Annotated in this window: 50 protein-coding genes (1 of these 50 running past the window's edge); 20 read left to right on the top strand and 30 right to left on the bottom strand. The window is 68.0% G+C overall.

The features are described 5' to 3' along the window. The 5 genes from HFL01S_RS21130 to mltG all read right to left on the bottom strand — a co-directional run. Window positions 1-416 carry the 5' portion of a TatD family hydrolase gene (locus HFL01S_RS21130; RefSeq protein WP_066262388.1) on the bottom strand. 385 nt of this gene lie to the left of the window's left edge, so the window shows 416 of its 801 coding nt (coding positions 1-416); it begins with the start codon at window positions 414-416; the stop codon falls past the left edge of the window. 69 nt (window positions 417-485) lie between these two features. After that, complete coding sequence (locus HFL01S_RS21125; protein ID WP_066160247.1) at window positions 486-854, bottom strand: PilZ domain-containing protein; 369 nt, start codon at window positions 852-854, stop codon at window positions 486-488. Between the two features lie 43 nt (window positions 855-897). Continuing rightward, entirely contained in the window at window positions 898-1929 is a 1032-nt protein-coding gene (locus tag HFL01S_RS21120) for a DNA polymerase III delta subunit-related protein (protein ID WP_066262374.1), read from the bottom strand. Then, window positions 1926-2615, bottom strand: coding sequence for a dTMP kinase (gene tmk / locus HFL01S_RS21115; protein WP_066262369.1), 690 nt, complete (start codon window positions 2613-2615; stop codon window positions 1926-1928). The genes HFL01S_RS21120 and tmk overlap by 4 nt, the downstream gene beginning before the upstream one ends. Before the next feature lie 6 nt (window positions 2616-2621). Beyond that, entirely contained in the window at window positions 2622-3629 is a 1008-nt protein-coding gene (gene mltG, locus HFL01S_RS21110) for an endolytic transglycosylase MltG (protein WP_169802363.1), read from the bottom strand. A gap of 72 nt (window positions 3630-3701) precedes the next feature. Between mltG and ygfZ the strand changes: the two genes are divergently transcribed. Together ygfZ and HFL01S_RS21100 are read left to right on the top strand one after the other, a co-directional pair. Beyond that, on the top strand, window positions 3702-4637 hold the full coding sequence (gene ygfZ, locus HFL01S_RS21105; RefSeq protein ID WP_066262363.1) for a CAF17-like 4Fe-4S cluster assembly/insertion protein YgfZ: 936 nt from the start codon (window positions 3702-3704) through the stop codon (window positions 4635-4637). A gap of 113 nt (window positions 4638-4750) precedes the next feature. Then, entirely contained in the window at window positions 4751-5578 is an 828-nt protein-coding gene (locus HFL01S_RS21100; RefSeq protein WP_066262360.1) for an NRDE family protein, read from the top strand. Between the two features lie 13 nt (window positions 5579-5591). On the opposite strand, the gene HFL01S_RS21095 is transcribed toward HFL01S_RS21100, so the two are convergent. After that, window positions 5592-6461, bottom strand: a complete 870-nt coding sequence (locus HFL01S_RS21095; RefSeq protein ID WP_066262358.1) for a YbgC/FadM family acyl-CoA thioesterase — start codon at window positions 6459-6461, stop codon at window positions 5592-5594. A 1-nt stretch (window position 6462) separates the two neighbouring features. Next, entirely contained in the window at window positions 6463-7449 is a 987-nt protein-coding gene (locus HFL01S_RS21090) for an alpha/beta hydrolase (protein ID WP_066262356.1), read from the bottom strand. 114 nt (window positions 7450-7563) lie between these two features. Between HFL01S_RS21090 and gbd the strand changes: the two genes are divergently transcribed. Beyond that, window positions 7564-8721 (top strand): 4-hydroxybutyrate dehydrogenase, encoded by a 1158-nt coding sequence (gene gbd / locus HFL01S_RS21085; protein ID WP_066262351.1) that lies wholly within the window; start codon window positions 7564-7566, stop codon window positions 8719-8721. A 15-nt stretch (window positions 8722-8736) separates the two neighbouring features. Here gbd and HFL01S_RS21080 read toward each other — a convergent pair whose 3' ends face one another. From HFL01S_RS21080 to HFL01S_RS21060, 5 genes are all read right to left on the bottom strand, one after another. Then, window positions 8737-9246, bottom strand: a complete 510-nt coding sequence (locus tag HFL01S_RS21080) for a hypothetical protein (protein ID WP_066262349.1) — start codon at window positions 9244-9246, stop codon at window positions 8737-8739. An 83-nt stretch (window positions 9247-9329) separates the two neighbouring features. Continuing rightward, a complete protein-coding gene (locus HFL01S_RS21075; RefSeq protein WP_066262348.1) occupies window positions 9330-9908 on the bottom strand; it encodes a DedA family protein in 579 nt (192 codons plus the stop codon). After that, window positions 9905-10285, bottom strand: coding sequence for a hypothetical protein (locus HFL01S_RS21070; protein ID WP_066262347.1), 381 nt, complete (start codon window positions 10283-10285; stop codon window positions 9905-9907). The genes HFL01S_RS21075 and HFL01S_RS21070 overlap by 4 nt, the downstream gene beginning before the upstream one ends. After that, window positions 10272-11249, bottom strand: coding sequence for a YcjF family protein (locus HFL01S_RS21065; RefSeq protein WP_066262341.1), 978 nt, complete (start codon window positions 11247-11249; stop codon window positions 10272-10274). The genes HFL01S_RS21070 and HFL01S_RS21065 overlap by 14 nt, the downstream gene beginning before the upstream one ends. A 77-nt stretch (window positions 11250-11326) precedes the next feature. Next, window positions 11327-11782: a hypothetical protein gene (locus HFL01S_RS21060; protein ID WP_066262339.1), complete on the bottom strand. Its 456-nt coding sequence runs from the start codon at window positions 11780-11782 to the stop codon at window positions 11327-11329. Window positions 11783-11936: 154 nt separating this feature from the next. Here HFL01S_RS21060 and HFL01S_RS21055 point away from each other — a divergent pair, with 154 nt between their 5' ends. From HFL01S_RS21055 to HFL01S_RS21030, 6 genes are all read left to right on the top strand, one after another. Beyond that, window positions 11937-12485 (top strand): septation protein A, encoded by a 549-nt coding sequence (locus HFL01S_RS21055; protein ID WP_066262337.1) that lies wholly within the window; start codon window positions 11937-11939, stop codon window positions 12483-12485. Further along, window positions 12482-12763: a BolA family protein gene (locus HFL01S_RS21050; RefSeq protein WP_066262335.1), complete on the top strand. Its 282-nt coding sequence runs from the start codon at window positions 12482-12484 to the stop codon at window positions 12761-12763. The genes HFL01S_RS21055 and HFL01S_RS21050 overlap by 4 nt, the downstream gene beginning before the upstream one ends. A gap of 8 nt (window positions 12764-12771) precedes the next feature. Beyond that, window positions 12772-13551 (top strand): foldase protein PrsA, encoded by a 780-nt coding sequence (locus HFL01S_RS21045; RefSeq protein WP_066262332.1) that lies wholly within the window; start codon window positions 12772-12774, stop codon window positions 13549-13551. Window positions 13552-13707: 156 nt separating this feature from the next. Further along, complete coding sequence (locus HFL01S_RS21040; RefSeq protein ID WP_066262330.1) at window positions 13708-15054, top strand: glutamine synthetase family protein; 1347 nt, start codon at window positions 13708-13710, stop codon at window positions 15052-15054. A gap of 12 nt (window positions 15055-15066) precedes the next feature. Beyond that, window positions 15067-16449 carry an aspartate aminotransferase family protein gene (locus HFL01S_RS21035; RefSeq protein WP_066262328.1) on the top strand — a complete coding sequence of 461 codons (1383 nt, stop codon included), beginning with the start codon at window positions 15067-15069 and terminating at the stop codon, window positions 16447-16449. Then, entirely contained in the window at window positions 16446-17090 is a 645-nt protein-coding gene (locus HFL01S_RS21030) for a GntR family transcriptional regulator (protein WP_066262325.1), read from the top strand. The genes HFL01S_RS21035 and HFL01S_RS21030 overlap by 4 nt, the downstream gene beginning before the upstream one ends. A 6-nt stretch (window positions 17091-17096) precedes the next feature. Here HFL01S_RS21030 and HFL01S_RS21025 read toward each other — a convergent pair whose 3' ends face one another. Together HFL01S_RS21025 and HFL01S_RS25225 are read right to left on the bottom strand one after the other, a co-directional pair. Next, window positions 17097-17795 (bottom strand): heparan-alpha-glucosaminide N-acetyltransferase, encoded by a 699-nt coding sequence (locus HFL01S_RS21025; protein WP_157538998.1) that lies wholly within the window; start codon window positions 17793-17795, stop codon window positions 17097-17099. 47 nt (window positions 17796-17842) lie between these two features. Then, window positions 17843-18598: an alpha/beta fold hydrolase gene (locus HFL01S_RS25225; RefSeq protein WP_066262322.1), complete on the bottom strand. Its 756-nt coding sequence runs from the start codon at window positions 18596-18598 to the stop codon at window positions 17843-17845. Between the two features lie 88 nt (window positions 18599-18686). Between HFL01S_RS25225 and HFL01S_RS21015 the strand changes: the two genes are divergently transcribed. Beyond that, window positions 18687-20678, top strand: a complete 1992-nt coding sequence (locus HFL01S_RS21015; protein ID WP_066262318.1) for a peptidase U32 family protein — start codon at window positions 18687-18689, stop codon at window positions 20676-20678. On the opposite strand, the gene HFL01S_RS21010 is transcribed toward HFL01S_RS21015, so the two are convergent. The 7 genes from HFL01S_RS21010 to HFL01S_RS20980 all read right to left on the bottom strand — a co-directional run bounded on the left by HFL01S_RS21010 (window position 20648) and on the right by HFL01S_RS20980 (window position 28830). After that, a complete protein-coding gene (locus HFL01S_RS21010) occupies window positions 20648-21121 on the bottom strand; it encodes a GNAT family N-acetyltransferase (RefSeq protein ID WP_066262315.1) in 474 nt (157 codons plus the stop codon). The genes HFL01S_RS21015 and HFL01S_RS21010 overlap by 31 nt on opposite strands. Before the next feature lie 32 nt (window positions 21122-21153). Then, window positions 21154-21525: a hypothetical protein gene (locus tag HFL01S_RS21005; RefSeq protein WP_066262314.1), complete on the bottom strand. Its 372-nt coding sequence runs from the start codon at window positions 21523-21525 to the stop codon at window positions 21154-21156. A 91-nt stretch (window positions 21526-21616) separates the two neighbouring features. Continuing rightward, a complete protein-coding gene (locus HFL01S_RS21000; protein WP_066262313.1) occupies window positions 21617-22150 on the bottom strand; it encodes a hemerythrin domain-containing protein in 534 nt (177 codons plus the stop codon). A gap of 123 nt (window positions 22151-22273) precedes the next feature. Beyond that, on the bottom strand, window positions 22274-23239 hold the full coding sequence (locus HFL01S_RS20995; RefSeq protein ID WP_066262310.1) for a DUF808 domain-containing protein: 966 nt from the start codon (window positions 23237-23239) through the stop codon (window positions 22274-22276). A 19-nt stretch (window positions 23240-23258) separates the two neighbouring features. Continuing rightward, window positions 23259-24071: a phytanoyl-CoA dioxygenase family protein gene (locus tag HFL01S_RS20990; RefSeq protein ID WP_066262308.1), complete on the bottom strand. Its 813-nt coding sequence runs from the start codon at window positions 24069-24071 to the stop codon at window positions 23259-23261. 7 nt (window positions 24072-24078) lie between these two features. Then, the gene (gene purL, locus HFL01S_RS20985; protein WP_066262306.1) at window positions 24079-28086 is read right to left on the bottom strand and encodes a phosphoribosylformylglycinamidine synthase; all 4008 of its coding nucleotides are present in this window, start codon (window positions 28084-28086) and stop codon (window positions 24079-24081) included. Window positions 28087-28179: 93 nt separating this feature from the next. Further along, window positions 28180-28830 carry a hypothetical protein gene (locus HFL01S_RS20980; RefSeq protein WP_157538994.1) on the bottom strand — a complete coding sequence of 217 codons (651 nt, stop codon included), beginning with the start codon at window positions 28828-28830 and terminating at the stop codon, window positions 28180-28182. A gap of 122 nt (window positions 28831-28952) precedes the next feature. Here HFL01S_RS20980 and map point away from each other — a divergent pair, with 122 nt between their 5' ends. Both map and HFL01S_RS20970 read left to right on the top strand, forming a co-directional pair. Further along, window positions 28953-29774, top strand: a complete 822-nt coding sequence (gene map, locus HFL01S_RS20975) for a type I methionyl aminopeptidase (protein WP_066262302.1) — start codon at window positions 28953-28955, stop codon at window positions 29772-29774. Window positions 29775-29789: 15 nt separating this feature from the next. Continuing rightward, window positions 29790-32492, top strand: a complete 2703-nt coding sequence (locus HFL01S_RS20970; protein ID WP_066262300.1) for a [protein-PII] uridylyltransferase — start codon at window positions 29790-29792, stop codon at window positions 32490-32492. A gap of 16 nt (window positions 32493-32508) precedes the next feature. Here the strand turns inward: HFL01S_RS20970 and HFL01S_RS20965 are convergent, their stop codons facing one another. The 4 genes from HFL01S_RS20965 to def all read right to left on the bottom strand — a co-directional run bounded on the left by HFL01S_RS20965 (window position 32509) and on the right by def (window position 38894). Next, entirely contained in the window at window positions 32509-35682 is a 3174-nt protein-coding gene (locus tag HFL01S_RS20965) for an efflux RND transporter permease subunit (RefSeq protein ID WP_066262297.1), read from the bottom strand. Between the two features lie 10 nt (window positions 35683-35692). Beyond that, the gene (locus tag HFL01S_RS20960) at window positions 35693-36829 is read right to left on the bottom strand and encodes an efflux RND transporter periplasmic adaptor subunit (protein WP_066262387.1); all 1137 of its coding nucleotides are present in this window, start codon (window positions 36827-36829) and stop codon (window positions 35693-35695) included. 8 nt (window positions 36830-36837) lie between these two features. After that, complete coding sequence (locus tag HFL01S_RS20955) at window positions 36838-38268, bottom strand: efflux transporter outer membrane subunit (protein ID WP_169802362.1); 1431 nt, start codon at window positions 38266-38268, stop codon at window positions 36838-36840. An 86-nt stretch (window positions 38269-38354) separates the two neighbouring features. Then, complete coding sequence (def, locus tag HFL01S_RS20950; protein ID WP_066262293.1) at window positions 38355-38894, bottom strand: peptide deformylase; 540 nt, start codon at window positions 38892-38894, stop codon at window positions 38355-38357. Between the two features lie 113 nt (window positions 38895-39007). Here def and HFL01S_RS20945 point away from each other — a divergent pair, with 113 nt between their 5' ends. Continuing rightward, window positions 39008-39331, top strand: coding sequence for a hypothetical protein (locus tag HFL01S_RS20945; RefSeq protein WP_066262291.1), 324 nt, complete (start codon window positions 39008-39010; stop codon window positions 39329-39331). Here HFL01S_RS20945 and HFL01S_RS20940 read toward each other — a convergent pair. The 5 genes from HFL01S_RS20940 to HFL01S_RS20920 form a co-directional block, all read right to left on the bottom strand. Beyond that, window positions 39324-40472, bottom strand: a complete 1149-nt coding sequence (locus HFL01S_RS20940) for a hypothetical protein (protein WP_066262289.1) — start codon at window positions 40470-40472, stop codon at window positions 39324-39326. The two genes, HFL01S_RS20945 and HFL01S_RS20940, sit on opposite strands and share 8 nt — an antisense overlap. Window positions 40473-40488: 16 nt before the next feature. After that, the gene (gene ligA / locus HFL01S_RS20935) at window positions 40489-42537 is read right to left on the bottom strand and encodes an NAD-dependent DNA ligase LigA (protein ID WP_084383546.1); all 2049 of its coding nucleotides are present in this window, start codon (window positions 42535-42537) and stop codon (window positions 40489-40491) included. Then, on the bottom strand, window positions 42537-43685 hold the full coding sequence (locus HFL01S_RS20930) for a cell division protein ZipA C-terminal FtsZ-binding domain-containing protein (RefSeq protein ID WP_066262287.1): 1149 nt from the start codon (window positions 43683-43685) through the stop codon (window positions 42537-42539). The genes ligA and HFL01S_RS20930 overlap by 1 nt, the downstream gene beginning before the upstream one ends. 31 nt (window positions 43686-43716) lie before the next feature. Then, window positions 43717-47238: a chromosome segregation protein SMC gene (gene smc / locus HFL01S_RS20925; protein ID WP_066262284.1), complete on the bottom strand. Its 3522-nt coding sequence runs from the start codon at window positions 47236-47238 to the stop codon at window positions 43717-43719. Between the two features lie 117 nt (window positions 47239-47355). After that, window positions 47356-48708 carry a M48 family metalloprotease gene (locus HFL01S_RS20920; protein ID WP_066262282.1) on the bottom strand — a complete coding sequence of 451 codons (1353 nt, stop codon included), beginning with the start codon at window positions 48706-48708 and terminating at the stop codon, window positions 47356-47358. A 100-nt stretch (window positions 48709-48808) separates the two neighbouring features. Here HFL01S_RS20920 and dapC point away from each other — a divergent pair, with 100 nt between their 5' ends. The 7 genes from dapC (at window position 48809) to HFL01S_RS20885 (ending at window position 56547) form a co-directional block, all read left to right on the top strand. Further along, complete coding sequence (gene dapC / locus HFL01S_RS20915) at window positions 48809-50035, top strand: succinyldiaminopimelate transaminase (RefSeq protein WP_066262280.1); 1227 nt, start codon at window positions 48809-48811, stop codon at window positions 50033-50035. A gap of 34 nt (window positions 50036-50069) precedes the next feature. Continuing rightward, on the top strand, window positions 50070-50903 hold the full coding sequence (gene dapD, locus HFL01S_RS20910; RefSeq protein ID WP_066262277.1) for a 2,3,4,5-tetrahydropyridine-2,6-dicarboxylate N-succinyltransferase: 834 nt from the start codon (window positions 50070-50072) through the stop codon (window positions 50901-50903). 26 nt (window positions 50904-50929) lie between these two features. Beyond that, window positions 50930-52090, top strand: coding sequence for a PilT/PilU family type 4a pilus ATPase (locus HFL01S_RS20905; RefSeq protein WP_066262274.1), 1161 nt, complete (start codon window positions 50930-50932; stop codon window positions 52088-52090). Beyond that, on the top strand, window positions 52090-53262 hold the full coding sequence (gene dapE, locus HFL01S_RS20900) for a succinyl-diaminopimelate desuccinylase (RefSeq protein WP_066262270.1): 1173 nt from the start codon (window positions 52090-52092) through the stop codon (window positions 53260-53262). Before HFL01S_RS20905 ends, dapE begins: the two co-directional genes overlap by 1 nt. A 5-nt stretch (window positions 53263-53267) precedes the next feature. Beyond that, window positions 53268-54161: a 50S ribosomal protein L3 N(5)-glutamine methyltransferase gene (gene prmB / locus HFL01S_RS20895; RefSeq protein ID WP_066262267.1), complete on the top strand. Its 894-nt coding sequence runs from the start codon at window positions 53268-53270 to the stop codon at window positions 54159-54161. Then, complete coding sequence (locus HFL01S_RS20890; protein WP_066262265.1) at window positions 54158-56164, top strand: ABC-F family ATP-binding cassette domain-containing protein; 2007 nt, start codon at window positions 54158-54160, stop codon at window positions 56162-56164. Before prmB ends, HFL01S_RS20890 begins: the two co-directional genes overlap by 4 nt. Window positions 56165-56295: 131 nt before the next feature. Further along, window positions 56296-56547, top strand: coding sequence for a GlsB/YeaQ/YmgE family stress response membrane protein (locus HFL01S_RS20885; RefSeq protein ID WP_218008655.1), 252 nt, complete (start codon window positions 56296-56298; stop codon window positions 56545-56547). Window positions 56548-56702 lie beyond the last annotated feature (155 nt).

Raw genomic sequence — 56702 nt, 5'->3', positions numbered from 1 at the left:
GTGTCGTCCGAGGCACTTCGGGTGTGGATCACCAGCGGTAGCGCGGTCTGCCGTCCGGCGCGGATGTGGACCCGGAACCGCTCGCGCTGCCATTCCATGTCGGCCACGCTGCGGCCATTGAGCCGGTAGTAGTCCAAGCCCGTCTCGCCAATCCCCACCACCTTCTCGCGTGCTGCGCCCGCCAGCAGGTCGTCCAGTGTGGGCTCCCGCACGCCTTCGTTGTCGGGATGCACGCCGACCGTGGCCCACAGCTGGTGGTGGTCACGGGCCAGGGCATGCACCGTGTCGAACTCTTCCAGCGTGGTGCAGATGCACAGTGCACGGTTGACCTGCGCCTCTTCCATCGCCTGCAGGATGGCCGGCAGTTGCTCGGACAGTTCGGGAAAGCTGAGGTGGCAGTGGGAGTCGGTGAACATGGCGGTGGCCGCAGGCATTGCCCGGGACAAGGCAGAAAGCAGAGAGAGAGGGACCGACGCCCGCGACGGTCACATCGTCTGTGTCGGCTTCTCGGAGGCGAGCGCCGAACCGAGGATTTCCTCGATCTTGATCTTCAGGTGACGGGACTTTTCGTCCGCCGGAAAGCGGATGCCCACACCCTGGGTGCGGCCACCTTGCGCTTTGGCCGGCGTCACCCAGGCCACCTTTCCGGCGACGGGATAGCGCTGCGGATCGTCGGGCAGGCTCAGGAGCACATAGACGTCGTCACCGATCCGGTAGTCACGCGACGAGGGAATGAAGATGCCCCCGTCGGTGAACAGCGGGATGTACGCTGCGTAGAGCGCCGCTTTCTCCTTGATGGAGAGCTGGATCACGCTGGGGCGTGAAGAGGCAGGCTGGCTCGGGCTGGTGCTCATGGCGGGCAAGTTTAAAGGCAAATGACCTGGACCCCTCGGGCCATCAGGCGCGCGCAGCCCCGCGCGTGAGCACCTGTCGCGTGGCCGCCACCCAGGCTTCCTGCATCAGGCCGGCGTTGTAGGGATGCTCGACCGTGCGTGCGGCGTCGGCCAGCGCCTTGGACCAGCGCGCCAGCACGGCCCACCGCGGCGCCGGCGGCAGGCTGTCGGCGGGAAAGAACCGCGGCGCCGCACCGGCCGCCACCGACATCAGGTCGTGGCAGAGCTTCTGCAGCATGGCCAGCTGCTGCGGTGCCGACCAGTCCGACACCAGCGCCCAGTCGCCGCGCGCGAGCGCCTGGGGCAACTGCGACCAGCGGGAGGCGGTCAGTCCGGACTGCGCCCAGGCCAGGGCATCTTCCGGCCGGCCTCCGGCTGCTTGCAGCCAGGCGCGGGCCTCTGTTTCACCTACCTCTTTCAAACCAGCCTCTTTGGCCCCGGCCTGCAGCCAGGCGATGGCCTCGCCGTCCGAGGGCCAGACCATGGCATGGGCCTGGCAGCGGCTGCGGATGGTGGGCAGCAACTGATGGGCCGACTCGCTGGCCAGCACAAAACGGGTGTCGCCAGCCGGCTCCTCCAGGGTCTTGAGCAAGGCGTTGGCGGTGACCGTGTTCATGCGCTCGGCCGGATACACCAGCACCGCCGTGCCGCGGCCGCGCGCGCTGGTGCGCTGCGCGAAGGCCACCATGTCGCGCATGGCCTCGACACGGATTTCCTTGCTGGGCTTGCGCTTCTTGTCGTCGACCTCTTTCTGTGCCGCCTCGGACAGCGGCCAGCCGCGCGCCAGCATCTCGGTTTCCGGCATCAGCACCACCAGGTCGGGATGAGAGCGGCTGCTGATCAGGTGGCAGCTCTCGCATGCCCCGCAGGCACCGTGGGCGCTGGGTTGTTCACACAGCCAGGCCTGGGCCAGGGACAGGCCGAGCGCGTACTGGCCCAGGCCGCTCGGACCCTGCAGCAGCCAGGCGTGACCGCGCTGCGCCAGCAGGCGTTCGCGCTGTTTCAGCAGCCAGGGAGCATCCAGAGAGGTGGTCATTTCGGCCCACTATTGGCAGCGACCATGATGGACAGCCAGCCGCGGCGCACGAAGGTTGCCGTCAGTTGCTGCCAGACCTGGTGGCGGGTCTGGTCGGCCTGGATACGGGCGAAGCGCGCAGGCTGTGCCTCGGCGCGGGCGGCATACCCGGCGACCACGCGGCGGAAGAACTCGAGCGGCAGGGCTTCGAAGCGGTCCGGCGTGCGGGCATCGGCCAGGCGGGCGGCGGCGGTTTCGGGCGGCAGGTCGAACCAGACCGTCAGGTCGGGCTGGCGCAGACCGTTCAAGGCAGCGGGTGTGGTCTGCACCCAGCGCTCCAGGGCGCCCAGCACCTCCAGGTCAAAGCCCCGCCCGCCGCCCTGGTAGGCGAAGGTGGCGTCGGTAAAGCGGTCGCACAGCACCACTTCACCGCGCGCCAGGGCCGGTTCGATCACCGTCACCAGGTGATCGCGCCGCGCCGCGAACACCAGCAGCGACTCGGTCAGCGGGTCCATCGGATCGCCCAGCACCATGGCCCGCAGCTTTTCGGCCAGCGGCGTGCCGCCCGGCTCGCGCGTGAGCGTGACGGTGCGGCCCTGGTCCCGGAAGGCCTTGGCCAGCCCTTCGATATGGGTCGACTTGCCGGCACCGTCGATGCCTTCGAAGCTGATGAACAGGCCGCGCGAGACGGTCGCTTCAGAACTCATGGTGGTTCACTTCTGCAGCTGGAACTTGCGCACCGCCGCGTTGTGTTCGTCGAGGGTGGCACTGAACTGGCTGCTGCCGTCGCCACGCGCCACGAAATACAGGGCCCGGGTGTCGGCCGGTTTCACCGCCGCCAACAGCGCGGCCCAGCCAGGCATGGAGATCGGCGTCGGCGGAAGGCCGGCGCGGGTGTAGCTGTTGTAGGGGGTGTCGGTCTGCAGGTCGATCTTGCGCAGATTGCCGTCGAAGCGTTCCCCCAGGCCATAAATCACGGTCGGGTCAGTCTGCAGGCGCATGCCGATGCGCAAGCGGTTGTTGAACACGCCACCGACCATGGCGCGGTCCGCCTCGGTGCCGGTCTCTTTCTCGATGATGCTGGCCAGGATCAATGCTTCATCGGGCGAGCGCAACAAGGTTCCCGGGTCGCGCTGCTCCCAGGCCTGGGCAAGCCGCTGCTCCATGGCCTGTGCGGCCTGCTTCAGCACGCTCGACGCGGGGGCCTGGCGGACCATGCGGTAAGTGTCCGGAAAGAAGCGGCCTTCGGGGTGGCGCCCCGGGTAGCCGATCTTGGCCATGATGCCCGCACCATCCAGCCCGTCCAGGTCCTGGGTCAGGTCGGGCGAGGCGCGCACCGCGGCCATCAGTTCGCGGAAATTCCAGCCCTCGAGCAGCGTCAGGCTGCGCAGAGCCTGCTCACCCCTCACGAGTTGCCTCAGCAGGCTGCGCGGTGTGGCGCCGGGCTGGATTTCATAGACACCGGCCTTGATGGCCCGCGACTGGCCCGACAGGCGGAACCACACTTGCAGCAGCAGCGGTGGTGCCTGCACGCCCGCGCCGGTCAGCGCGCTGGCCACGCCCCGGGCCGAGGCGCCGGGCGGGATTTCCACGGCCAGCGGTTGTTCGGCGGTGGTGGTCGCTGGCAGCACCAGTGGCTGGCCCAGCCACCACCAGGCACCGCCCGCGAGCATCCCGGCCAGCAAAATTGTCAACAGCAGGAGCCGGGAGAGCAGTCGTATCACAGCAGGAAATGGGGGGGCTTGGCGGACGCTGGGGCGCGTCGCAGGACGGCGCATGATAATCGACCGATCATGTTCCAAGCCCCTGATTTCCCCCCTCCCAACGCCCTGCGCGGCGTGGCCTTGCTGCCCCGGCTCGGCGTCATCCGCGCCCAGGGCGAAGAGGCCGCCAAGTTCCTTCACAGCCAGCTGACCAATGACTTCTCCCTGCTGGGGCTGTCCGAAGCCCGGCTGGCCGGGTTCTGCACCGCCAAGGGCCGGCTGCTGGCCAGTTTCATCGGCTTCAAGCGCACGCACGACGAGATCCTGCTCGTGTGCCAGGCCGACCTGCTCCCGGCAACGCTCAAGCGCCTGTCCATGTTCGTGCTACGCGCCAAGGCCAAGCTGAGCGACGCCAGTGCCGAGTTCCAGTTGTGCGGTCTGGCCGGTGACGCGGTGCCCGCTGCCCTGCCCGCAGCGCCCTGGAGCAAGCTGGACGCCGACGGTGCGCAGCTGGTGCGCCTGTATCCCGCCGACAGCACCGCCCGTGCCCTCTGGATCGCGCCGGCCGGGGTGGAACCGCCCGCCGGCCCGGCGCTCGACAGCACCGCCTGGGACTGGCTGGACGTGGTGGCCGGTGTGCCGCTGCTGAGCCAGCCGGTGGTCGAAGCTTTTGTGCCGCAGATGGTGAACATGGAATCGGTCGGTGGCGTGAACTTCAAGAAAGGCTGCTACCCCGGCCAGGAAGTGGTGGCACGCAGTCAGTTCCGCGGCACGCTCAAGCGCCGGGCCTACCCGGTGTTCGGGGATGCGCCCATGGCCGCGGGCCAGGAGGTGTTCCACGACAGCGACCCGTCGCAGCCCTGCGGCACGGTGGTCGCCGCGGCGGCCTCGCCCTCGGGCGGCTGGAGCGCCATGGTGTCGATGCAGACCAGCGCGGCCGAAGGCGGCGCGCTGCACCTGGGCGCCGCCGACGGTCCGTCGCTCACGCTGCTGCCCCTGCCTTACCCGCTGCTGGCAGATGTTTGAAGGAACATGGGCCCCCACGCTCCACCGCTGCGCGGGTCGCTGCCCCCCGAGGGGGCGCGAATCCGGCTTGGGGCGGCCCGGCGCCAGATTCAAGCATTGCATTGCGAGACGCAATGTGCCTGATCGCCTTCGCCATCGGCACTGACCCAGATCGTCCGCTGCTGCTGGCGGCCAACCGCGACGAGTTCTTTGAGCGGCCCACTGAGCCGCTGCACCGCTGGACCCTGCCCGACGGCACCGGCGTGGTCGCGGGTCGCGACCTGCGGGACGGCGGCACCTGGCTGGGCATGAGCGAGGTCGGCCGCGTCGCCATGCTGACCAATGTGCGCAGTGCGAACCCCGGCCCGGGCCGCCGCAGCCGAGGCGAGCTGACCACGCGCTGGCTGCAGTCCGGCAGCTCCTGGGACACACTGCTGTCCGACGTGTCCGCAGTCGACTACGGCGGCTTCAACCTGGTGGTGGGTGATCTGACCTGCGGTTTCTGGGCCTGGGTGAGCAACCGCGACCCGGCTCAACCCCATGAAGAACACACCGACCGCCTGCACCACCGGCGGCTGGCGCCGGGCGTCTACGGCCTGTCCAACGCGGCGCTCGACACACCCTGGCCCAAGACGCTGCGGCTGAAACAGGCGCTGGCCGAAGCCCTCACGACCGGACCGGACGCAACGTCACCGCTGGTGGCCGCGCTGGCCGACCGCGACATCCGTCCTATGTCCGAACTGCCGGCCACCGGTGTTCCCGCCGAGCTGGAGCGCGCGCTGTCCAGCCCTTTCGTCGACATGGCCGACCGTGGCTATGGCACCCGCAGCAGCCTGCTGCTGAACGTGGCGCGCCATGGCCAGGGTTTCAGCGCCGACTTCACCGAGTGGACCCACACGCCGCCGCCGGCCGGCCCGCACCGCTGGACCGACGCCCAGCCGCGTCGGCTGCGCCTGGCCTGAGCGGCCGCGCCGCTCACAGCGGCAGGAACATCTCCTGGTGCGGGATGCCCGCTTCCTCGAACGCCGGCCCGCGCCGCTGCCAGCCCAGCCGGTCGTAGAAGCCGATGGCGCTGCTTTGCGCATGCAGCAGCACCTCGCGGTCGCCGCGCGCACGGGCCGCCTCGGTCAGCGCCTGCAGCACCTGCCGGCCCAGCGAGCCCCCGCGCAACACGCGCTTGACCGCCAGCCGCCCCACCTGCGAGACGCCCGGCGTGCCGGTGGGAATCAGGCGCCCGGTGGCGACCGCCTGGCCCAGGCGGTTGTGGACCACGGCGTGCACCGCAGTGGCGTCGGCCACGTCCTGCTCCAGGTCCTTGGGGATCTGCTGTTCGTCGACGAACACCTCGGTGCGGACCGCCCGTGCGTCGGCACCCAGCGTGGCCCAGTCGCCCACGCGGACCGCCGCCACCGCCTCGCCGGCCTCGTAGCCCATCAGAGTGTCGCGCAGCGCCTGCGGCACCGGGCGTGATGTCTGGGTGGCAGGGTCTGCGAACACATAGACCAGTTCGCCCGAGATCAGGTGCTGGTCGCCGCGGAAGATCGCGCCGGTGAAGGTGAGCGACGAGGTGCCGATGCGGCTGCATTTCATGGCCACATCGATCTGGTCGTCCATGCGCGCCGAGGCGTGGAACTCCACCGTGGCCTTGACGACGTACAGGTCACCGCCGAGCCGGTGCATGGCCTCTTCGTAGGGCAGCGCCACCGCCCGCCAGTAGTCGGTGATGGCGGTGTCGAAGTACATCAGGTAGTGGGCGTTGAAGACGATCTTCTGCATGTCCACCTCGGCCCAGCGCACGCGCAGGCGGTGGAAGAAACGGAAGTCCGAACGCGAGAGTTGGGGCATGTCAGTACTCTCCGAATGCGTGGCGCAGCGCGCGGGCGGCGTCGTTGTGGGCGGTCAGTGCGGTGGGAATGGCGCGGCCGAACTGGATGAAGCCGTGCACCACGCCGGCGTAGATCTCCAGGTCCACCGGCACGCCCGCCATGCGCAGCCGGTCGGCGTACATCACGCCCTCGTCGGTCAGGCTGTCGCACTCGGCCAGGCCGATCCAGGCGGGCGCCACGCCGTCGAGATCGCGCACCTGGCCGGTGTCGTCGACCCCGTCCAGCGGTGCGAAACGCCAGTCGTCGCGGTCCTGCGGACCGCGCAGATAATGGCCGAAGAAATAGCTGATGTGCGGCTCTTCGAGGATGAAGCCGTGGGCGAAGGTCTTGTGGCTGGGAGTGTCCTGGTGGCCGGCGGTGCCGGGGTAGAACAGCAACTGCAGCGCCAGCGGCCAGCCGGCATCGCGCGCGGCGATGGCGGTGACCGCGGCCAGGGTGCCGCCCGCACTGTCCCCTCCGACGGCGATGCGCGTGCCGTCCAGCCCAAGGGATTCGGCCTGTTCGCGCAGCCAGCCCAGCGCGTCCCAGGCGTCGTGCACCGCAGTGGGGAATTTCCATTCGGGCGCGAGCCGGTAGTCCAGCGACACCACGGCGCAGTGCGCCAGATGCGCGAGATGGCGGCACAGCGGCTCGTGGGTGGCGATGTTGCCGACGGTGAAACCGCCGCCGTGTAAGTACAGCAGCACTGGCAGGGACTGTTCGCTGGCGGGGGCATACAGGCGGGCCGGCAGTTCGAACCCGTCGCGTGCGGGGATCCCGAGGTCCTCGACCCGCGTCAGCTTGTGCGGCGGAATGTCCACCACACCCGCCCCGGCGGCGTAGGCGGCCTTGGCCTGGTCCGGGCTCAGGGCGTGCAGCGGCGGGTGCCCGGCGCGGGCGATGCGGTCGATCAGTCCGCGCATGGCGGGCGTGAGCAACGACCGGGGGTTCGGATGGTGGTGCGACATGGGCCGGCATTGTGGCGGTGTTTCGCGCGCCCCGCTGCCCACTGTGCGACCCGGACCGGGCGTCGCAGCCTTTATAGTTTTTGCCATTCCACACAACAAGCGAGACAAGCAGCCATGGCGCAGATCCTGTACGTGACGAACATCCTGATTGAAGACGGCGCGCTGGCGCAGCTGGCCGCCGAGTGCGCCCGGGCCGGCATCACCCGGCCGCTGATCGTGACCGACGCGGGCGTCAAGGCCGCGGGGCTGCTGGACCGGGCGCTGGCCGCCCTGCCCGGCTGGCCGGTGGCGGTGTTCGACCAGACGCCGGGCAATCCCAACGAGGCGGCGGTGCGCGCCGCCGTCGAGGCCTGCAAGGCCGGCGGCTGCGACGGTCTGATCGCGCTGGGCGGCGGCAGCTCGATCGACTGCGCCAAGGGCGTGGCCATTGCCGCCACCCACGAAGGCCCGTTCAAGACCTACGCCACCATCGAAGGCGGTTCACCCAAGATCACCCCGGCCGTGCTGCCGCTGATCGCCGTGCCCACCACCGCAGGCACCGGCAGCGAGGTGGCGCGCGGCGCCATTGTGATCGTCGACGATGGCCGCAAGCTGGGTTTTCACAGCTGGCACCTGGTGCCCAAAACCGCCATCCTCGACCCCGCGCTCACCCTGGGCTTGCCACCGCTGTTGACCGCCGCCACCGGCATGGACGCGATCGCGCACTGCATGGAAACTTTCATGGCGCCGGCCTTCAACCCGCCGGCCGACGGCATTGCGCTCGATGGCCTGCAGCGTGGCTGGTCACACATCGAACGCGCGACCAACGATGGGCAAGACCGGGAGGCGCGGCTGAACATGATGAGCGCTTCCATGCAGGGCGCGATGGCGTTCCAGAAAGGGCTGGGCTGTGTGCACAGCCTGAGCCACAGCCTGGGTGGCGTGAACCCGAGGCTGCATCACGGCACACTCAACGCCCTCTTCCTGCCCGCCGTGATTGCCTTCAACGCGGGTGCCGAGAGTGTGCAGAAGGAGCGGCGCCTGCAGCGCATGGCCCACGCCATGGGCCTGCCGGAAGATGGTGATGCGGCTGCGGTGGCGCAACGGCTGGGTGAGGCCATCCGGGCCATGAACACGCGGCTGGGGCTGCCCGCGGGGCTGGCGTCCCTGGGTGTGACCGAGGACCTGTTCGACAAGGTGATCCAGGGCGCGCTGGCGGACCACTGCCACAAGACCAACCCGCGGCTGGCCAGCGCGGCCGACTACCGTGACATGCTGCGGGCCTCGATGTGAGGCCCGCCCGCCACATCAGTTGCGGCGCTTGAGGGTGTAGCGGCTGTCGTAGAAGCTGTTGGCATAGCCCTCGGCATCCTTCGCACCGTCTTCGTCGCCCAGCTGCAAGGTGGTGCCGTCGGTGTACATCACCAGCTTGCCGTTGCCCTGGTCGGCAGCGCCATTGAACTTGTCGGCGGTGACGCCGGCAATCGCTTTGGTGCCGGCGTGATTCATCGACAGGTTGGTCAGCACGTTCTCGTCCTTGACGCTGGGGCCGGAGCAGGAGCTGCCCACATAGCCGTAGGCCACCACATTGCCGCTGAAGCTGGTGGCCGCGACCTTGGTGAAGTCGGCGCGGATCTTGGCGGACGCGCCGCTGTCGGCGTAACAGTCCGACTCCCACGTGCCGATGTACTTGGCCACCACGTCGCCGGAGCTGTCTCCTTCCACCGATGGGTCGTCGTCACCACCACCACAGGCGGCAAGCAGTGCGGTGGCGGCCAGGGTCGCGGCGATCAGCGGGAAACGCAGGGGCTTGGTCATCGGAGGAATCCTTCTCTTGGGTGATGGGGCGCCAGAAGCATCTTCGGGCGAGCAGATTCTGCCCGAACCACCCGCGTAAGAGTTCAACGCAGGCGCCAGAGCCCCCACAAACCCGCGGCGGCCAGCAACCCACCCAACAGAAGGCCCACCGAGTCCTCCGCCCAGGCGCTCACCCACTCCCAGCGATCGGCGAACACGTAACCGAGCCCACCGAACAGCGCCACCCACACCAGCTCCCCCACCAGCACTGGCAGCAAGAACCGGTGCCAGGGAAAACGGGTGCTGCCAGCCAGCAGGTTCACCGGCAGCGCGAGCGGGGTCAACAGGAAGCGTGTCAGCAGCACCGCCCAGGCGCCCTGGCGTGCAAAGGTGTCGGCCGCCCGCTGCCAGACCGGACCGGTGCGCCATGACTGCGGCAGGCGCTGGCCCATCAGCCGGCCTGCGAGATAGCACCCCATGTCCCCCGCCACCGCAGCGGCCACACCGGTCGCGGCCGACATCACAGGTTCGAGCACGCCCTGGCGGGCAAAAGCGCCGGCGGCCAGCAGCAGCATGGAAGCTGGCAGCGGCAGGCCCAACGCGGCCAGAAACAGCACGGATGCCAGCAGCCACTGGCCCTGGTTGATCAAGGCCGTCAGCAGCGCACCACTGAGGTCGCTCACCGATCAGGCTCCTGCAGCGCCGACCGGCGCTCCAGAATCAGCGCCTCGACCTTCTTGCGCCCCTCCAACGGTTCGATGCCTTGCGCACCGAACCAGTCGTGAAGGCTGAGGTCGTCACCACCGGACGCTGGCAGGCCCAGCACCTCGCGCACCCGCTCCTCGGGCACGCCGTGCACGCGCTCTATATAAGAGAGGGTCATCCAGCCGCGCAAGGTCTCGACCTGGATTTCGCCCGCGGCCAGGCGGGTCTGGTAGTCGTGCTGGCGCCAGGCGCGCCAGGCGAACACGCTCATCAGCAGCACACCGACCAGCAGCGCCGCCACGGCAAGCCGACGCGGCCAGTGCACCGGGCGCGGCGGGTCGTCAGGGTTGGCCACGCACCATCCCAAGCACCTTGCCCATGTCCAGCGTGCGCGAGAGGTCCTTCATCTGGGGCAGGTACTGGGTCTGCATCTGCCGGGCCGGGGTCAGCAGCTGCTGGAAGGTCTGCTGCAGCAGCGCCGTGCTCATGACGCGGCCGCCAGCGTAGTAGCGCCGGGCCACCTGGCCGAGCGCATAGGTGGTGGCGAACGACATCGCCATGCCGGTGGCCACGCCGCCGATTCCGCCGATGGTGCGGCCGGCCACCTTGCCCAGCAGGCCACCCAGCAGCTTGCGCCCGAACTGCTCCACGTACTGGGAGGTCAGGCCCACGCCGACGGTGGTGATGAACTCCTTGATATGGCCCTGGTCAAGCTCGATGCCGTAGGAGCGGCCGATGTTGTAGACCATGCGCACCTGCAGCGGGATGATGGCCATCGAGGCCCAGGACTGCGGCAGCAGTTCCAGTGCACCGTTGAGCAGGGCCGCGTTCAGGATGGTCTTGTCCAGGGCCGCTTCCCGGGCGGGGTCGCTGGAGGCTGCGCCTTGCGGGGCCTGGGCGGGTGCCGGCACCGGCGCACTCGCCGGTGCCGCGGCAGCCGCGGCCGTAAGCACCGCATCGGCCTCCTGCTCGAAGGCCTGGGCGCGGCCAGCATCCAGGGCCAGGCGCGATTTCAGGTCCGAGAGGAAAGCCGTTTCGGCGGCGTTCTGCCGCCCGTCGGCGTCGCAGACGCAGACCGCCATTTCGTAGGCCAGCTGGCGCTGGGCCGGTTCACGCAGGGCGCCGACGGCGTCGGCCAGCGTCACCCGCTTGAGCAGCACATCCTGATACAACCCCGCCAGCGCCGCGCTCCCGGCCTCGCGGCCCAGCGACTCCGCCAGCCGCCGCACGGCCTCGCGCTCGCTGTCGGCCTTGTCGCCGTCGGCAAACGCCGCCAACAGAGCAATGGTGAGAATGGCTTGTTGTTCCTGGATTTGCATGGTTCCGATGCCCTGAGTTGCAGAAGAAGCACTCTAGAGCAACGGAGTGTGGGCCAAGTTCCGGCCCCCGATGCGATTCAGCTGCTGGCCACGTCGATGGCGTCCTGGGTGGAGCGCAAAATGCCGCGCACCAGCGGGAACATGTCGCCAATGGCGTCCAGCAAGCTGCCGACCGTCAGGCTGCACACACCGAGCAGGTGTGTCTGGGCGAAGCTGGCTTCGGTACCGCTGTCCTGGCCGGGTTGCAAGCTGTTCCGAATCGCATCCGCCAGGCCGTTGAGTTCCAGGATTTTCAGGCGCGCGGGGGTGGACGTGGAAGTCATGCCCATGCGCGACCAATAGGCCAGGCCCACCTGTTCGATCAGCTCGCGCTCCATGGACGCCGACATCACCTCGCTGACCCAGGGCACCAGGGGTGCGAGATGGGCCTTGTGGGTTTCGTCGGACAGCACCCGGTCCACCAGGGCACTCGTCTGTTCCATGAAATCGGCCAGAGACACTTTGAAACTCTCGAACTGCTCGTCATCGCTCATGGGTCCACCTGTGAAGGAAATGCAGAAAAAGCCCCGGACTGGCCGCATGCCTGTTGGTGCCTGAGGGGTGTGATGCTTATCGGCAGATGGCCAGGGAACCTTGACCGCCAGCCGGTCTCAGACCATCGCCACGACAACACCGATAATTCTTTCCATGCGTTTCCTGATCGACTTCTTCCCCATTGCGCTGTTTGTGGCCGCCTACAAGTTTGGCGACATCTACACCGCCACCGGCGTGCTCATGGCCGCCACCGTGGTGCAGACCGGCATCATCTACGGCATCGACAAGCGGCTGCAGACGCTGCAGAAGGTGACTCTGCTGCTGGTGCTGGTGTTCGGCGCCCTCACGCTGCTGCTGCACGACGAGCGCTTCATCAAGTGGAAGCCCACCGTCCTCTACGCAAGCATGGCCATCGTGCTGGCTGCGGCGCTGTGGGTCTGGAAGAAGAACTTCCTGCAGATCCTGCTGGGCAGCCAGCTCAGCCTGCCGGCCCCGGTGTGGTCGCGCCTGACCGTGATCTGGATCGCCTACTTCCTGTTCATGGCTGCCATCAACGGTTACGTCGCGGCCTACTACTCCACCGAGGACTGGGTCAACTTCAAGCTCTGGGGTTACGTGTTTCCGGTGGTCTTCATCATCGGCCAGGGTCTGTACATTGCCCGCTACCTCAAGAGCGACACCGAAGCGGGGACCGGCTCATGATCCCGGACCAGCTGTTCGTGCCCACTGCGGCTGCGCTGCAGGCCGCCCTCGACGCCGCCCTCAGTCCGACCCGTCTGGAAGTCATCGACGAAAGCGCGGCCCACGCCGGGCACGCCGGTGCCAACGGACTGGGCTACGGCACCCATTTCCGGGTGCGCATTGCCTCCCCCGCCTTCACCGGCAAGAGCCGCGTGGCGCAACACCGCCTTGTGTATGATGCGCTGCGCAATTTCACCGACGCCGGCCTGCATGCGCTGGCCATCGAAATCCTCACCTGATCCACACCATGAAATTCTCCCTGTCGGCCCTGACCGCCGCGGCTCTGATCGTTGCCGCCCCCCTGGCCATGGCCCAGAACGTCGCCATCGTCAACGGCAAGGCGGTGCCCAGCAGCCGCGTCACCGCGCTGGAACAGCAGATCGCAGCCTCCGGCCGTCCGATCGATGACGCCACCCGCGCCCAGATCAAGGAAGAAGTCATCCTGCGCGAAGTCTTCATGCAGGAAGCCCAGAAGCGCGGTATTGCCGCCACGCCGGAATACAAGGAGCAGATGGAGCTGGCCCGACAGACCATCATGATCCGCGCCCTGTTCGCCGACTACCAGAAGAAGAACCCGGTGTCCGACGCCGACCTGAAGGGCGAGTACGACAAGTTCGCTGCGGCCAACGGTGGCAAGGAATACCGTGCGCGCCACATCCTGGTCGAGAAGGAAGACGAGGCCAAGGCCATCATTGCGGCCATCAAGGGTGGCGCCAAGTTCGAGGACCAGGCCAAGGCCAAGTCCAAGGACCCGGGCTCCGGCGCCAACGGTGGTGATCTGGACTGGGCCAACGCCGCCAGCTACGTGACCGAGTTTTCCGAGGCCATGATCAAGCTCGAAAAGGGCCAGATGACCCAGGAGCCGGTCAAGAGCCAGTTCGGTTACCACATCATCCGTGTCGACGACGTGCGCCAGGCCAAGCTGCCGACGTTCGAAGAACTCAAGCCGCAGATCGCGCAGCAGATGCAGCAGCAGAAGCTGGGCGACTTCCAGCGCACGCTGCGCGAGAAGGCCAAGATCCAGTAAGGCCTGGGGCATCCCAAAAAAAGCGCGGCTTGTCCGCGCTTTTTTTCGCCTGTCGGTCAGTGGATCTGTCGGCCGGCATGCAATTGGATTTGATCAAATATTGGAGGATTTTTGTTATAACGCGATAATCAATCATCTTTTTGATCAAATCTAATCATGAGCGCTCCCCCCACCGACATCCGAAGCTTCCTCAGCGAGCACCGCATTCACGAGGTCGAGTGCGTCATCCCCGACATGACCGGGATCGCGCGCGGCAAGATCCTGCCGAAGGACCTGTTCCTCAGTTCCGGGCACATGCGCCTGCCCAAGAGTGTCTTGCTCAACACCGTCAACGGCCAGCAGCCCGACAACGCCGAGTTCGTCGGCGACACCGACCCGGACATGGTCTGCGTGCCCGACCTGTCGACCGCGCGCATGGTGCCCTGGGCGGCCGAACAGGTCGCGGTGATCATTCACGACTGTGAGGAGTTCAACGGCTCGCCCGTTGCGCTCTCGCCGCGCAGCGTGCTGCGCCGCGTGCTGGCGCTGTACGAGGCCCAGGGCTGGCAGCCGGTGGTGGCGCCCGAAATGGAGTTCTACCTGGTGGCCCGGCAGCAGAACCCGCACGAACCGCTGCAGCCGCCGCTGGGCCGCACCGGCAAGCCCGAGGCCGGCCGGCAGTCGTATTCCATCGATGCGGTCAACGATTTCGACCCCTTTTTCCTGGAGCTCTCGCGCTTCTGCGAGGTGCACCGCCTGGGCGTCGAGACGCTGATCCACGAGGCCGGCGCCGGCCAGATGGAGATCAACTTCACCCACGGCGATGCCATGGACCTGGCCGACCGGGTGTTCCTGTTCAAGCGCACGGTGCGCGAGACCGCGCTGCGCCACGGCATCTTCGCCACCTTCATGGCCAAGCCGATGGAGGCCGAGCCCGGCAGCGCGATGCACATCCACCAGAGCATCCTGGACCGCGCCACTGGCCAGAACATCTTCAGTGACCACGAGGGCGCGGTGACGCCGAACTTCCGCCATTTCATCGCCGGCCTGCAGCGCTATGTGCCGCAGGTCATGCCGATGCTGGCGCCCTATGTGAACTCCTACCGCCGCCTCTCGCGCTACATGTCGGCGCCGATCAATGTGCAGTGGGGCTACGACAACCGCACCTGCGGCATCCGCGTGCCCGAGTCCGACGCCGCCAACCGCCGGGTGGAGAACCGCGTGCCGGGCGTCGACGTGAACCCCTACCTGGCCATGGCCGCAACGCTGGGCGCGGGCTACCTGGGGCTGATGGAGAAGCGCCAGCCTAGCGAGCCCATGAAAACCAGTGCCTGGGACAGCGACCAGGACCTCCCCAGCCACATGGAGGACTCGATCCGCCGCATGCGCGAATGCGAGGCGCTGCGCGAGGTGTTCGGCGGCGCCTTCATCGACGCTTTCCTCGCGGTCAAGGAACTCGAATACGCCACCTACAACCGCGTGATCAGCTCCTGGGAGCGCGAACACCTGCTACTGCTGGTCTGAGGAGACCCCCCCATGACGCAAGAACAACGACCCACCCGCACCGGCCTGGACTGGCCGCGCGCACAGACCTTCCTCGCGCAGGAGCGCGCCCGTTTCCACGAGGCCCACCCGCGCTCGGCCGCCCTCGCCGCCCGCGCCCGCGACCACCTGCTGTTCGGGGTGCCGCTTCACTGGATGAACGACTGGGGCACGCCGTTCGCGCTGCACGTCGACCACGCCAGCGGCGCCCAGGTCATCGATGTGGACGGCCACACCCTGGTCGACTTCTGCCTGGGCGACACCGGCGCCATGTTCGGCCATTCGCCCACCCCGGTGGCCGAAGCCGTCGCCCGCCAGGCCACCCGCGGCTTCACCACCATGCTCGCCACTGAGGACGCGGCCGTGGTCGGCGAGCAGCTGGCGCAGCGTTTCGGTCTGCCGGTCTGGCAGTTCGCCATGAGCGCCACCGATGCCAACCGCTACATCGTGCGCTGGCTCCGCGCCGCCACCGGCCGCAAGAAGATCCTGGTGTTCAACGGCTGTTACCACGGCACCATTGAGGACGTGTTCGTCGATCTGGTGGACGGCCGGCCGGTGCAGCGCGAGAGCCTGCTCGGCCAGGTGCACAACCTGCTGGATGCCACGGTGGTCGTCGAATTCAACGACCTGGCCGCCCTCGATGCCACGCTGGCCGGTGGAGACGTGGCCTGCGTGCTGGCCGAGCCGGTGATGACCAACATCGGCATGGTGCTGCCCGAGCCGGGCTTCTGGGCCGAGGCTCAGAAGATCATCCGCCGCCACGGCACGCTGCTGGTGATGGACGAGACCCACACCATCAGCACCGGCCCTGGCGGCTACGCCCACGCCCACGGCATCGCCGCCGATGCCCTGGTGCTGGGCAAACCGGTGGGCGGCGGCGTGCCCTGCGCGGTCTACGGCATGAGTGCCGAACTCGCGGCCCGCGCCGAAAAGGCCAAGCGCGAAGCACCGCCCGGCCACAGCGGCATCGGCACCACGCTCACCGGCAACATGCTGGCCATGGCCGCCATGCGCGCCGCCCTGACCGAGGTCATGACCCCTGCCGCCTACGAGCACATGCTGGCACTGGCGCAGCGGCTGGCCGCCGGGCTGCGCGAGGTGATCGCGCGGCATGGCCTGCCCTGGTGCGTCACCCAGGTCGGCGCGCGCACGGAGTTCCAGTTCTGCCCCGCGCCGCCGAAGACCGGCAGCGAGGCCGACCGCATCCTCGACGGCGAGCTGGAGCACCTGATCCACCTGGGCCTGCTCAACCGCGGTGTCATGATCACGCCCTTCCACAACATGATGCTGGTCTGCCCACAGACCAGCGACGAACACGTCGCGCAGCTGATCGGCGCGCTCGACGAGGTGCTGACCCAGATCACGCAGAAGGCATGAAGACCCCCGCTCCGACCCAGCAGGACGAGACTTACGCGCGGCTGCGCCAGTGGGTCACGGTGGGCCAGTTCCTGCCGGGCGAACGGCTGAAGATCCATGCCATCGCCGAGAAGCTGGGCGTGGGCGTGATGCCCGTGCGCGCCGCGCTGCAGCGGCTGGCGGCCGAGGGTGCGCTGGTCAACGTGCCGCACGCCGGCATGCAGGTGCCCAAACTCTCGCTGGCCGAATTCGACGACGTGCTGCAGACCCGCCTGCTGCTTGAAGGCGAGGCCGCCGAGCGCGGCGCCCACCGGCTCGACGCCGCCGGTGTGGCCGGGCTGCTGGCGCTGGAGCAGCAGATGCGCGAGGCGCTCAAGGCCGGTGATGCCAAGGGCTATCTTGACGCCAACGAGCTGTTCCACCTGCGCCTGTACCAGGCCGCCGCCTCCCCTACCCTGCTCTCGCTGATCGAGACCGTCTGGCTCAAGGTCGGGCCGCTGTCGAACAAGCTGTTCGAGGTGGAGGCCTCGCAGCGCGTGATCAACGACGCCCACGGCGACGCGGTGATGGCGCTGCGCCTGCGCGACAGCGCCGGCGTGCGGCGGGCGATCGAGAAGGATCTGTTCGTGGCCGCGCAGTTTCTGAGGCCGTTCTGCGCCTGAACCGGCTCAGCCGCGCCACCAGGCGAAGGCCGCCAGCAGGCCGATCATCACCGGCTGGTGAAGCAGGTAATACGACAGACTCCAGCGCCCCAGCACCACCAGAGAGCGCCGAAGCCCGGTGGCCGGCGCGTCACCCGCGCCCAGCCACGGCGGCCGGTGTGCCAGCGCCCAGCGGCCGGCCGCGACGCCCCACCACATCACGCCCAGCCAGGGCAGCACCGGCGCGTAGTCCTCGGTCACAGGCAGCTCGCTGATGAAGCCCAGCGCGTTCCAGCCGGGCTGATTCAGAAAAGCCAGCGACGGAAGCGCGCTGATCACCAGCGGCGCCACCCACTTCATCGAGATCGCCACCGCCCCCAGCGGCCAGAGCCAGGTGCCCCAGCCCGCTGTCAGCCGCACCAGGATCAGCATCGCCGCAATGCCGTGCAGGATGCCGAAGTAGATGAAGGTGTCCGGGAACATCAGCCAGGAACCGGCCGATACCAGCAGCGCACCGCCCGCCACCTGCGCCCAGCGTTTCCAGAAGCGCGGCCAGCCCTGTCCCTGCTGCAGCGCCACCGCCTGCGACAGCCCGGCGGTGAACAGGAACAAGCTCACGATGAACGTGCGCTGCCAGGTCCAGAACGGGTCGTCGTAGAAGTCCTGTGAGATGAAACCGAAGTGGTTGAGGTCGAAGCTGAAATGGAAGACCGTCATCCACAGCATCGCCACCGCACGCAGAAGGTCGATGTGGTCCAGCCGGGGTGTGGCTTTCACCGGCAACTGGAGTGCACCTTCAGCAGCAGCTGCGCCAGCTCGCGCGGCGCGCTGACCATCGGGTCGTGGCCGGTCGCCAGCTCGTACACCGTCCAGCCTGGTTCGCTGCGCACCCGCTTGCGGGCGGCGTCGATGGTGGCCAGCGGCGGGTTCGTGCAGTCGATGAAGCTGTGCGGGAGGGACCAGACCAGGGCCGGGTCGAACAGCAGTGTCTCGTGGTAGAGGCGGTAGGGCTGCGGCGTCTGGCGGCGGTTGACCCAGTCGCGGTCGGCGCCCTCCAGGCCGAACACGCTCGCGTCCGGTGGCGGAAAGCTCAGCCCGCCGCTGCTCTGCTGCGCCTCGGCGGCGCGCTTGGCTACAGTCTCCGCCGAGTGGGGCGTGCTCCAGCTGTTGCCCGGATCGGGAATGCCCGCGTCCAGGTAGACCAGGTGCTGCAGCAAGCCCGGGTGAGAGCGCTGCAGGCGGTCGGCCACACAGGTGATCAGGTTGCCGGCGTAGCTGTGGCCGACCAGCACCACCCGTTCCAGTTCTTCGGCCTCGATCAGCCCGATCACGTCCTGGATGTGGGTGTTGATACCGACCATCGGGCTCAGCAGGTGGGCCCGCTCGCCCACACCGGTGAGCGTGACAGCATGGGCGTCCACGCCGGCGCCGCGCAGCAGCGGCAGCACCCGCTTCCAGCACCAGGCGCCGTGCCAGGAGCCGTGAACGAGGACGATGGCGGTGCTGGAAAGGTCTTGGGATGCAGGCATGGGCGATCTCCGGGACAATATCGGGTTCGATTGCGGGGCCGTTCGTGGCCCCGATTCTGCCTGCTCTGCCCTCATTTTTCGCGTCACCATGTTGCCCCACCAGCTCGAACTGCTTGCCCCAGCCCGCGACGCCGACATCGGCATCGAGGCCGTGAACCACGGGGCCGACGCGGTCTACATCGGCGGCCCGTCCTTCGGCGCCCGCACGAGTGCTGACAACTCGGTGCAGGACATCGCCCGCCTCGCGGCCCACGCGCACCGCTACAACAGCCGCATCTTCGTGACGATGAACACCATCCTGCGCGACGACGAGCTGGAGCCGGCGCGCAAGCTGGCCTGGCAGCTGTACGACGCGGGCGTGGACGCGCTGATCGTGCAGGACATGGGCTTGCTGGAGATCGACCTGCCGCCCATCCAGCTGCACGCCAGCACCCAGACCGACATCCGCACGCCAGAGAAGGCGCGCTTCCTGCAGGACGCGGGGCTTTCCCAGATCGTGCTGGCGCGCGAACTGACGCTGCAGCAGATCGCCGCCATCGACGCCGCGCTCGGCCCGAAGGACGCACCGGGCCGCGCCATCCTCGAATTCTTCGTGCACGGCGCGCTCTGCGTGGCCTACAGCGGCCAGTGCTTCATCAGCCACGCCCACACCGGCCGCAGCGCCAACCGGGGCGACTGCTCGCAGGCCTGCCGCCTGCCATACGAAGTGAAAGACAGCCAGGGCCGCATCGTCGCGCACGACAAGCATGTGCTCTCGATGAAGGACAACAACCAGAGCGACAACCTGCGCGAGATCATCGATGCCGGCGTGCGCAGCTTCAAGATCGAAGGCCGCTACAAGGACATGGCCTACGTCAAGAACATCACCGCGCACTACCGCGTGCTGCTGGACGAGATCCTGGAGGAACGTCCCGAGCTGGCCCGCGCCAGCAGCGGCGAATGCACCTTCCACTTCCAGCCCGACCCGAACCAGAACTTCAACCGCGAGTTCACCGACTACTTCGTGCAGGGCCGCAAGGAAGACATCGGGGCCTTCGACACGCCCAAGAACCCGGGCCGCCCGATCGGTTTCGTCACTGCCACCGGCCCCAACTTCGTGGAGCTGCAGACCGACGAACAGGACACGGTCATCCACAACGGCGACGGCCTGTGTTACCTGGACCTGCAGAAGGAACTGGTGGGCCTGCAGATCAACCGCGCCGAAGCGGTCAACCAGAAAGGCCTCTGGCGGGTGTTCCCGAAAGACCCCATGGAGGGGTTCAAGGACCTGCGCAAGGGCGTGCAGATCAACCGCAACCGGGACATGGACTGGGTGCGCGGGCTGGAGAAGAAGTCGGCCGAACGTCGCATCGGTGCCTGGCAGACACTGGCTGAAACCGCTGACGGTCTTGAACTCACCATCACCGACGAAGACGGCCACAGCGGTACCGCCACCTATTCAACCCTGGTTCACGGCCCTCTGCAGGACGCCAAGGACCCGAGCCAGGCCGAGGCCAAGCTGCGCGAGAACGTCTCACGCCTGGGCGACACCCTGTTCCAGCCGCTGGACGTGACGCTGAACCTCAACGGCCCGCGCTTCGTTCCGGCGTCGCAGCTCAACGCTCTGCGCCGAGACGCGGTGGAGCGCCTCGAAGCGGCTCGCGCGGCGGCCTGGCACCGCCTGCCGCGCGCCGTGCCGGTCGTTCCGCCCGTGAACTACCCGGAAGACACACTCACCTACCTGGCCAACGTGTTCAACCACAAGGCGCGCGACTTCTATGCGAAACACGGCGTGAAGGTGATCGCCGCCGCATACGAAAGCCACGAGGAAGAAGGCGAAGTCAGCCTGATGATCACCAAGCACTGCGTGCGCTTCTCGCTCAGCCTCTGCCCCAAGCAGGCCAAGGGCGTGACCGGTGTGCAGGGCACGGTGAAGGCCGAGCCGATGCAGCTGATCAACGGCAAAGAGAAGCTGACCCTGCGCTTCGACTGCAAGCCCTGCGAGATGCACGTGGTCGGCAGGATCAAGCGCAGCGTGATGAACGCCGTGCCGGCGAGCCCGGTGAAGTTCTACCGGACGCGGCCGGTGGCAGGCGCCTGAACCCGGCGGTTGTAGGTCAGGAAGACTTCGTCGCGCACCCAGCCCAGAGATTCGTACAGCCGCTGGGCCGTGGCATTGGTTCTGGCGGTGGTGAGGTCCATGCGCGCCTTGCCTTGCTGGGCTGCATGGGCTTCCGCGGCCAGCAGCAGCAAGCGCCCGACGCCGGCCTTGCGCATGTCAGGCGCCACGAACAGGTCGTACAGGGTGTAGATGGGCTTGGCTTCCACCGAGCAAAAGGTCGGGTACAGCTGGCAGAAACCCACCAACCCGGTCGCGCCCTCGGCCACCAGCAGAACAGACTCCTCGCGGGTCCATCGCTGGGTGATGAAGTTCTGCGCCAGCGCCAGATCGGCCGGCTGCTCGTAGAACTGCCGGTAAAGGTCAAACAGTGCCGCTGTCGCTGGAATGTCCGAAGCCTGCGCCGGCCTCACGGTGATGTTCATTGTTTTGCTTTGTTAATGTGGCCGTTCGACCTCTACACATCCTCCCGCGCCTCCAGTAGCAACTGCCGAACCTGCGCGCCCTTGAATTTCGCCACAGCGCGCACACGCACGCCCTGCTCAGCCTCAAGTCTCAGCCGCTGGTGGTAGTCCAGCCCGTCGGTCTGACCTGGGTTATGGGCCGGTATGCGGCGGTGCCACTGACGCTGGCCATCAAACTCCACCGTCAGTTCCAGCCAGGCCCCTTCTGCATCCGCAGGCACGTTGACCAGCAGCGTGGCGTCCACATCGAACACGCGGGCCCGGCCATTGAGGCCTGGAATGTCGAGCACGGCAACCGAGTCGGTGCCGGCATCCACGCGCCAGTGCTCGGGGCTGGGGTTCGAGGGCAACACAGGACTGTTCATGGGGCGGCGACTGTACCGCACACCGCAGCCTCCTGCCGGCCCCCCATGAAAAAGGGGCGCCTCAGCGCCCTTTTTTCATGTCCTGTACCGGTCAGATATACGCCGCCACCGGCTTGACGTGGCGCATGTGCAGGCTCAGGCCCAGCGCCGCCATGTGGTTGCTGTTGCGGCCCAGGATGACTTCCGACAGCGGCAGGAATTCGGCCTCTTCATAGGCGGCGTGCGCCGTGTACTCGGTCACCAGGCGCTGCACCTCGCCGATGTCGAGATCGGTGCTCTGACCTTTGGCGACCTGTTTGAGGCCCTTTTCCAGCCGTTTCCACAGCGCCTCGACCATGCGGTGTTCCTCGGTCAGGCGCTTGGTCATGGCCTTCACGCGCTCCAGTTCCTCGCCGGGCTGCGCGCTAGCGACCACCGCGGGGAACAGCTCGCGCTCCTCTTCCAGATGGTGTTCGAAGATGGCTTCGCGGAAGAACTCCAGCGACTGCTCGGCGATCTGGCGGGCGCGGGCGGCGGGTTCCAGCAATGCGGGCAGCTCGTCCAGCGCATTCAGGCGCTTGAGAATGCCGCTGTGGCAGTTCGAGAAGTTGTTCAGCGGGGCATCGGTGTCAACGGCGGTGTTCATGGCGACTCCTCTCGGGTTGGTGTGCACCGAAGCCGGTCTTCAGCACACTCACGATCTGGATGCCAGTCTGGGCCTGCCGCGTTTTTGGGGCCTTGACACAAGTCAAGGCCTGCCCTCGTTGATTCAGTGTGCGGACTGGCCGCGCAGCTTGTTGAAGGCGTTGAACAGCAGCACGCACAGGATGCCGGCGAGCAGACCGGCCACACCACCAGCCAGGCTGTTGACCGCGCCACCGATGGCACCCAGGCCCTCGGCCCAGTGCTCAACCGCGTGCCCCAGCGCCGGAACGCCGTGCAGCAGGATGCCACCTCCCACCAGAAACATCGCAGCCGTGCCCAGCACCGACAGCGCCTTCATGAGCCAGGGCGCGAATGCCAGCAGCCCACGGCCAAAAGCCTGGGCGGCGGCTGAGCCGCTGCGGCTGAGGTGGAGGCCCGCGTCGTCGAGCTTGACTATGCCACCAACCAGGCCATATACGCCGACGGTCATGATCAGCGAGATGCCGACCAGCACAGCGACCTGCTGGGCGAAGGGCGCGGTGGCGACCGCGCCCAGGGTGATGACGATGATCTCGGCCGAGAGGATGAAGTCGGTGCGCACGGCGCCCTTGATCTTCTCCTTCTCGAACGCGACCAGGTCCACCTTCTCGTCGCTCACTGCCTTCACCAGTTCGGCGCGGTGGGCTTCGTCGTCTTCCTTGGCGTGGAAGAACTTGTGCATCAGCTTCTCGGCACCTTCGAAGCACAGGAAAAGGCCGCCCAGCATGAGCAGCGGGGTGATCGCCCAGGGCGCCACGGCGCTGATGGCCAGCGCGGCCGGCACGAGGATGGCCTTGTTCAGCAGCGAGCCCTTGGCCACGGCCCAGACCACCGGCAGTTCGCGGTCGGCGTTCACGCCCGTCACCTGCTGCGCGTTGAGCGCCAGGTCGTCGCCCAGTACGCCGGCCGTCTTTTTCGCGGCCATCTGCGTCATGGCCGCCACGTCGTCGGCGGCGGACACGCTCTGGCGCGCCGCGACCTTGGTCATGGTGGCCACGTCGTCGAGCAGGGTGGCGATGTCGTCAAGCAGTGCAAGCAGGCTGGAGGCCATGGAGGGGGTTCAACTTTCTTCAGGACCAGACAAGGGGAAACAGCGAATCGTCCATCGCGGCGCCCTCGGGCAGGCGCTGGTCGAGGCCGGGGAATGGTGGAGACGTGCGCCAGCAGCGAGGCGCGTGCACCGCGTCATCGCCCAGGTAGCGGGCCGAAAACACGCGGCGCCGCGCGCCAGGGCCGGTGCCGCTGCTGGCGTGCAGGCTGAGCATGTGGAAGGCCACGCAGTCGCCCGGCTCCAGCGCCCAGCCCAGTTGCCGGTAGGTGCCGGGCTCGGCGTCGATGGGCGGCAGCTCGGCCAGCGTGCCCTCCGGGAACCACTTGGCCTGCTGGTCGCGGAAGGTGCGCGGCATGTACCAGGTGCCGTCGTGCGAGCCAGCCACGAAACGCAGCGTGCTCGCCAGCGGAACCGGATCGACCGGAATCCAGAAGCTCACGTTCTGCCTGCCGCCGACGTTGTAGTACGGCTGGTCCTGATGCCAGGGCGTGGGCTGACGCGTGCCGGCTTCCTTGACCAGCAGGTGGTCGTGGTACAGGCGAACCGTCCGGCTCTGCATCAGCTGCGCCGCCAGGTGGGGTAGTGCCGATTCCTGGAGGATGCGCTGGTAGTCCGGGTTGGTCTGCCAGGTGCAGAAGTCTTCGACGAAGCGACCTGGGTCGTCCGGCTCGCTCGCCACCAGGGCCAGCGGGCTCAGGTGGGCCAGGTTGTGCTCGATACCGGCTTCGAGCGTGCGCAGATCGTCGGCGTTGAGCATGCCCCGCAGCACCACCGCCCCGTCGCGGGCGTAGGCCTGGACAGTGTCGGCGGGCAGCGGGTGCTGGCGGCTCATCGCGGGGTCAGCCGACGAACTTGCGCGCGTTGCGCCAGATGCGCATCCACGGGCTGAGTTCGCTGGCGTTGCCACTGGTCCAGCTCATCTGGATGTTGCGGAACACGCGCTCGGGGTGCGGCATCATGGCCGTGAAGCGGCCGTCGGCCGTGGTCACCGCCGTCAGGCCGCCCGGGCTGCCGTTGGGGTTGAACGGGTACTGCTCGGTAGCAGTGCCGCTGTTGTCCACGAAGCGCATGGCGGCGATGGCCTGCGCCGGATTGCCGCGGTGCTTGAAGTTGGCAAAGCCTTCCCCGTGCGCCACGGCGATCGGCAGGCGGCTGCCGGCCATGCCCTGCAGGAACAGGCTGGGCGAGTCCAGCACTTCCACCATGGACAGGCGGGCCTCAAAGCGCTCGCTCTGGTTGGTGGTGAAGCGCGGCCAGGCCTCGGCGCCGGGGATGATGTCGGCCAGCTCGGCGAACATCTGGCAGCCGTTGCACACGCCCAGGCCGAAGGTGTCGGCGCGGCCGAAGAAGCCCTGGAACTGTTCCGACAGCACCGGGTTGAAGGTGATGCTGCGCGCCCAGCCGATGCCGGCGCCCAGCGTGTCGCCGTAGCTGAAACCGCCGCAGGCAACCACACCCTTGAAGTCGGCCAGCTTCGCGCGGCCCGACTGCAGGTCGGTCATGTGCACGTCGTAGGCCTCGAAGCCCGCCTGCGTGAAGGCGTAGGCCATCTCCACGTGCGAGTTCACCCCCTGCTCGCGCAGGATCGCGACCTTGGGGCGGCTCAGGTTCAGGAACGGCGCGGCCACGTTGTCAGCCGGGTCGAACGTGAGACTGACGTGCATGCCAGGATCGGACGGCACACCGGCGGCGGCGTGCTCGCTGTCGGCGCAGGCCGGGTTGTCGCGCTGCTGGTTGATCTTCCAGCTCACGCTGTCCCAGACCTGCTGCAGGTCAAACAGGCTGGCGTTGAACACCGCCTTGGTGTCGCGCCAGACCTGCAACTGGCCCTTGCCCACGTCGATGGACGAGGACGCCGGGCGGGTCTTGCCGACGAAGTGGCTGTGCTTGGACAGGCCGTGCTCGCGCAGGGTCTGCATCACGGCGTTACGGTCTTCGGTCTTCACCTGCAGCAACACGCCCAGCTCTTCGCTGAACAGGGCCTTGAGCGTGAGCTCCTCGCGGCGGACGCTGACCTGCTGCGCCCAGTTCTTGGCATCGCCGCTGTCCATGCGGCTGTCGGAGATGCCGTCGCCTTCGGTGACCAACATGTCCACGTTCAGCGACACGCCCACGTGGCCGGCAAAGGCCATTTCGGCCGCAGCCGCCAGCAGGCCGCCGTCCGAACGGTCGTGGTAGGCCAGGATCTGGCCCTGCGCGCGCAGCGCGTTCACCGCGTTGACGAGGTTGATCAGGTCCTGCGGGCTGTCCAGATCGGGCACCTCGTCACCGGGCTGGCCCAGCGTCAGTCCCAGCACGCTGCCGCCGAGGCGGTTGCGGCCCTTGCCCAGGTCGACCAGCACCAGGGTGGTGTCGTCGATATCGCGGTTGAGCTGCGGCGTGAGGGTGCCGCGCACGTCGGCCAGCGTCGCGAAGGCGCTGACGATCAGGCTCACCGGCGAGGTGACCTTCTTCTTTTCGCCATCGGCCGTCCACTGCGTGCGCATGGACAGGCTGTCCTTGCCCACCGGCACCGACACGTCCAGCGCCGGGCACAGCTCCATGCCGATGGCCTTGACGGTGGCGTACAGGTCGGCGTCTTCACCGGGTTCGCCGCAGGCGGCCATCCAGTTGGCCGACAGCTTGACGCGGGGCAGCTCGATGGGTGCGGCCAGCAGGTTGGTGATCGCTTCGGCCACTGCCATGCGGCCCGAGGCTGCGGCGTCGATGGACGCCAGCGGCGTGCGTTCACCCATGCTCATGGCCTCGCCGGCGAAACCGGCGTAGTCGGCCAGGGTCACGGCGCAGTCGCCCACTGGCACCTGCCAGGGGCCCACCATCTGGTCACGGTGGGAGAGCCCCCCCACGGTGCGGTCGCCGATGGTGACCAGGAAGCGCTTGGAGGCGACGGTGGGATGGCTCAGCACGTCGATGACGGCCTTTTCCAGCGAAACGCCGGTCAGGTCCATCGGTTTGAAGGTGCGCTGGACCGTTTTCACGTCGCGGTGCATCTTGGGCGGCTTGCCCAGCAGCACGTCCATGGGCATATCGACCGGGCTTTCGTTGCCCTCATCGACCAGCGACAGGTGACGCTCCTCGGTCGCCACGCCGACCACCGAGAACGGGCAACGCTCGCGCTCGCAGAAGGCCTTGAATTGCTCCAGAGACTCGGGCGCGATGGCCAGCACGTAACGTTCCTGACTCTCGTTGCACCAGATTTCCTTGGGCGCCAGGCCGCTCTCTTCCAGCGGTACGGCGCGCAAATCAAAGCGAGCACCGCGGCCAGCGTCGTTCACCAGTTCGGGGAAGGCGTTGGACAGGCCGCCCGCGCCCACGTCGTGGATGAACAGCACCGGGTTCTTCTCGCCCTGCGCCAAGCAGTGGTTGATGACTTCCTGCGCTCGGCGCTCGATCTCGGGGTTGCCACGCTGCACGGAATCGAAGTCCAGCGAGGCGGCGTTGGTGCCGGTCGCCATCGAACTCGCCGCGCCGCCGCCCATGCCGATCTTCATGCCCGGGCCGCCCAGCTGAATCAGCAGCGTGCCGGCCGGGAAGTCGATCTTTTTGGTCTGGCCGGCGTCGATCTGGCCCAGGCCGCCCGCGATCATGATGGGCTTGTGGTAGCCGCGGGTCACGCCGCCCACGTCCTGCTCGTATTCGCGGAAGTAGCCCAGCAGGTTCGGACGTCCGAACTCGTTGTTGAACGCGGCACCGCCCAGCGGGCCCTCGGTCATGATCTGCAGCGGGCTGGCGATGTGCTCGGGCTTGCCGCCCGGCTGGTCGCTCATGCCGCCCCAGAGTTTGGAGACGGTGAAGCCGGTCAGGCCGGCCTTGGGCTTGGAGCCGCGGCCGGTCGCGCCCTCGTCGCGGATCTCGCCGCCAGCGCCGGTGGAGGCACCGGGAAACGGGGAAATCGCGGTCGGGTGGTTGTGGGTTTCCACCTTCATCAGGATGTGGTGGGTCGCGGCTTCCGCCCGGTAAGCCGGCGAGGCGTTGCCACCGGCCTTGGCCACGAAGCGCTCCAGATGGTGGCCTTCCATGATGGACGCGTTGTCCGAGTACGCCACGATGGTGTGCTGCGGGCTCGTCTGGTGCGTGTGGCGGATCATGCCGAACAGGCTCTTGTCCTGCGCCACGCCGTCGATGGTGAACTGCGCGTTGAAGATCTTGTGGCGGCAGTGCTCGCTGTTGGCCTGCGCGAACATCATCAGCTCAACGTCGGTCGGGTTGCGCTTCAGGCCGTTGAAAGCGTTGACCAGGTAGTCGATCTCGTCGTCGGCCAGGGCCAGGCCCCAGTCGGTGTTGGCCTTTTCCAGCGCCGCGCGACCGCCGCCCAGCACGTCCACGTGCTCCATGGGCGCCGGGTGCAGCTCGGTGAACAGGGCTTCGGCCTGGCTGCGCTCGGTGGTCACGGCCTCCGTCATGCGGTCGTGCAGCGCATCGGCAACGGCGCGCAGCTGGTCGTCGGACAGGCTCGCCTTGCCCAGCAGGCCGCTCTTGAGGCCGATGCGAAACTCGACCAGGCGCTCGACGCGGTGCAGTGCCAGACCGCAGTTGTGCGCGATGTCGGTGGCCTTGGAGGCCCAGGGCGAGACGGTGCCCAGGCGAGGCAGCACGTAGAGAGCGGGGGCACCGGCCTTTTCAGCAGCAGCGAAGGCCTCGGAAGCTGGCTCGCCGTAGGTCATCAGCTGGCCCAGGCGCTCCACCGTGGCGGTGTCGGGCTCGGCGTCGAAGGACGCCAGGTGCACGAAGCGGGCGCTGAGGCCGGTGATCTTGTCGGAAATGCCCTGCAGACGGGGCAGGAGTTGCTGGACTTTGAAGTCGCTGATGGCGTTGCCGCCGTCAAAAAAGCGCAGGTGCAGGGTCACGGTGGGTGGCCTTGGGGCTGGCGGGCGCGGGGCGTCCCGGGGGATGGGGGAAAGCCCGCGATTTTACCCGCCGCCCGGCGGCTCACCGGCGCGTCAGAACTGGTATCCGACGCTCACCTTGATGACCGGCAGCACCTTGGCGCTGTTCAGGTCGTCCTGCACCTTGCGTTCTTCCGCGGCGATGGCGGCGGAGGCGCCCGGCTGGGCCAGCAGACCGCCCGAACCGGTCAGCTTGACCTTGGGCTTGCCGATCGACACACCCAGGTCCAGACCGAAGGTCCAGCCTGGCTCGTTGTGGCGGCCATGGCCCCAGCCCACGCCGATGTAGGGCATGGTGCTCGGGTACTTGATGTCGGCGCGCAGCGAGTTGCCGGTGGCGTCGAAGCGCTGGCCGTCGATGGTGACCGAGCCGTTCGTGGCCTGCGCGTTCAGCGCGGCCGAGGTGCCCCCGAAGGTGGCGCCGCCAACCATGCGGAACGTGCCCAGGAAGGGGCGGAAGTCGACGAACACGCCGTTGCCCTTGAGTTTGAGGTCGCCCTTGTAGGTAATCTGGTCTTCGGTGTAGGTGTCCGATTCGGTCAGGCTGGCCAGCTCGCCGCGAATGCCCAGGGCCGGTCCCACCGGCAGGTTCAGGCCCACGCCCAGGCCACCCGTGCCGACGACGCCGTACACGCCAACGCCTTGCGCCAGTGCGGTGCCCGACAGGGCCATCAGGGACAAACCGGTGATCAAAAGCTTTTTCATGCAAGCGCCTCTCTGTGGGGGGGTGGTTGGGGAGCGGGCGAGTATAGGAGTGACGACAGCGCCCGGGTGGCTATTTCACCCTTCGTTTCAAACCGTTGCCCGCCACGGGATAATTGCGCCCCATGAGCATCACCTACAAAGACGAGGCTGGCATCGCCGGCATGCGCACGGCCTGCCGGCTGGCGTCCGAAGTGCTGGACTTCCTGACCCCGCACATCCAGCCCGGCGTGACCACGCTGGAGATCGACCGCCTCTCGGCCGAGTACATGAAGCAGCAGGGCACGCGCTCGGCCACCATCGGTTACCAGCCCCCGGGCTACCCGCCCTACCCGGGCCACCTCTGCACCTCGATCAACCACGTCGTCTGCCACGGCATCCCCAACGACAAGCCGCTCAAGAAGGGCGACATCCTCAACGTCGACGTCACCGTGATCACGCCCGAGGGCTGGTACGGCGACAACAGCCGCATGTTCCTCATCGGTGGCGAGGCCGCCTGCAGCGTGCAGGCCCGCCGGCTGACCCAGGTCACCTTCGAGGCGATGTGGAAGGGCATCGTGATGGTCAAACCCGGTGTGCGGCTGGGCGACATCGGCCACGCCATCCAGACCTATGCCGAAGGCAACAGCTACTCGGTGGTGCGCGAGTTCTGCGGCCACGGCATCGGCCAGCGCTTCCACGAAGAACCGCAGGTGCTGCACTACGGCCGCCCCGGGACGCTCGAAGAGCTCAAACCGGGCATGACCTTCACCATCGAGCCCATGATCAACGCCGGCAAGCGCGACATCAAGGAGATGGGCGACGGCTGGACCATCGTCACGCGCGACCGCTCGCTGTCCGCACAGTGGGAGCACACCGTGCTGGTCACGCCCACGGGCTACGACGTGCTCACGCTCTCGGCCGGCAGCCCGCCCCTGCCCTCGTTCGTGACCACCACCGCCTGCTGATTCCGGAGCGTTCCCATGGCTGAAGCCGCAGGCGATCTCGGCGCGCTGCGCCAACGCTACCGCGAAGACAAAACCACTCTGTTCACCCAGCTGGGCGAACAGGGGTCATCGACCCGCGGCGTGCGCCGCACCCTGCAGCAACTGGCCCGGCTGACCGACGGCACGCTGCGGCAGCTCTGGACCAACGCGGGTTTCGGTCCCGGTTTCTCGCTGCTGGCCGTCGGTGGCTATGGCCGTGGCGAGCTGTTCCCGAACTCGGACGTCGACGTGCTGGTGCTGCTGCCCGACGGGGCGACACCGGATGGCGACGAAGCGCTGAAGGCGCGTCTGGAATCCTTCATCGGCGCCTGCTGGGACGTGGGCCTGGAAATCGGCTCCAGCGTGCGCACCGCCGCCGAGTGCGTCGAAGAGGCCGAGCGCGACGTGACCGTGCAGACCTCGCTGCTCGAATGCCGGCTCATCGTGGGCTCGCGGGCGCAGTTCACCGGCCTGGCGCGGCGCCTGGGCGAGGTCATGGACCCCAAGGCCTTCTTCGTGGCCAAGACGCTGGAAATGCGCCAGCGCCACACCAAGTACGAGAACACGCCCTACTCGCTCGAACCCAACTGCAAGGAGTCGCCGGGCGGCCTGCGCGATCTGCAGGTCATTCTCTGGGTCGCCAAGGCCGCCGGTCTGGGCCGCAGCTGGGACGAGCTGGCACGGCGGGGCCTGGCCACGCCGCTGGAGGTGCGCCAGATCAAGGCCAACGAGGCCCTGCTGAGCCTGATCCGCGCGCGGCTTCATCTGCTGGCCCACCGGCGCGAGGACCGGCTGGTGTTCGACCTGCAGACCGCGGTGGCCGAGTCTTTTGGCTACAAGGCACAGGCGCCGGCCCCCACCGGACCTGACGAGCAGCCACCCGCGCCCACGGCCCGCTTGGCCCGCCGCGCCAGCGAGGAGCTGATGCGGCGCTACTACTGGGCCGCCAAGGCCGTGACCCAGCTCAACCAGATTCTGCTGCTCAATATCGAGGAGCGCCTGAACAGCGACGAACACGGCGCCGACCAGATGCGCCCGATCAACGAGCGGTTCTACGACAAGGCCGGCATGCTGGAGGTGGCGAGCGACCACCTCTACCTCCGGCAGCCGCACGCCATCCTCGAAACCTTCCTGCTCTACCAGACCACGGTGGGCATCAAGGGCCTGTCGGCACGCACGCTGCGCGCGCTCTACAACGCGCGCCCGATCATGAACGGTGCCTTCCGCGCCGATCCGGTCAACCGGGCCACCTTCCTGCAGATCCTGCAGCAGCCCGAGGGCATCACCCACGCCATGCGGCTGATGAACCAGACCTCGGTGCTGGGCCGCTACCTCTGGGTGTTCCGCCACATCGTCGGCCAGATGCAGCACGACCTGTTCCACGTCTACACCGTGGACCAGCACATCCTGATGGTGCTGCGCAACGTGCGCCGCTTCTTCATTGCCGAGCACTCGCACGAATACCCGTTCTGCTCGCAGCTGGCCGCGGGCTGGGACAAGCCCTGGATCTTCTGCGTGGCGGCGCTGTTCCACGACATCGCCAAGGGCCGCGGCGGCGACCACTCCGAACTGGGTGCGCGCGACGTGCGCAGCTTCTGCCGCCAGCACGGCATTGCGCGTGAAGACACACGGCTGATCGAGTTCCTGGTGTCCGAACACCTGACCATGAGCCGCATCGCGCAGAAGGAAGACCTGAGCGACCCGGACGTGATCGGAGCCTTCGCCCGGCGCGTGGGCAACGAGCGCTACCTCACCGCGCTCTACCTGCTCACGGTGGCCGATATCCGTGGCACCAGCCCCAAGGTGTGGAACGCCTGGAAGGGCAAGCTGCTGGAAGACCTGTACCGCTATACGCTGCGTGCGCTGGGCGGCCGTGCCCCCGACCCCGACGCCGTGGTCGAGGCGCGCAAGCGCGAGGCCCTGTCGATGCTGGCGCTGCACGCCCTGCCCCACCAGGCGCACAAGACGCTGTGGGACACGCTGGACGTGGGCTACTTCATGCGCCACCAGGCCGACGAAATCGCCTGGCACACCCGGGTGCTCTCGCGCCAGCTGGCCATCAACGCGCGCAGCGAATCCGGGGTGGCCTCAGCGCCAGCCGGTGAGGCGAGCGCGCCCGACGCCGCCATCGTGCGGGCCCGCCTCTCGCCCGAGGGTGAGGGCCTGCAGGTGCTGGTCTATTCGCCGGACCAGAACGACCTCTTCGCCCGCATCTGCGGTTACTTCGACAACGCCGGGTTCTCGATCCTTGACGCCCGCATCCACACCACGATGACCGGGCACGCACTGGACACCTTCCAGGTGGTGGCGCCCACACTGTCGGAGCACTACCGCGAGCTGATCGCGATGGTCGAAAACAAGCTCGCCAGCACCATCGACGAACGCGGCCCTCTGCCGCCGCCCAGCAAGGGGCGGCTGTCCCGGCGCGTCAAGAGCTTCCCGATCACGCCGCGGGTGGATCTGCGGCCGGACGAAAAGGCCCAGCGCTGGCTGCTGAGCGTCTCGGCCAGCGACCGCGCCGGCCTGCTTTACTGCATCTCGCGCGTGCTGGCCCAGCACCAGATCAGCGTGCAGCTGGCCAAGGTCAGCACCCTGGGCGAGCGCGTCGAGGACACCTTCCTGATCAGCGGCCCCGAGCTGCAGGTCAACAAGCGCCAGATCCAGATCGAGACCGAGCTGCTGGAAACGCTGGAGGGCTGAGCGCCCCCCAGCCATCTCATGCGGGGTGGCTCAGCGCGTTCGGGTCGCGCTCGTGGGCCCGTTCGTCGCGCACCTGGCGGCCGAACAGCCGGGCGAAGAAGATGCTCAGGTCGTCGACCATGGTGAACACCGCCGGCACCACCAGCAGGCTGAGCAGGGTCGAGGTCATCAGACCACCAATCACCGCCACCGCCATCGGCGATCGGAAGCTGCCGTCCGCCGCCCCCGAACCCACCGCCACCGGCAGCATGCCCGCCACCATCGCGATGGTGGTCATCACGATAGGTCGCGCCCGCTTGTGACAGGCGTCCAGGATGGCCTCCAGCCGCGGCAGGCCGCGCTGCCGGCGCGCTTCGATCGCGTACTCCACCAGAAGGATGGAGTTCTTCGACGCCACGCCCATCAGCATCACCAGGCCGATCAGCGAGGGCATGGAGAAGCTCTTGTTGGTCAGCAGCAGGGCCACGAAGGCCCCCCCGAAGGACATCAACAGCGCGGGCAGGATGGTCAGCGGCATCAGGAAGGCCTTGAACAGCAGCACCAGCACTATGTAGATGCACAGCACGCCGGTCAGCATGGCCAGGCCGAAGCTGGCGAACAGCTCGCCCTGCACCTCGGCATCACCGATCTCCAGCACCTGCACGCCCGGCGGCAGGTTCTGGATGCTGGGCAGCGCATCCACCGCGGTCTTCATGTCGCCCAGCGGGATGCCGGCGAGCTCGACCTCGAAGTTGATGTTGCGCGAGCGGTCGTAGCGGTCGATCACGGCCGGGCCACCGCCGAAGCTGAGCGTGGCGACCTGGCTGAGCATGACCGGCCCCTTGGCGCCGGGCACGGACAGGCGGCCCAGCACGTCCAGGTTCTCGCGCGCGGCGCTGTCGAGCTTGACCACGATCGGTACCTGGCGCTGAGGCAGGTTCAGCTTGGGCAGCGCACTGTCGTAGTCGCCGACGGTGGCGATGCGCAGCGTCTCGGCGATGGCCGAGCTGGTCACCCCCAGGTCGGCGGCGCGCTGCAGGTCGGGCGTGACGATGATTTCGGTGCGCACCAGGGCGGCCGAGGACTGGATGCTGCCCACGCCGTTGATGGTGCGCAGGTCGCGCTCGATGGCGCGGGCCGCGGTCGACAGCGCGTTGGCGTCGCTGCCGGTGAGCGTGAGGATGTATTTCTCGCCCGAGCCACCCAGGCCCACCTTGTAGCGCACCCCCGGCAGGCCGGACATCACCTCGCGGATCTGGTTCTCGATCAGCTGCTTGCGCGGGCGCTGGCCGCGCGGGTCGAGCTGGATGGTCAGCGCGGCCTTGCGCGACTCCTGCGCGCCCTGGGGGGCGAACGGGTCGCTGCCGGCCGAGCCGGAGCCGATCGTGGTGTAGACCGACTTGACGTGCTGCACCCCATTCACCAGCACCCGCGCCCGTTCGGCGGTGGCCACAGTCTGCGCCAGCGTGGCACCCGGCGGCAGCTCCAGGTAGACCTGGGTCTGCGAGTTGTCGTCCGGCGGGATGAAGCCCTGCGGCAGGTAAGGGATCAGCGCCAGCGACCCGAAGAAGAACAGGATGGCGCCGACCAGCGTCAGCCAGCGGTGGCGGATGCAGGCCGCGGCCCAGCGCTGGTAGGTGTCGAGCCAGCCGGGTTCGTTCTGGTTCGTCATCCAGGCCCAGAGGCCGCCGAGGACGCGGTTGCTGCGCGCCCAGGCCGGCTGCTCCTTGGCAGTCACCACCGGCTTGAGCAGGTAGGCAGCCATCATGGGCGTGAGCGCGCGCGCCACCACCAGCGAGGCGAACACCGCCAGCGCGGCCGTCCAGCCGAACTGCTTGAAGAACTTGCCCGGGATGCCGGCCATGAAGGCCGTGGGCAGGAACACCGCGATCAGGGTGAAGGTGGTGGCGATCACGGCCATGCCGATCTCGTCCGCCGCTTCCATGGCCGCCTGATACGGCGTCTTGCCCATGCGCATGTGGCGCACGATGTTCTCCACCTCGACGATGGCGTCGTCCACCAGAATGCCGATCACCAGCGACATGGCCAGCAACGTGACCACGTTGATGGTGAAGCCCATGTAGTGCATGCCGATGAAGGCCGGGATGGCCGACAGCGGCAGCGCCACGGCCGACACGACCGTGGCCCGGAAGTCGCGCAGGAACAGCCAGACCACCAGCACGGCCAGGATGGCGCCCTCGTACAGCAGGGTCATGGAGGCGTTGAATTCCTCCTCCACCGGGGTCACGAAGTCGAAGGACTCAGTGATCTGCAGGTCCGGACGGGCCGCCTGCAGCTCCTTGAGCCTGGCGCGCACGCCCTGCCCGACCTCCACCTCGCTGGCGCCCTTGCTGCGCGCCACTTCAAAGCCGACCACCGGCTTGCCGTCCAGGAAGGCGGCGGCCGTGGGTTCGGCGATGGTGTCTTTGACGGTCGCGATCTGGTCCAGCCGGATGCGGCGGCCATCGGACAGAGAGAGTTCCAGCGCGGCCAGCTCCTCGGCCGACTTCATCGACGAGAGCGTGCGCAGCGGCTGCTGGCTGCCGCCAATGTCGGCGCGGCCCCCGGCGCTCTCGATCTGCACCCGGGCCAGCTGGCGCGAGATGTCGGCCGCCGTCGCACCCAGCGATTGCAGCTTGAGCGGGTCCAGCAGGATCTGCACCTCGCGGTTGACGCCGCCCACGCGGTTGATCGCGCCCACGCCGCGCACCGACAGCAGCAGCTTGGCCACATCGTTGTCGACGAACCAGGAAATGGCCTCGTCGTCCATCTTGTCCGAGCGCACCGTGTAGGCCAGCACCGCGCCACCGGCCAGTTCCAGCTTATTGACGATGGGCTCGCGCAGGTCGGTCGGCAGGTCGCCGCGCACCTTGGCCACGGCCGAACGCACGTCGTCCAGCGCTTCCTGGGTGCTCTTTTCAATGCGGAACTCGGCCGTGATCGAGACCGTGCCGTCCTGCACCTTGGTGTAGATGTGCTTGAGGCCCTGCAGCGAGGCCAGGCTGTTCTCGATCTTGCGCGCGACGTCGTTTTCCAGCTGGTTGGGCGCGGCGCCCGGCAGGCTGGCGACGATGGTGATGTTGGGCACGTCCAGGTCGGGGAAGTTCTGCACCTTCATCGCCTGGAACGAGAACAGACCGGCGAGCGTCAGCATGACGAACAGCATCGCCGCCGGAATCGGGTTGCGGATGGACCACGCGGAAACGTTCATGGCCGGTCCTTCACTGCGCGATCTTCACGAGGTCGCCCTCGTTGAGGAAGCCGGCGCCCTGCACCGCCACCGTCTCGTCGGCCTTCAGGCCCTGCAGCACCTCGACGCGGTCGCCCGCGCGCCGGCCGGTGTCCACCTTGCGCTGCCCGGCCTTGCTGTCGGCGCCGATCACGAACACGTAGTTGTGACCGTCTCGCACCACGATGGCCTGCGCAGGCACGGTCAGCGCCTGGCTGGCACCGATCAGGAACTGGCCGCGCGCGAAGGTGCCGGCCTTGAGTTCGGTGTGCTTCGGCAGGTCGGCGAACACCAGCACGTTGCGGGTCTGCGGATCGGCCGTGGGCGCGATGGCGCGCACCGTGCCCGCCACGGTCAGGCCGCTGGCCGCGGTGACCTCGACCTTCTGGCCCACCTTGACCTGGCCGACCTCGGCCGGCGTCACCTCGGCGCGCCACTCCATGCGGCTCTGGCGCACCAGGCGGAACAGCTCCTGCCCGGCACCGGCGACCGCACCGACCGTGGCCGTGCGGGCCGAGATCACGCCGTCGTCCGGCGCGCGCACCTGGGTGTTGCCCAGGCGCACCTGGCTGGCGGCGTAGGCGGCCTTGGCGGCTTCGAACTGCGCCCGCGTCACCTTTTCCTGCGTCAGGTACTGGGCGATCTGCGATTTCGACAGCGCCCCGGTGTTCTCGATCGAGCGCGCGCGGTCGGCGTCGGCCTTGGCGCTCTCGGCCGCGGCCTCGGCCTGCATCAGCGCAGCCTTGCCCTGCAGGCTCTCGGCCTCGGTGGTCTCGCGGGCGAAGGTGGCCAGCACCTGGCCCTTCTTCACCACATCGCCGATGTTCACGTTCACCGTCGCCAGGCGCAGGCCCGGCACCTCGGCGCCGACGCTGGCCTCCTGCCAAGCCGCGATGTTGCCGTTGGCCTGCAGCTGCAGGGCCAGGCTGGCGGTTTCGGGCTTGGCGGTGCTCACCGTCATCGCGGGCTTGGCTGCGACGGGTGCAGCGCCTTCGGCCGCGGGCGCCGCCGGGCTGGCGGTCGCACCTTCGGCGGGCTTGTCGCTGCCGCCGCAGGCCACGGCGAGCACGGAGGACAACAGCAAAATGGCCGGGAGACGGGCCGTGGACAGGGCAGACGGGTGGCGCATGGTCTTCTTCATGAGGCTTGGCGCACCGCTTCCGGCGCGATCTGGGGGTCAAAACCGCCGCCCAGGGCGACGTACAGGGCGATCCAGGTGTTCAGGTGGTCCAGCTGCAGCGCCACGGCGCCGCTGTCGGCGTTGAGCTTGAGCCGGCGGGCCTCCTCCAGCTCGTTGAGGTTGGCCAGGCCGACGCGGTAGCGCGCCTCGGTGGCCTCGAACGAACGGGTGTAGCCCGCCACGGCCTGCTGACTCGCCACCAGCTGGGTGCGCAGCGTGTCCAGCGCCACCAGCGACTGTTCGACCTCGGCGATGGCGCGGCGCAGCACGTTGGCGTAGCCGATCGCTGCCGATTCGTAGCGCGCAACGGCGGCGTCGGCCGACGCGTTCAGGCCGCCCCGGCCGATCAGCGGCAGGTTCAGCGCCAGCGGGCCGACCGACCAGGAGTTGAACGTCGTGCTCTCGCCGCCGGTGGTGAATCGGTTGCGCAGCACATTGCTGCTCAGGCTCAGGCTGGGCCAGAGCGCCGCGCGGGCCACGCCCACACCCTCGGCGGCGGCCACCAGCTCCTGCTGGGCGCGGGCCACGTCGGGCCGCTGGCGGATCACCTCCAGGGGCACGGCCGACACCGCAAGCGCCGATCCGGCCACGGTCGGATCGGGCAAGGCGCCGCTGGCCCCCAGGCGCTCTCGCAGGGCCGGCTCGTCGGCCCCCACCAGCGCCACGATGGCCTTGAACTGCTGCTCGCACTGGCGCTGCTGCTGCGCCAGGCGCGCCTCGGCGTCGGCCTGTCCGGCGCGGGCCAGGGCCGCGGTGGCTGGCGCCAGCAGACCGGCGCGCTCGGTGTCTGCGGCGCTCTGGGCGGTGGTGGTGCGCGAGACGCGGTCGCTGTCGATCACGGCCTTCTGCGCCAGACAGGAACGCCAGCCCAGGTACAGCCGTGCCGTCTCCGCCGCCATCAGCACCCGCGCCTCGTGCCAGCCGGCCTGCGCGGCGTTCGCCTGGGCCGAGGCCTGGCGCACCGACGAGGCGTTCTGGCCCCACAGGTCGATCGCCCACGAGGCCTGCAGGCCCACGTTCATGCCCGTGCCCAATGGAGCGCTGGCGTCCACGCCGCGGTAGGCGCCCGCCGTCAGCCCCACCTGCGGCAGCGTGGCGCTGTCGGCGCCGGCCAGTGCAGCGCGCGCCGCAAACACCTGGGCCCGGGCGGCCATGATGCTGGCGCTGCCCTGCTGCGCCTGGCCGATCAGCTCTGGCAGCCGGGGGTCTCCCAGGCGCGACCACCAGTCGACCAGCGAAGCCGTCTGCCCCTGGTGGGGCACGGCGGGCGCGAACCAGGCCTTGGGCAGTGTGGACTCCACCATCTGCACACTGCGCTCGGGCGGTGGCCCCATGCCGGCACAGGCACTCAGGCCCAGCGCACCCAACAGAACAAGAAGTGGTTTCATTTGCATTCAGACGAAACGCCGCGCTGCAGCGCAACAAAGAAATCGAGCATAGCGAAGCAGCCGCCCGTTTCCGAAGACTTTTTGTTTCAGTTCTTTTCGTTTTCCACCACACCCGGCGCCACCACTTCGGTGAAACCGAAGCGGGTGAAGTCGCGCACGCGCATGGGATACAGCGTGCCCAACAGGTGGTCGCACTCGTGCTGCACCACCCGGGCATGGAAACCGTCCACCTCCCGCTCCAGGCGGCTGCCGTCGGCGGCAAAGCCCTGGTAGCGGATGCGCCGCCAGCGCGGCACGACGGCCCGCAGCCCGGGCACCGAGAGGCAGCCCTCCCAGCCCTCCTCTTCTTCACCACCCAGCGGGGTGATGACCGGGTTGATCAGCACGGTGCGCGGCACGATGGGCGCATCCGGATAACGCGGGTTGGGCGCGCCGGTGCCAAAAATCACCACCTGCAGGTCCACGCCGATCTGTGGCGCCGCCAGGCCGGCGCCGTTGGCTGCGGCCATGGTCTCCTCCATGTCGGCCACCAGCTGGTGCAGCTCGGGGGTGTCGAAGGTCTGCACGGGCTGGGCGATCCGCAGCAGCCTGGGGTCGCCCATCTTGAGGATCGTGTGAATGGCCATGAGAAAGCGGCGGTATTGGGGTTTTGCCCGGATGGCGCGCGATTGTGGCGCAGCTAGAGTGGGCCGAGATACCCGCCCCTGTAATTGCTGCCACCACGTTGTCAGGAGGACCCATGAACTTCGCGCCGATTGGCACCGCTTTGCTGGCCCTGGTCTTCTCCGGCGCCGTCTTCGCCCAAGGTGCCGAGATCTTCAAGGGCGCCGACCTGGCGCTGGGCGAGAAGCTGATCGCCGAACACAAGTGTGCCCAGTGCCACGCCAGCAAGGTGGGCGGCGACGGCAGCGCCATGTACAAGCCACAGGGCAAGTTCAACAACGCCGGCTTGCTGCGCGGCATGGTCGAGATGTGCAACACCCAGATGAACCTGGGCCTGTTTCCCGAAGAAGTGACGGCAGTGGCCGCAGTGCTCAACCGCGACCACTACAAGTTCAAGTAGTCGGCCCGACTGCCGCAGCCGGTTTCCAAGCTTTGAATTTGGCCCAGCGCCAACCAAAGTACCCCTTGTGTTCTTCAAATTCAAGCGTGTCGCCTAAGGACGCTTTTTCGTAGGTAGCAGCGGAAACAGCCACCGAGCGTCCTCGGGTGTCCCCAGGCCATCCTTGATGCTGCAACAGGTAGGTGGTGCTGGTCGGCTTGAAGAGCCGCCTGCTCTCTTGGACGGACTTGCCAACCAGCGCCCGCTGCACATGGACCGCAGGAGAACGGTCGAGTTCGATGTTGATGTCTTGCAACACACTCGAGGACGTAGTCCAGGCGCCAAATGTCCCCACCAGAGCGAGCTCCGTCAACACGAGATGCAAACGGGAACTTCCTTTCAAGAAGAGCAAGGCGGCAAGCGCAATAGCGCCGACAACGCACGCGGCGACCACCCAAGCGCAAGACTTCAGGGGCTCCGTGTCCAGAATGAACTCTGGTGACAGCAGGGATCGAGCCCACGAAATGACTCCGGCGACCGCAAGCCCGGAGCTCAAAGCCAGTACTACCACTGCCGGCACCAAATACCGATCCCGCACAACAGCACTGGTGTCGGGCATGCAAGCATCCAGTTCTTTTTGCATGCGCTGCAAATGAGGGAGCAGAGTCGCAGCGAAGCCTCGGTTGAGCTCCAGGGAAGCTTTTCTGTACCCATCGCCACAACCGATCACCATCCACAGGTGCCCTCTGGCGCACACGACCCTCTTGAGCCACCGGTCCTCGCACTGGGCGGCAAACATATGTTGGGCGGCATGGAGAAACGCGCTGTTTCCCTCCAAGCTGTTGAACAGATGCTGATCGTCGGATTCAACGTAAACCAGCGGATCGAAGCCCGAGTGACCAAACTGGTGCTCATGAGTAAGCCCAGCCCACTTGAAGAACCGGTCCCAACCGCCTTCCCGCTTGAGTTGGAATCGAAAAGTCTCTGGCGCCTCTATACCGACCATCAGGCCATAGTCCAAGCCATGACGCGAGCGCACCTTGGTACTGCAAGGGATGCCTGCGAGCTTGTCCTCAACGCCTGTCCAATTGTTGTGCCACCGCATCCACCACTGGAACCCCACGCTGGCGACCAGAGTCAAGAAACCCAGTGCAACCCACATCCGAGCTACCGCGCTCTCAGGCAGTCGAAAGCAAAGCGAGCATGCCGGTCTCATCAAGGACCGCCACGCCCAGCTCACGCGCCTTGTCCAGCTTGCTGCCGGCCTCTTCACCGGCCACCACATAGTCGGTCTTCTTGCTGACCGAGCCGGCCACCTTGGCGCCCGCGGCTTCGAGCATTTCCTTGGCCTCTTCGCGCTTGAGCTTGGGGAAGGTGCCGGTGAGCACGAAGGTTTTGCCCGCCAGCGGCTGGGCCGCGCGTTCGGCGGGTGCGCCCTCTTCCCAGTGCACGCCGCAGGCGCGCAGCTGCTCGACCACCTCGCGGTTGTGCGGCTGGTCGAAGAAGGTCCGCAGGCTCTGCGCCACCGTCGGGCCCACGTCGTTGACTTCCAGCAGCTGTTCCTCACTGGCGTCCATGATCGCGTCGAGGCTGCCGAAGTGGCGCGCCAGATCCTTGGCGGTGGCCTCGCCCACGTGGCGGATGCCCAGGCCGAACAGGAAGCGCGGCAGCGTGGTGTGCTTGGACTTCTCCAGCGCGTCCAGCACGTTCTGCGCCGACTTTTCGGCCATGCGGTCCAGGTTGGCCAGGGCCATCAGGCCCATGCGGTAGAGGTCGGGCAGGGTCTTGACCACGTCGGCGTCCACCAGCTGCTCCACCAGCTTGTCGCCCAGGCCTTCGATGTCCACCGCGCGGCGCTGGGCGTAGTGCAGGATGGCCTGCTTGCGCTGCGCGCCGCAGAACAAGCCACCGGTGCAGCGGTGGTCGACCTCACCCTCTTCCCGTACCGCGGCGCTGCCGCAGACCGGGCAGGTGTGCGGCATGGTGAAGACGGTCGCACCCTCGGGGCGCTTCTCCGGCAGCACCGCCACCACCTCGGGAATCACATCGCCCGCCCGTCGCACGATCACGGTGTCGCCCACGCGCACGTCCTTGCGACGGGCCTCGTTTTCGTTGTGCAGGGTGGCGTTGGTCACGGTCACGTTGCCGACGAACACCGGCGCCAGCTTGGCCACCGGTGTGAGCTTGCCGGTGCGGCCGACCTGCACGTCGATGGCCAGCACCGTGGTCAGCTGTTCCTGCGCCGGGTACTTGTGCGCCACGGCCCAGCGCGGCTCGCGGGTCTTGAAGCCCAGCTCCCGCTGCAGCGCGAGCGAGTTGACCTTGTAGACCACACCGTCGATGTCGAACGGCAACGCGTCGCGCTTGGCGGCGATCTGCGCGTGGAACGCCACCAGCCCGGCCGCGCCCTGTGCCACGCAGCGGTCCACACACACCGGCAGACCGAAGGCGGCCAGCGCGTCTAGCAGACCGCTGTGGGTATCCGGCAGGGTCCAGCCGCGCACCTCGCCCAGGCCATAGGCGAAGAAGGACAGCGGGCGCTGCGCCGTGATCGCCGGGTCGAGCTGGCGCACGGCGCCGGCGGCGGTGTTGCGCGGGTTGATGTAGGTCTTCTCGCCCTTCTCGCGCTGGCGCTCGTTGAGCTTTTCGAAGTCGTCGCGGCGCATGTACACCTCGCCGCGCACTTCGATGACCGCGGGCGCTTCGCCATTCAGTCTGAGCGGGATCTGCCCGATGGTGCGGATGTTCTGTGTCACATCCTCGCCGGTTTCGCCATCGCCGCGCGTCGCCGCTTGCACCAGCACGCCGTGCTCGTAGCGCAGGTTGATCGCCAGGCCGTCGAACTTGAGTTCGGCCGCGTATTCGACCGCTGGGTCGGTCTCGGCCAGGCCCAGTTCGCGCCGCACCCGGGCGTCGAACGCCTCGGCACCGCCCGCGGTGGTGTCGGTCTCGGTCTGGATCGACAGCATCGGCACCGCATGGCGCACCGGAACCAGTCCGTCCAGAATCTTGCCGCCCACGCGCTGGGTCGGCGAGTCGGTGGTGAGCAGCTCGGGGTGTGCGGCCTCGATGGCCTGCAGCGCCTGGAACAGCCGGTCGTACTCGGCGTCCGGGATCTCCGGCGCGTCGAGCACGTAGTAGCGGTGGGCGTGGTGGTGCAGTTGCGCACGCAGTTCGGCGGCGCGCTCCGCCGGCGTGGGCTCGGCGGCAAACAGGTCAGGTGTCATCAGGAGAACAGGCGTCGTGCCTGCGGAGAGCCGGCGGACAGGTCGTGGCTGTCCAGCGCGTCGTACAGCGACTCGAGGTCGGCGCCGATCTGGTCCATGGTCTCGGCGCCCAGCGGCTGACCGGCGTCGTCGGTGACCACGCCATCCATGGCCTCGGCCAGCGCCGAGGCGGCCTGGCGCAGGCGCACAAAGGGCTGTTCGCTGCGCGGCACGTGGGTGACCTCCAGCGACAGGTTGATCTCGCGCAGCGCGCTCTGCTCCGGGTCCTCGGCCATGGCCGCCTGCGTATCGAACGACAGGCTGAGGATGGGGGCCTGGCCCGCGGCACTGCCGGGCAGCACCATGCGGCCGGGCAGCACACCCGCCACAAAACCGAAACGCGCGGCGTTCTGCGACACGTAGCCGGGGCTCCAGGCCGCGCGGCGCGCCCGCAGCGTGAAGCCCAGTTGCGCGTCGTGGCCGCTGGCAAAGGCGTCCAGCTCGCGGGCCCGTGCCACCTCGGCCCGCATGTCGGGGAAGTCCGGCATGGCGCCGATGGCATCGGCGAAGGCCTGGGCCTTCATCACAAACTCGGAGAACTCGATGTCGTTCAGGGCGCCAGCGCGGTTGGCCAGCTGAACACCCACCTGCAGGGCCTTGTAGCGCTGCCCCAGCCGGGGAGCCTCCCACTCGCCCCCCTCCTGGACCAGCCCCTCGACCGCGAACGGCTTGCTGCCCACGCGGCGTGTGCCCGGCAGGGCGGCGATCACGGCGTCGCCCGACACCTCGCCATCGAGCTGAAGCGGTGCGATCACATCGATCAGCGCATCCAGCCCAGGCCGTTTGTCCGGCGTGGTGACGACGTGGTTGAGCGTGACCGCCACCGAGGGCACGGGCCGCACCTCTTCGCGCACCGACACCGCTTCCACCGGCTCATCGCGCAGCACCGGCTCAATGCGCTCGCCGTCGCCCACCACGTGGTCCATCACCGGTTCGGTATCGCCCACCGGCACGGTGTCCGCGCCCGTGGCATCGTGCGGCAGGTCGGCCTCGGGCAGTCCACGGGCGGTGCGTGGGGCGCTGCGGCGCGTGACCCAGGCGTTGTAGGCCACCACGCCCGCGAGAACAAGACCGCCGACGATGGCCAGGCTGATTTGCAAGGTGCTCATGGGTGGAAATCGGCGGTGGTGGGGAATGGTCTCAGGCGGATTCGAGCATACCGGCGGCGGATTCCATGTCCACCGCCACAATGCGCGAGACCCCCTGTTCCTGCATGGTCACGCCGATCAGCTGCTCGGCCATTTCCATGGCGATCTTGTTGTGGCTGATGAACAGGAACTGCGTGCCCTGCTTGCTCATGCTGGTCACCAGGCGGGCGTAGCGCTCGGTGTTGGCGTCGTCCAGGGGCGCGTCCACCTCGTCCAGCAGGCAGAACGGCGCCGGGTTGAGCTGGAAGATGGCAAACACCAGGGCAATGGCGGTCAGCGCCTTCTCGCCGCCAGAGAGCAGGTGGATGGTCTGGTTCTTCTTGCCGGGCGGCTGGGCCAGCACCTGCACGCCCGCGTCCAGGATCTCCTCGCCGGTCATCACCAGCTTGGCGTTGCCGCCGCCGAACAGCTCGGGGAACATGCGGCCGAAGTGCTCGTTGACGGTGTTGAAGGTGCTGCCCAGCAGGTCGCGGGTTTCGGCGTCGATCTTCTTGATCGCGTCTTCCAGCGTATTCATGGCCTCGGTGAGGTCGGCCGTCTGCGCGTCCAGGAAGGTCTTGCGCTCACGCGCGGCGGTCAACTCGTCCAGCGCGGCCAGGTTGACTGCGCCCAGCGCCTGGATCTCGCGGTGGTAGCGGTCGATCTCGGACTGCAGACCGGTCAGGCGCACATTGCCTTCGGTGATGCTCTGCGCCACGGCGGCCAGGTCGGCCTGGGCCTCGGCCAGCAACTGGCTGTACTGCTCCACCCCCAGGCGCGCAGCCTGTTCCTTGAGCTGGAAATCGGTGATGCGCTGGCGCAGCGGGTCAAGCTCGCGCTCCAGCTTCAGGCGGTGCTCGTCGCTGGCGCGCAGCTTGGCGGTGAGGTCGTCGTACTGGCTGCGCAGCGCGCCCAGCGCCTGCTCGCGCTCCAGCTTCATGGCCAGCGCCGACTGCAGCCCGGCCTGGGCGGCGGCGTCGTTGAGGCGGGCGAATTCTTCGGCAGCGCGCGCTGCCTCGTCGGCCAGCGACTTTTCCTGCGCCCCGGCTGTCTCCAGCGAGCGCTGCAGCTCGCCCTGGCGCGCCTGCAGACTGCGCAGCGTGAAAGTCGCTTCCTGCGCCTGGCGCTCCAGCCCGCGCTGCTGTTCGCGCGCATCGTTCAGCGCCCGTTCGGCCGCGATCACCTTGTCGTCGAGCTGGGCGTGGCGCTCCTGGCTGTCGGCCAGCTGCATGTCCAGTTCCTCGAAGCGGGCCTCGGCGGTGACGCGGCGCTCCTGCAGGTCGTCGAGCTGGCCATCGACCTCGGCCAGGTCGGCGGCGATCTGCTCGCTGCGGGCGCGGGTCTGCTCTGCCAGCTGGGTCAGGCGCAGCATCTCCACCTGCAGCTCGTGGGCGCGGGTACGGGTCTCGGCGCCTTCGCGGCGCGCGGCCACCAGGCGCTGCGAGGCGTCGGTGTAGGCCGCTTCGGCGCGCACCAGCGCGGCGCCCGCCTGCTCGGCGATCAGCACCTGGGCCCTGAGCTGCTTGTCCAGGTTTTCGATTTCCTGCGCACGGGCCAGCAGGCCGGCCTGCTCGCTGTCGGGCGCGTAGAAGCTCACGCTGTGCGCCGTGACCACATGGCCGGCGGGCACATAGATCGCTTCGCCGGCCTGCAGCTGGCTGCGCTGCGCCATGGCCTCGTCCAGGCTGGCCGCGGTCCAGCAACCCTGCAGCCAGTCGGCCAGCAAGGCCTTCTGCCCGGCGTCGTTCAGGCGCAGCCAGTCGGCCAGCGGCTTGAGTCCGGCGCGGACTGTTGCCGGCGCCTCGGCGGCGGGCGGGCTGTAGAAGGCCAGCTTGGCTGGCGGTGCGTCGTTGCCGAAGGCGCGCACCATCTCCAGGCGCGACACCTCCAGCGCGCTCAGGCGCTCGCGCAGGGCGGACTCCAGGGCGCTTTCCCAGCCGGGCTCTATATGAATGCGGCTCCACAGGCCTTGCAGACCGTCCAGCCCGTGCTTGGCCAGCCAGGGCTTGAGCTTGCCGTCGGTTCGCACCTTCTCCTGCAGTGCCTTGAGCGCTTCCTGCCGTGCGGACAGGTCGGACTGCCTGGCCGACTCCTGGTTGACCGCCAGCTGCGCCGCGCGGCGCTGTTCGTCCAGCTCAGGCACGCTCTCCTGCAACTCGTGCAGCACCGCCTCGGCCAGCTCGGCGGCCTGCTCGGCCTGCTGGAAAGATTCCTGCGACTGCGCCAGCCGGGCCTCGTCGGGCGCCGCCAGCGCATTGCGGTCGGCCACCAGCCGTTCGCGCCGCTGATTGAGCTGACGGCTCTGTTCCTCGATGTTGCGCTGCTCGGCGGCCAACACCTGGATCTGCTGCTGCACCTGGGTGACGCTGCCGCGCTGCTCGTTGGCGGCGTTCTGCGCGGCGCGCAGCGCATCCTCCAGCGACGGCAGGCTGCCGGCCTGCTCCTCGCCCTGCGCGGCGAGTTCGACCGAGCGCTCCTCGGCCGCGACGATGTTCTCTGCCAGTTGCTCCAGCTCGACGGCGGCGTCCTGGCTGCGGGTCGACCAGGAAGCAATCTGCTCCTTGAGCTGCGTCAGGCGCTGCTCGGCGCGCTGGCGGCCCTCGACCACAAAACGGATCTCGGCCTCGAGCTTGCCCACCTCGGCGCTGGCCTCGTAGAGCTTGCCCTGGGCCTGGTTGACCTGGTCGCCCGCGGCGTAGTGCGCCTGGCGGATGGTTTCCAGCTCGCTTTCCACGCGGCGCAGGTCGGCGGTGCGCGACTCCAGATCGTTCACCGCCTGCGCGGCGTCGTTCTTGACTTTGACCTGGTCGGCCTCGGCCTCGGAGCGCTTGAGGAACCACAGCTGGTGCTGCTTGAGCGTGGCGCCCGACTGAAGCTCGTGGTAGCGCGCCGCCACCTCGGCCTGCTTCTCCAGCTTGTCGAGGTTGGCGTTGAGCTCGCGCAGGATGTCTTCGACCCGCGTCAGGTTCTCGCGCGTGTCGGCCAGGCGGTTAGCTGTCTCGCGACGGCGTTCTTTGTATTTGGAGACGCCCGCGGCCTCTTCGAGGAACAGGCGCAGTTCCTCGGGCTTGGATTCGATGATGCGGCTGATCGTGCCCTGGCCGATGATGGCGTAGGCGCGAGGGCCCAGGCCGGTGCCCAGGAACACGTCCTGCACGTCGCGGCGGCGCACCGGCTGGTTGTTGATGTAGTAGCTGCTGGTGCCGTCGCGCGTGAGTACGCGTTTGACCGCGATTTCCAGGAACTGGCCCCACTGGCCGCCGGCGCGGTGGTCGCTGTTGTCGAATACCAGCTCCACGCTGGAGCGGCTGGCCGGCTTGCGGTTGTTGGTGCCGTTGAAGATCACGTCCTGCATGGACTCGCCGCGCAGCTCGGAAGCCTTGGATTCGCCCAGCACCCAGCGCACCGCATCCATGATGTTGGACTTGCCGCAGCCGTTGGGACCGACCACGCCCACCAGCTGACCCGGGAGCATGAAGTTGGTCGGTTCGGCGAAGGACTTGAAGCCGGACAGCTTGATCGAATTGAGACGCACGGATCGCCCTGGAACGTTCTGAAAAAAGGACGTCCGCCGGGCGCGGACGTGGCGGGCACGATGATACCGTGCGGGCCTGCCCGGGCACCCCGCGGCAGGCCATTAACTGAACACCGTTCAGCCCAGCTTCTGGTACAGGCTGGTGTCGCCCTGGGCGGCCCGTTCGCGGGCGCGCTGCATCCACCACGAATTCACGATGTTGAAGTCGTAGCTCGTCAGGCCCTTGGCCTTGGCGGCGCGCTCAAAAGCCGCGGCGTCGTACTGGCCGTCCTTGACGGCCTGCCGCTGCGCCAGCACGAGCGCAGCCCAGTCGTCCACTGGCAGCGGCTCGGTCGTCTGCGCCAGGCGGCCCGAGCGCATGGCCTGGGCCACATCCTTGCCCCAGGCGGCAAACCGGCCCTGGCTGGCTTCGAAATAGTGCACCGAGTACGCCCCCGTCAGCGTGTGGCCCGACTCGCCGCGCATGCGGGCGGTCCAGCCGTCGTTAATCTGCGCATAGCGGCTGGCGGTGAGCTTGTGGCGGGCCAGCGCCTTGGCCTCACCCATGAACACGATGTCGTTCGAGATCTGCGCAAAGCTCGCGAGGCTGGCGCCCTGCACCGGCTCCAGCAAGGCTGCAGGAGGTTCGTTGAACGCCGCCGCCACCTGCCCTTCGGACCCGTCGGCGCCCTCCTCTTCCTCCTCCTCGGCGGAGGGCAACGCCAGCGCCACCTTCTGGTCGCTCTGCAAGGCCTGGGCCTTGGCGTTCGCGGCGATCAGGCCCTGCAGGTTCACCACCCGCTCATCCGAGCCGGGATGGGTCCGGAACAGGGAGAAGCCGCTGGACGATCCGGCCATCTCCAAGAACTTGCGCTGCGCGCGCACCGCACCGGCCGGGTTGTAGCCCGCGTCGACCATCCACTGCAGGCCAGTGGCGTCCGCTTCGCGCTCCTGGTCGCGCGAGAACGAGCGGTTGATCACCTTGGCGCCAGCGCCGCCGATGTCCTGCCCGAGCCCACCCGTGCCCAGCTTGTAGTCGATGACGGCCCCGACCACCACGCCCAGGACGCCAAACAGCGAGTTGGTGGACTTGGTGCTCGCCAAGTGGGACTTGCCGTGGTGCGCGTACTCGTGGGCCAGCACCGAGACCAGCGCGTCCCTGTCGTCGGCCAGCGCATCCACCAGGCCCATGTTCAGGACGATCAGCTTTTCACCCTCGACTTCGGTGGCAAAGGCGTTGACCTCGTCGCTGTCAGAGAGCAGCAGCCGGGACTCGATGCCGCTGACCTTGGCCAGCGCCCCGTGCATTGCTTCGAGCTCGCGAAAGAAGGCCTGGTCCGAGGCGTCGGTGCTCTGGGCGGCGGCCTTGCTCACGTCGATGTAGCGGTCACTCTCGGCCCGTGCCACCATTGCAGCCACCGCCAGCAGGCCCACGGCTCCGAGTTGCGCGCCGCGCAGCGGCCAGCCCGCGGGCTTATTTTTGTAGTCCATTTTCATCACTCCCCTGGAAAAGCCGCACAGTGTAGCCAGCACAGACCCCGGTCGGGCCAGCCACGCAGGCCGGCCCCGCCGGCAGGGATAATCCCCCGCCATGAATCCCCATCTGTCCCTCCTGCAGCCCTACCCGTTCGAGCGGCTGCGCCGGCTGTTCGCGGGCGTCACGCCCAATCCCGACCTGCGCTCCATCAGCCTGGGCATTGGCGAACCAAAACACGCCACGCCCCAGATGCTCAAGGACGCGCTGGCCGCCGCGCTGGACACCGGCCTGACCGGCTACCCGGCCACCTCCGGCGAACCCGCTCTGCGCCAGGCCTGCGCCGCCTGGATGCAGCGCCGCTATGGCGTCACCGTCGACGCCGCCACCCAGGTGCTGCCCGTCAACGGTTCTCGCGAGGCCCTGTTCTCGTTTGCACAAACGGTGCTCGATGCCTCGAAACCCGGCGCCACGCTGGCCTTTCCCAATCCGTTCTACCAAATCTACGAGGGTGCGGCCCTGCTCGGCGGCGCCCAGCCCTTCTACGTGCCCAGCGTGCCGGCGCGCAACTTCGCGGTGGACTGGGACAGCGTGCCCGACGAAGTCTGGGCACGCACGCAGCTGATCTTCGTCTGCTCACCCGGCAACCCCACGGGCGCCGTGATGCCGCTGGACGAGTGGCAGAAGCTGTTTGAACTGAGCGATCGCCACGGCTTCGTGATCGCGTCGGACGAGTGCTACAGCGAGATCTACTTCCGCGACGAACCGCCGCTGGGCGGGCTGGAAGCCGCAGTCAAGTTGGGCCGCCCGGACTTCAAGAACCTCATGATGTTCACCAGCCTGTCCAAGCGCAGCAACGTGCCCGGACTGCGCAGCGGCTTCGTGGCGGGGGACGCCGCGCTCATCAAGAGCTTCCTGCTCTACCGCACCTACCACGGCGGCGCCATGAGCCCGGCCGTGCAGGCCGCCAGCGTGGCCGCCTGGGGCGACGAGGAACATGTGATCGACAACCGCCGCCAGTACCGCGAGAAGTTCGCGGCCGTCACGCCCATGCTGGCCGAGGTGCTGGACGTCGTACTGCCCGACGCGGCCTTCTACCTCTGGGCTGGCGTGCCGGCCTCGTTCGAGGGCAAGGTGGCTGGTCTGAGCGCCGACGAGGCCTTCGCCCGGGAATTGCTGGCTCAATACAATGTGACCGTTTTGCCCGGCAGCTATCTGGCGCGAGCCAGTGGTGGCGCCAACCCCGGCGCCGGCCGCGTGCGCATGGCCCTGGTGGCCGAACCCACCGAATGTCTGGAAGCCGCAGAACGCATCGTGCGCTTCTGCCGCGAACAGTCCCGCTGACCAACCCATTTCAACCCCAACGCCGACCCGTCTCATGACCCAACAACTGCAAACCCTGATCGACAACGCCTGGGAACAGCGCGCCGACTTCTCGCCCGCGTCCGCTCCGAAAGAAGTTCTGGACGCGGTCGAGCACGTGATTGCCGAACTCAACAGCGGCAAGCTGCGCGTGGCCTCCCGCGAAGGCGTGGGCCAGTGGACGGTGCACCAGTGGATCAAGAAGGCCGTGCTGTTGTCGTTCCGCCTGAAGGACAACACGGTGATGAAAGCCGGCGACCTGGCCTTCTTCGACAAGGTGCAGACCAAGTTCGCCCACCTCTCCGAGGCCGAACTCAAGGCCACCGGCGTGCGCGTGGTGCCCCCGGCCGTGGCCCGCCGCGGCAGCTTCATCGCCCCGGGCGCAATCCTCATGCCCAGCTACGTGAACATCGGCGCCTATGTCGACTCGGGCACCATGGTCGACACCTGGGCCACCGTGGGTTCCTGCGCCCAGATCGGCAAGAACGTGCACCTCTCCGGCGGCGTCGGCATCGGCGGTGTGCTGGAGCCGCTGCAGGCCAACCCGACGGTGATCGAGGACAACTGCTTCATTGGCGCACGCTCCGAAGTGGTCGAAGGCGTGATCGTGGAAGAGAACTCGGTGCTCGGCATGGGCGTGTACATCGGTCAGAGCACCCCGCTGTTCGACCGCGCCACCGGCGAGATCAGCTACGGCCGCGTGCCCTCGGGCTCGGTGGTGGTCAGCGGCAACCTGCCCAAGAAGGCCGCCAACGGCGCCGACTACAGCATGTACGCCGCCATCATCGTCAAGCGCGTGGACGCCCAGACGCGCTCGAAGACCAGCATCAACGACTTGCTGCGCGACTGACCTCAACGCCTGACCCGGGAGCCGACATGAGCAGCGGAACGATGGAGCGCATCCTGCGCCTGATGGCCGACAAGAAGGCCTCGGACGTGTACCTGTCGGCCCATGCGCCGGCGATGATCAAGATCAACGGCCAGACGATCCCGATCAACAGCCAGGTGCTGCCGCCCGAGGCGCCGCGCAACCTGCTGTCCGAGATCGTGCCACCGGCCCGCATCGAGGAACTGGTTGAAACCGGTGAACTCAACATGGCGGTGCCGCTGGACGGCATTGGCAACTTCCGGGTCAGTGCCATGCGCCAGCGTGGCAACTACGCGGTGGTGATCCGTTTTGTTCCGGCGGATGTGCCGTCGCTGGACTCGCTGAACGTGCCCCCGATCCTCAACGAGATCGTGATGGAAAAACGCGGCCTGGTGCTGATGGTCGGTGCCACTGGCGCCGGCAAGTCGACCACGCTGGCGGCCATGATTGACCACCGCAACGAGAACGCCACCGGCCACATCCTCACCATCGAGGAGCCGATCGAGTACATGTACCGCAACAAGCGCTCGGTGATCAACCAGCGCGAGGTGGGCCGGGACACCGCCTCGCTGCAGATCGGCCTGAAGAATGCCCTGCGTCAGGCGCCGGACGTGATCCTGATCGGCGAGATCCGCGACCGCGAGACCATGTCGGCCGCCATCGCCTACGCCCAGTCGGGCCACCTGTGCATGGCCACCCTGCACGCCAACAACAGCTACCAGGCCCTCAACCGGATCCTGAGCTTCTACCCCGTCGAGGTGCGCCCGACGATGCTGGGCGATCTGGCCGCGGCGTTGCGCGCCGTTGTGTCTCAGCGCCTGCTGCGCACCCACACCGGCGGACGGGTGCCGGCGATGGAGGTGCTGCTCAACACCGCGCTGGTGGCCGACCTGATCCAGAAGGGCGACTTCTCAGGGGTGCGCGAGGCGATGGAAAAGTCGCTGGCGGTCGGCTCGCAGAGTTTCGAGCAGGACCTCGCGCGCCTGGTGCTCGACGGCCTGGTCACGCGCAACGAGGCGCTGGTGCACGCCGATTCGCCCAACAACCTGCTCTGGCGTCTGCAGAACGACTTCAACGCCTCCAAGGCCAACCAGGCGGCCACGCCTATGGAAGACGACCAGAGCGACCAGGCCACCTTCACCGAGTTCACGCTCGACGTCAAATTCTGATGACCGCCACGCTGCGCCTTGCCGAAGAACTGATCGCCCGTCCCTCGGTCACCCCCGACGACGCGGGGTGCCTGGACATCATCGCGGCGCGGTTGCGCCCGCTGGGCTTCGCGTGCGAGCGCATGGACAGCGGACCAGAGTCCTTCCGTGTCGCCAACCTGTGGGCGCGCTGCGGCACCGGGCTGCGCCCCACCCTCATCTGGGCCGGGCACACCGACGTGGTGCCCACCGGCCCGCTGGACGCCTGGACCAGCGACCCTTTCGTGCCCAGCCACCGCGATGGCAAGCTCTTCGGGCGAGGCGCCAGCGACATGAAGACCTCGCTGGCGGCCATGGTGGTGGCTTGCGAACAGTTCTTCGCCGCCACGCCGCAGCCGGCCATCGACATCGCCTTCCTTCTCACCAGCGACGAGGAAGGCCCGGCCAACGATGGCACGGTGGTGGTGTGCAAGGAACTGCAGCGCCGCGGTGAACGCCTGGACTGGTGTATCGTGGGCGAGCCGACCTCGGTCGAGCGCACCGGCGACATGATCAAGAACGGCCGCCGCGGCACCATGAGCGGCAAGCTCACGGTCAAGGGCATCCAGGGCCACATCGCCTACCCGCAGCTGGCGAAGAACCCGATCCACTTGGCCGCACCCGCGCTGGCCGAACTGGCGGCCACCGTCTGGGACGAAGGCAACGCCTTCTTTCCGCCCACCAGCTGGCAGGTCAGCAACATCCACGGCGGCACCGGCGCGAGCAACGTGATTCCCGGCACCGTGGTCATCGACTTCAACTTCCGCTTCTCCACCGAGTCCACGCCCGAAGGCCTGCAGGGCCGCGTGGCCGAGGTGCTGGCGCGGCATGGTCTGCAGCCGGGCACCGGCTACGACCTGGCGTGGACCGTGGGTGGGCTGCCCTTCCTCACCACGCCGGGCACCCTGGTCGACGCGGTCCGCGCCGCCATCCAGGACGCCACCGGCATCGCCACCGAACTCTCCACCACTGGCGGCACCAGCGACGGGCGCTTCATCGCCCAGGTCTGCCCGCAGGTGATCGAACTCGGCCCGCCCAACGCCACCATCCACAAGGTCGACGAGCACGTGGCTGTGGCCGACATCGAGCCGCTCACGGCCATCTACCGCGGCGTGCTCGAACGCCTGAACCGCAGCGCGGCGCTGGCCGGCTGAACACCATGACATTGCAGGAACTGCTGGACCGGTCCCAGGACCGGCTGGAGGCCGCCGGCCTCGTCTACGGCCATGGCACCACCAACGCGCGCGACGAAGCGGCCTGGCTGGTGCTCTGGTCGCTGGGCATGCCGCTGGACAGCGATCTGGACGCCATTGGCAACCAGGTGCTGCAACCCGCCCAGGTCGGCGAGGCCGAGGCCCTGATCGGGCGCCGGATCGAAACCCGCCTGCCCGCCGCCTACCTCACCCGCGAAGCCTGGCTGCAGGGTGTGCCCTTTTACGTCGACGAACGGGCCATCGTGCCGCGCAGCTTCATCGCCGAGCTGATCGCCGACGGCGGCTTCGACGCCTGGCTCGGCGAGGACACGCGGCAAGTGCTCGACCTTTGCACCGGCAACGGCAGCCTGGCGGTGCTCGCGGCCATGGCCTGGCCCGAGGTGCAGGTGACCGGTGCCGATCTCTCAACCGACTCTCTGGCGGTGGCGCGCATCAACGTCGACCGCCACGGGCTGCAGGACCGCATCACCTTGGTCGAATCCGATGGTCTCGCCGCCTGCCCGGGTCCCTGGGACCTGGTGCTGTGCAACCCTCCCTACGTCAACGCCGACAGCATGGCCGCCCTGCCGCCGGAGTTCCGCGCCGAGCCCGCGCTGGCGCTGGCCGGTGGCACCGACGGCATGGACTTCGTGCGCGCACTGTTGCGCGACCTGCTCTCGCGCCTCTCTCCCCAGGGTGTGCTGGTGCTCGAAATCGGCCACGAGCGCCCCCACTTTGAAACCGCCTTTCCCCACCTCGAAGTGGTCTGGCTCTCCACCAGCGCCGGCGACGACCAGGTGCTGCTGCTGACCGCCGAGGCGCTGCGTGCGCACGCGGCCACCCAACCCGTTTCCCCATGATCACCCTGAAAAACCTGGTCCTTCGTCGCGGCACGAAGGTCCTGCTCGACGGCGCCTCCTGTACCATCAACCCTGGCGAAAAAGTCGGCCTGGTCGGCCGCAACGGCGCCGGAAAGTCCAGCCTGTTCCGCCTGCTCGACGGTACGCTGCACGAAGACAAGGGCGACTTCAGCGTGCCCACCCACTGGCGCATGGCACAGGTGGCGCAGGACATGCCCGAAACCGACATGCCCGCGACGCAGTTCGTCATCGAAGGCGACGTCACCCTGCTGGCCGCCCAGCAGGAAGTGACCGCCGCCGAAGCCAGCGACGACGGCGAGCGCATGGCCCACGCCTACATGGCGCTGCACGACGCTGGCGCGCACGATGCGCCGTCGCGGGCGCAGGCCCTGATTCTCGGACTGGGCTTCCGCAGCGACGAGCTGGAGCGCCCAGTCAACAGCTTCTCCGGCGGCTGGCGCATGCGCCTGCAGCTGGCGCGCGCGCTGATGTGCCCGAGCGAGCTGCTGCTGCTCGACGAACCGACCAACCACCTGGACCTGGACGCCCTGGTCTGGCTGGAAGACTGGCTCAAGCGCTACCAGGGCACGCTGCTGGTGATCAGCCACGACCGCGAGTTCCTCGACGCGGTCACCGACGTCACGGTCCACATCGAACGCGCCCTGCTGACCCGCTACGGCGGCAACTACAGCCGCTTCGAGGACATGCGCGCCGAGCAGATGGCGCTGCAGGCCACTGCCTACGCCCGCCAGCAGGAAAAAATGGCGCACCTGCAAAAGTTCATCGACCGCTTCAAGGCCAAGGCCAGCAAGGCCAAGCAGGCGCAGAGCCGGGTCAAGGCGCTGGAGCGCATGGAGAAGATCGGACCGGTGCTGGCCGAGGCGGATTTCAACTTCGAGTTCGCCGAGCCGCAGAACCTGCCCAACCCCATGCTGGCCATGCACGACGTGAGCTTCGGCTACCCGCCGGCGGTGGACGGTGGCGACCCGATCACCATCGTGCGCGGCGTCAGCAAGTCGGTGTTGGCGGGTCAGCGCATCGGCATCCTGGGTGCCAACGGCCAGGGCAAGTCCACCGTGGTCAAGACCATTGCGCGCGACCTGGCCGCCATCAGCGGCGAGATCATCGAAGGCAAGGGCCTGAACATCGGCTACTTCGCCCAGCAGGAACTGGACGTGCTGCGCCCCGCCGACACGCCGCTGGAGCACATGATCCGCCTGGTCAAGGACTGCACCGCGCAAGGCCGCCTGAGTGGCCAGGCCACGCGCGAGCAGGACCTGCGCAGCTTCCTCGGCGGGTTCAATTTCAGCGGCGACATGGTGAAGCAGGCCGTCGGCAGCATGAGCGGCGGAGAGAAGGCGCGCCTGGTGCTGTGCATGATCGTCTGGCAGCGCCCCAACCTGCTGCTGCTGGACGAGCCGACCAACCACCTAGACCTGGCCACGCGCGAGGCGCTGTCGGTGGCGCTCAACGAATTCGAAGGCACGGTGATGCTGGTCAGCCACGACCGGGCCCTGCTGCGCGCCGTGTGCGACGAGTTCTGGCTGGTCTCGCGTGGCGGCATCGCCCCGTTCGATGGTGACCTGGACGACTACCAGCGCTACCTGCTGGACGTGGCCAAGCAGGCCCGCGAGACGCGCCGGCAGGAGGCGCGCGCCGAGGCCGCTCCGGCCCCAGCACCCGTGGCAGCACCATCCCCGCCTGTGGCCGCCGCACCGGCACCCGGCAACGGCGAGCAGCGCAAGCTGGATGCACAGAAGCGCCAGCAACTGGCCGAGCGCCTGCGACCACTGAAGAAGTCCCTGGAGCAGGCGGAAAAGCGTCTCGCCGCGCTGACGCAGGACAAGCAGCGGCTGGAAGACACCCTGAGCCAGCCCGCCACGCCCGCAACCCTGGCCGACGCCGGCCGGCAGCTCAAGGCGGTGAACGAAGAGATCGAGACGGTCGAGGCGCGGTGGCTGGAGCTGACCGAAGCGATTGAAGCGGCGAACTCTGTCGCCTGAATGCCGCCGCAGGATGACATCCTGCACGCACTGAAGAGCGACACCGTGCAAAGGCTGCGCTATCGAAAGAATGGCGCTACAGTGGCCGGCAGCCAGAGGTCTGTCTCTGCGTACTGAAAGGAGCCTTCCGCATGATGTCCATTCTCGGCACCCTGTTTATCGGCCTGATCGCAGGCCTCGTAGCACGCATGCTCAAGCCCGGCAATGACAGCATGGGCTGGATCATGACGGCCCTGCTCGGCGTCGCCGGCTCGTTTCTGGCCAGCTACGCAGGCGCTGCCCTGGGGCTCTACGCGCCGGGTCAGGCGGCAGGATTCATCGCTTCTGTCGTGGGCGCCATCGTGCTGCTGGTGGTCTACGGCCTGCTCAAGAAGAACGCCTGAGCCCGGGCGCCGGGCCGAGCGCGAGGGGCTGCTGCCGCAGAGACATCGCTCCTGCGGCTGACCGTGGTCATTGCACCCGGAACACCTGCAACGTGCGGGTCAGCACGGCGGCCTGGTCCTTGAGACTCTGGGCAGCTGCCGCGCTTTCCTCGACC

The organism is Hydrogenophaga flava NBRC 102514 (genome assembly GCF_001571145.1).
Classification (GTDB): Bacteria; Pseudomonadota; Gammaproteobacteria; order Burkholderiales; family Burkholderiaceae_C; genus Hydrogenophaga; species Hydrogenophaga flava.
Note: the sequence above shows the minus strand (reverse complement) of the source record. Positions and strands in the feature narration are given on the sequence as shown.

Bases quoted from the DNA above. Each gene is read 5' to 3' on its own strand.
- HFL01S_RS21125 (WP_066160247.1), bottom strand. From the start codon at position 854: ATGAGCACCAGCCCGAGCCAGCCTGCCTCTTCACGCCCCAGCGTGATC.
- HFL01S_RS21120 (WP_066262374.1), bottom strand. From the start codon at position 1,929: ATGACCACCTCTCTGGATGCTCCCTGGCTGCTGAAACAGCGCGAACGC.
- tmk (WP_066262369.1), bottom strand. From the start codon at position 2,615: ATGAGTTCTGAAGCGACCGTCTCGCGCGGCCTGTTCATCAGCTTCGAA.
- ygfZ (WP_066262363.1), top strand. From the start codon at position 3,702: ATGTTCCAAGCCCCTGATTTCCCCCCTCCCAACGCCCTGCGCGGCGTG.
- HFL01S_RS21100 (WP_066262360.1), top strand. From the start codon at position 4,751: ATGTGCCTGATCGCCTTCGCCATCGGCACTGACCCAGATCGTCCGCTG.
- HFL01S_RS21095 (WP_066262358.1), bottom strand. From the start codon at position 6,461: ATGCCCCAACTCTCGCGTTCGGACTTCCGTTTCTTCCACCGCCTGCGC.
- HFL01S_RS21090 (WP_066262356.1), bottom strand. From the start codon at position 7,449: ATGTCGCACCACCATCCGAACCCCCGGTCGTTGCTCACGCCCGCCATG.
- gbd (WP_066262351.1), top strand. From the start codon at position 7,564: ATGGCGCAGATCCTGTACGTGACGAACATCCTGATTGAAGACGGCGCG.
- HFL01S_RS21080 (WP_066262349.1), bottom strand. From the start codon at position 9,246: ATGACCAAGCCCCTGCGTTTCCCGCTGATCGCCGCGACCCTGGCCGCC.
- HFL01S_RS21065 (WP_066262341.1), bottom strand. From the start codon at position 11,249: ATGCAAATCCAGGAACAACAAGCCATTCTCACCATTGCTCTGTTGGCG.
- HFL01S_RS21060 (WP_066262339.1), bottom strand. From the start codon at position 11,782: ATGAGCGATGACGAGCAGTTCGAGAGTTTCAAAGTGTCTCTGGCCGAT.
- HFL01S_RS21055 (WP_066262337.1), top strand. From the start codon at position 11,937: ATGCGTTTCCTGATCGACTTCTTCCCCATTGCGCTGTTTGTGGCCGCC.
- HFL01S_RS21050 (WP_066262335.1), top strand. From the start codon at position 12,482: ATGATCCCGGACCAGCTGTTCGTGCCCACTGCGGCTGCGCTGCAGGCC.
- HFL01S_RS21045 (WP_066262332.1), top strand. From the start codon at position 12,772: ATGAAATTCTCCCTGTCGGCCCTGACCGCCGCGGCTCTGATCGTTGCC.
- HFL01S_RS21040 (WP_066262330.1), top strand. From the start codon at position 13,708: ATGAGCGCTCCCCCCACCGACATCCGAAGCTTCCTCAGCGAGCACCGC.
- HFL01S_RS21035 (WP_066262328.1), top strand. From the start codon at position 15,067: ATGACGCAAGAACAACGACCCACCCGCACCGGCCTGGACTGGCCGCGC.
- HFL01S_RS21030 (WP_066262325.1), top strand. From the start codon at position 16,446: ATGAAGACCCCCGCTCCGACCCAGCAGGACGAGACTTACGCGCGGCTG.
- HFL01S_RS21025 (WP_157538998.1), bottom strand. From the start codon at position 17,795: ATGCTGTGGATGACGGTCTTCCATTTCAGCTTCGACCTCAACCACTTC.
- HFL01S_RS25225 (WP_066262322.1), bottom strand. From the start codon at position 18,598: ATGCCTGCATCCCAAGACCTTTCCAGCACCGCCATCGTCCTCGTTCAC.
- HFL01S_RS21015 (WP_066262318.1), top strand. From the start codon at position 18,687: ATGTTGCCCCACCAGCTCGAACTGCTTGCCCCAGCCCGCGACGCCGAC.
- HFL01S_RS21010 (WP_066262315.1), bottom strand. From the start codon at position 21,121: ATGAACATCACCGTGAGGCCGGCGCAGGCTTCGGACATTCCAGCGACA.
- HFL01S_RS21005 (WP_066262314.1), bottom strand. From the start codon at position 21,525: ATGAACAGTCCTGTGTTGCCCTCGAACCCCAGCCCCGAGCACTGGCGC.
- HFL01S_RS21000 (WP_066262313.1), bottom strand. From the start codon at position 22,150: ATGAACACCGCCGTTGACACCGATGCCCCGCTGAACAACTTCTCGAAC.
- HFL01S_RS20995 (WP_066262310.1), bottom strand. From the start codon at position 23,239: ATGGCCTCCAGCCTGCTTGCACTGCTTGACGACATCGCCACCCTGCTC.
- HFL01S_RS20990 (WP_066262308.1), bottom strand. From the start codon at position 24,071: ATGAGCCGCCAGCACCCGCTGCCCGCCGACACTGTCCAGGCCTACGCC.
- HFL01S_RS20980 (WP_157538994.1), bottom strand. From the start codon at position 28,830: ATGAAAAAGCTTTTGATCACCGGTTTGTCCCTGATGGCCCTGTCGGGC.
- map (WP_066262302.1), top strand. From the start codon at position 28,953: ATGAGCATCACCTACAAAGACGAGGCTGGCATCGCCGGCATGCGCACG.
- HFL01S_RS20970 (WP_066262300.1), top strand. From the start codon at position 29,790: ATGGCTGAAGCCGCAGGCGATCTCGGCGCGCTGCGCCAACGCTACCGC.
- HFL01S_RS20965 (WP_066262297.1), bottom strand. From the start codon at position 35,682: ATGAACGTTTCCGCGTGGTCCATCCGCAACCCGATTCCGGCGGCGATG.
- HFL01S_RS20960 (WP_066262387.1), bottom strand. From the start codon at position 36,829: ATGCGCCACCCGTCTGCCCTGTCCACGGCCCGTCTCCCGGCCATTTTG.
- HFL01S_RS20955 (WP_169802362.1), bottom strand. From the start codon at position 38,268: ATGAAACCACTTCTTGTTCTGTTGGGTGCGCTGGGCCTGAGTGCCTGT.
- def (WP_066262293.1), bottom strand. From the start codon at position 38,894: ATGGCCATTCACACGATCCTCAAGATGGGCGACCCCAGGCTGCTGCGG.
- HFL01S_RS20945 (WP_066262291.1), top strand. From the start codon at position 39,008: ATGAACTTCGCGCCGATTGGCACCGCTTTGCTGGCCCTGGTCTTCTCC.
- HFL01S_RS20940 (WP_066262289.1), bottom strand. From the start codon at position 40,472: ATGTGGGTTGCACTGGGTTTCTTGACTCTGGTCGCCAGCGTGGGGTTC.
- ligA (WP_084383546.1), bottom strand. From the start codon at position 42,537: ATGACACCTGACCTGTTTGCCGCCGAGCCCACGCCGGCGGAGCGCGCC.
- HFL01S_RS20930 (WP_066262287.1), bottom strand. From the start codon at position 43,685: ATGAGCACCTTGCAAATCAGCCTGGCCATCGTCGGCGGTCTTGTTCTC.
- HFL01S_RS20920 (WP_066262282.1), bottom strand. From the start codon at position 48,708: ATGGACTACAAAAATAAGCCCGCGGGCTGGCCGCTGCGCGGCGCGCAA.
- dapC (WP_066262280.1), top strand. From the start codon at position 48,809: ATGAATCCCCATCTGTCCCTCCTGCAGCCCTACCCGTTCGAGCGGCTG.
- dapD (WP_066262277.1), top strand. From the start codon at position 50,070: ATGACCCAACAACTGCAAACCCTGATCGACAACGCCTGGGAACAGCGC.
- HFL01S_RS20905 (WP_066262274.1), top strand. From the start codon at position 50,930: ATGAGCAGCGGAACGATGGAGCGCATCCTGCGCCTGATGGCCGACAAG.
- dapE (WP_066262270.1), top strand. From the start codon at position 52,090: ATGACCGCCACGCTGCGCCTTGCCGAAGAACTGATCGCCCGTCCCTCG.
- prmB (WP_066262267.1), top strand. From the start codon at position 53,268: ATGACATTGCAGGAACTGCTGGACCGGTCCCAGGACCGGCTGGAGGCC.
- HFL01S_RS20890 (WP_066262265.1), top strand. From the start codon at position 54,158: ATGATCACCCTGAAAAACCTGGTCCTTCGTCGCGGCACGAAGGTCCTG.
- HFL01S_RS20885 (WP_218008655.1), top strand. From the start codon at position 56,296: ATGATGTCCATTCTCGGCACCCTGTTTATCGGCCTGATCGCAGGCCTC.